The following is a 57,671-nucleotide window of genomic DNA, read 5'->3' on the forward strand; positions in this document are numbered from 1 at the left end:
AAATTGTGCTGTCCATCATTTCAGCTATTTTGTGGCAATTGTGGATAGTAATGTCTTTAGTTTCTTCTTTATGGGGTCTGGCATTATTCGCTTTAATGATTATTGGAATGGTAAATGCCTATAAGGGCGAGCAAAAACCGCTGCCAATTATCGGGAATATAACAATTTTAAATTGAATGAATTTACCCAGTATTAAACAACTGATAGATGAGCTGAATGGAAGCAAAGAGCAATAAATGGAAGCTGTGTGGATGCAAGTGATCCCACAGCTTTTATTATTTAATATGGTAGTTCAAGTTCCAAAGGTGTATGGTAAGAATGGAGATAATGGCGAAAAGAAATGGGGGTTTTTCAATGATTAAATTTGGGGTTATCGGACTTGGAGATATTGCGCAAAAGGCTTATCTGCCTGTCTACAGTCGTATAAAAGATGTTCAATTTCATTTATATACAAGAAATCAAGAGAAGCTAAGGTCTATTGGAGGACAATACCGTTTTGACCATCTTCATTTTGATTTTGAGTCATTGCTTGAAAGCGGCATTGTAGGTGCTTTCGTCCATTCGGCGACAGCTTCGCATGAGGAAATTGTTCGGAGGCTCCTTGACCGTGGTATTCATGTGTTTGTCGATAAGCCGATTACTGACCATTTTGAGGGTGCGAAAAGACTTGTCGAACTTGCGGAAGAGAAAGGTCTTATTCTGATGACTGGCTTTAATCGCAGGTATGCACCTTCTTACCTGAAACTAAAGGAAGTCGCCAATCCAAATATGGTAATTGTCCAGAAAAACCGCAAAGGTCTTCCGGGTGAGCCAAGGACCTTTATTTTTGATGATTTTATTCATGTCGTGGATACGCTGAGATATTTATTTCCCCACCCAATCGAAGAGCTTCTCGTGAACGGCCGTATGGAAGGCGACACACTTTACCACGTGGTCATTCAGTTTATTTCTAAAGGGGCAACAGCAGTCGGAATTATGAATCGTGATAATGGGACGAACGAAGAAGTTGCTCAGGTCATGGGTCCAATGGAGAAAAGAACCGTTTCTAATGTCTCACAGCTGATGATATCAAAAGACATAGAAAATATCGAGGTCCGGGGCAGTGACTGGGAATCAACCTTAAGGAAACGGGGCTTTGAGCAAATGGCTGCGGATTTCATTCAAGCTGTTCAAACAAATAGCTTGCCGATGATCTCAGCTGCGGACGCATTAGAGACCCATGAAATCTGCGAAAAAATAATAGCAACATTAACAGAGAAAAACTAATTTTGTCTTAGTTGAAATGTAAAAGTATGGCGGCTAACAAAGCCGGCCTGTTGAATGCTAATAAAAAAAGTGCCTGCCTCCATCCTTTTAATGGGGGCAGGCATCTTTTTTTTCTTAGCGAACACCCTTCATGAAGCCTTGAATTTTAGGTGATAGCATAAATAGCAAAATACCAAGCGCGATGGAAGCTCCACCAATCACACCAAAATAGGTCATTTCCGTTTCAGGTTTGTAAAATCTAACGAGTTGTGCATTAAGCCCTTGTGCAGCAGCATTTGATAAGAACCATAAGCTCATCGTTTGTGCTGAGAAGGCAGCAGGTGCTAATTTTGTTGTCGCTGATAAACCTACAGGTGATAATAATAATTCCCCGAATACACAAACTAAATAACTAAGAACAAGCCATAAAGGATTTACTAAAGAATTTGAACCGCCAAGGTAAGCTGGCAGTAAAATCACTAAGAATGATACCCCTGAGAATAGCAGAGCGTACGAAAACTTTTGCGGAATCGTTGGCTGGCGTTTCCCCAACTTAACCCATAACCAAGCAAATATTGGTGCAAAAATGATAATAAATAATGGGTTTAATGATTGAAACCATGCCGGTGAAATATGGATTCCTGCAAAATCTAATTGAGTACGTTCATCCGCATAATTGGCAAGAATAGTTGAGCCTTGCTCTTGAATCGACCAAAACATTACCGATGCAATAAATAGCGGTATATAAGCAATAACACGTGAACGTTCGACAGCTGTTGTTTTCGGGCTGCGATACATGACAACGAAATAGATAATTGGAATCAAGAAACCAAGAATTGTCACTAGGTTAATAAAGGTTTTAAACGTCAGTAGTCCTGCTGGGATTAAAACAGCACATAAAATAGCAAGAATTACTACACTTATTCCAAAAATAGTAAATGTTTTTTTCTTTTCAGATGGTGACATTGGATTTGCTATTATTGTACCTGCAAGGCCAAGGTTTCTCTTCTTTGTTAAAACAAACATTACTAGTCCTAAAAACATACCGACTGCGGCAATAGCAAAACCTATATGGAAGCTATATTTCATTACTGATCCAACAATTATTGGAGAGATAAATGCTCCCAAGTTGATCCCCATAACGAAAATGGTAAAACCTGCGTCACGGCGATTGTCTTGTTCGCTGTACATTTCGCCGACAACACTAGAAACATTTGGCTTCAGCAATCCTGTACCAAGGACAATCAATACCATGGATACGAAGAACATGCTGACACTGCCAGGAATGGCTAGGACAATGTGACCGAACATAATCAATATTCCACCGTAAAACACTGCCTTCGAAGTACCGAAAACTCGGTCAGCTAACCAGCCGCCAATGATTCCGGACATGTAAACAAGTGATCCGTAAATCGACATGATTGAAAGTGCAAGGGTTTTGTCAAGACCCAAGCCGCCTTTTGAAACTTCGTAGTACATATAGAATACAAGAATTGCCCGCATTCCATAATAAGAAAAACGCTCCCAGAATTCTGTAAAGAAAAGTGTGAACAATCCTTTTGGATGACCAAAAAATCCTGATTGCGGTACACTATCCACAATTTTCTGCCTATTTATATTTGACATAATCCAACCTCCTCTTATTATTTTATAATACTTATTAGGGTTTTGGATTGTCAAAACTAATTTTTTGGTAAAATAGAGTTAAGCGCTTACAAACGTTGATTTTACTGAGGTTTCGAAAAAATTTCAATTAAAAAGAAAGTTTTTTTGAAATAGTAAATTAATTCTAAAATGGCTAATTATTCACTCTAAATAGATAAAAAGAATTAGAAATCTGTAAAATACTAGATTATTGGAAACACGAAAAGCCCTTCGTCTGATTTGCAAACGAGGGCATAATAATTATGAGAAGAGATTGGTTTTTTCTAACCTTGTTTTCAATTTACCCATGGTTTTGGTTAAGGCTTCAGCTATTTTGGCAGAATCCCTTGTCTTTATCCATTTTTGGGGAATAATTCGATAGCTGCAATTACTGCTTTTTAAATGGCTATGGATAATCTGGGCTTTATCTAGATCATTCTTGCTAACTTTTTGCGATAAATGGTGTGTCTTAGGGTTAAAATAGGTCAAAATAGCATTCTTTAGCTTATTAATCAGCTGCTCTAAATCTGAGTTCGCCAATACATATATATGGCTATATAGAACTTCGTTTCCCTTTATCAGAAATAATTTAATAGTGTCATCAGTTAACGGTTCTATCACAGCGATATTTTTATTTGCTTCAGTGAAACCAATAACAGCCTCTTTTTTGATAAGAAAGTTTAAGGCTTCGAGGTAATTTCGATATTTCGCAGCGGTCTCAAAATCAAATTCCTCGGCTGCAAGTGACATTTTTTGTTTGATTTCTTCAAGAATACTTGTGTCGGTACCTTTCAGCAAAGCGATGATTTTATTCAGTATGCTATTGTATTGGGCAATTGCTTGAGGAGCCCCAGTGCACATCCCAATACACAATCCTAAGGAAAAATTCAAACATGGACTGTTCTTATTTGCAGGACTGTTGCAGCTTATTTGATAGAATTCTTTGAGTCCTTGAACGGCTTTTTCTACTGAATGTTTGCTGGAAAATGGCCCAAATGATAGATAGCCCGTCTTTTCGGGACTATTGCTTATTTCTAGTTTTGACGTGTCTTCGTTCATATTTATTAGGATATAGGCGTATGATTGTGGATTTTTCATTTTTTTATTAAATAATGGTTTCATTTCTTGAATTAGTTTACATTCCAATAAAAAGGCTTCAAATTCTGTATCTGTGAGGATAATTTCAAAATCGCTAATGTTTGCTTGCAGTTTTTTAATCTTTTGCGAATGGGCCTTGGAATTTTGAAAGTAGGTCTGTACTCTGTTTTTAAGATTTTTTGCTTTCCCCACATAAATGATTCTAGCAGAAGAATCTTTCATCAGGTAAACACCGGGGGATGCGGGCAGATTTTTTACTTTGTCTTTTACATTCATAGGAAAACTTCCCTTCCTATAGCTTAAATCTTTATTATTTTACCACAAAGTATGCTGCAGAACTTCAAAGGACCATTCCATAAACTGCCTTGTAACGGTGCAGTGTATGGAATGGTCCTTTTTTTCATTCTTCTTATTTTGGATATCGTTTATATAGAATTATTAGTAAAACTAGCATAACAATATCTAACCGAGCGTTAAAAGCGAATTGAACAAAGCCAGTGTGCAGCGTTGGAATTTTTGTTAAGAGAAGTGCCGCAATCATAATGGCAATTAAAGGAATTACTGCGTTTTTAACCGCTTTATTAACCAGTATTAGAATTCCACACCCTATCTCCAGCAATATTACAAGCTTAAGCATTATTTGTGGATGGGGAAGTCCTAAGCTCATAAAACTATTAGCTAATTCAGCACTGATTAATTTCATCAATCCTGATGTAATGAAGACATAAGCAACAGCATAGCGGATAAGCTTATCTGAAGCTAAAGAAGTGTAAATGTTCATGTCCGTCCTCCTTTGTAAAACTGTATGCAGAAATAGGACAAGCAAGCACTGAAAAACCATAAATGAAGCAAACCTATTTCTAATAATGGGAATCTATAACGATCATTCGGCAAAATCAGTAGTTTTCCGCCGCGGGAATTGTCTATTTTTGTCGAATCTATGGTGAATTAGACCGTCTTCTCTTATGATATTAATGGGAATGAAAGGAAATAGTGGTTCATAAGTAATAAATAGAGATAAATAAGGGGGAAATGAAATGAAGTTTTGCGGAAATTGCGGGAAGGAACTTTCAGGTGCAGGTAGGTTTTGTAATTCTTGCGGCGCGCCGGTTGAACAAATGGAGGAAACAGCTTCTTCATTAGAATACGTTGAGACTAGAACAACGCCAAAATTTAACTTCTCTAAAAAATGGGTATTAATCACTATTGCGGCATTGGTTTTAATCGGCGGGGGAACTGCAGTGGGAATGTTTTTCTTAAATAATAGCCCAAAAGAGCTTTTCTTACTTTCCGAGTACAACTCGTATCAGCAAATGTCTGACGATTGGAATACAATGTATGGGGATGATTTGGCATTTCAAGAAAAGCTACTTGAAAGTCCATCTAGTTCGGATATTAAGCTTTCTGGAAATCTAGATATGGATGAAGGAAATATAAGTTACCAAGAAGAAATGTTACTAGAATTATTAAAGCAGTCAGCACTTACAATCAAAACAGATCAGGATCCAATTAAACAAGCAAGTCATTCTACTGTTGCTCTAAATATCGATGGAACGAAAGCATTAGATGTTGAGTATGTACAAACAAAAAAACAGGCGGGTTTAAAAGTACCGAAGATATATGACCAATTTTTTTACTTGAACCTTAATCAATATGGCGAGTTCATGAGGATGGTTAATCCGTATTATCAGGGGCCAGAGACACTTGAATTAAATACTTTACAATGGAATGAACTAAAGCTGAGCGAGAAAGAAAAAGAAAGCCTAACAAAGCGATACTCCAAATTCCTATTAACCGCAATGAAAGAGGAAAACTTTACACTAAAAAAAGGAGTTAAGTTTAACCATGAAGGCGAATCACTTTCCTTACGGGAAATTACCTTTAAACTTTCCCCAGCAGAAACGAACGATTTCATGAACAGCTTTTTAGATCAATTAATAAAAGATGATGAATTACAAAAATTAATTACAGACCGGGTTGTGAAAGTTGCTAAAGCTGCCTCATTAGATGACCAGGTTGGCAAGGATTTAACAGATAAAGCATATGTGAAAAAAGAGCTTATTTCTGGCTTAAAAGATATGAAGAAAGAAATGAACCGGCTTAACTATCCAGATGGTTTCAAATATGTCTTATTAATTGATAAAAACAAACAAATTATTGACCGTAAAATCAACTTTGCCGTTGGCGAAAATAAAGAGTTCGCTAAGTTTGCCATCGAGACAAAAAATGTTCCTATGAGTAATCATAAGACTTTTGAAGAAGTAAGTATCGGAATAGCTCCAAAGGATGCAGCGGAAGGAAAAATGGAATTACGCTATACCAATACGATTACAAAGGATAAAGACTTAAGAAAAGAAAACATAAAGGCGTTTTTCACTTTCGAAAACAGTGGAGACGTTGCATCAAAAGTTGATTTCACTATGAACTCAGTATTTAAAGGAAAGAGCGCAAATAAACAAACAATCGAAAGAGATTTTAACCTTCGACTGGGAGGGAAAGAATTTCGGAATGTGCCAGCTTTCAAGGGAAGTATCTATCAAACGAAAGATATCAGTCTGAAAGATAAATATTCCAATCAAAAATTCGATGTTAAGCTAAATGTTCAGGATGTGTCCTCACCGGGAACCATTTCTCTGACAGTGGATTCCAAAACGAAGTTAAAAGATGCTATTAAACTTCCAAGTTTAAATGCCGATGAAGGGAAAAATGTAGCTGAATTAACAGATGATGATATTGAAGAAATCCTCTTTGAAATTCAAAACAGTATGGAAGGGATATTTGAGGATTTCGGGCTTGTTGATTACTAGTTATGAAGGATTTTCTCACTTTACTATTTTTTCAACTAAAAACCTTGGTACAGTCTTGGAAAACAACCGTGGTATTACTGCTAACCCCTATGCTGTTTTTTGCAGGCATAGGGTTAGTTTGCATCAAGCTTTTTAGCCAGGAAGCTCATGTGCAGCTTTTTGAAATTGCCATTGTCGATGACGACCAAACACTAGAAACAAAGTATGTCATTGGGCAATTATTAGACAACAGCCATCTTACAAAGGTAACGAAGGTTACAATCGTTGATCATGCCAAGGCGAGGACACTAATGGAGAAAAACAAGGTGGCGGCGATGATTGTGATTCCAGAAGGATTTAGCCGGGATGTGAAAAAAGGACTAAACACCCCTGTAAAAGTCATTGGAAATGGAGAGCGGCCCTTGCAAGCACAATTAGTCCGCCATTTAATGGAGAGTGCAGCAAAACTAACTACAGCTGCACAAAGCGGAATTAATACGATTGATCATTTTTTAGCAGAAGAAAATGTTCCAGATGATGTTCGCCATGCTGAGTTTAAAAAAAGCCTTTTATCATTCTCGCTTCACATCCTTGGCAGGGGAACAATATTCGAGATGAAAGAGAAGAAAAACCTATTTCAACAGGACATTCTTCAATATTATGTGCTCTCATTTTACCTTCTTTTAATCATGATCTGGAGCTTTGGCTTCCTTGTTTTACTGCGAGGAAGAATAAATGCGCCCCTTCGAAATCGGCTCAATTCTAGAGGAATAACGGAATGGAAAGAAAAATTCGCAGGTTTTGCCGCTGCGGTTGTTTCTGTCTCACTGATTAGTTATTTACTATCCCTGCCGATTACCTGGTCGTTTCGCAGCTCACCGCTCAAGAATGGTAACATATTGTCCATCATTCTAATTGTGTTAACCTTTTCCGCCTTTTTCATGATGCTTGCAGTCCTAGTCTCGAATGATCAATTGTTTTTATTACTCGGAATTGGCTTCATCATGATTGGAACAGTTGCCGGAGGGCATTTTATCCCTGTCGTCTACTTTCCTGATTGGTTGGAACGAATGGGGATGTTCACAATAAACAGCTGGGCATTAAGGGCTATTTTTGATTCAACAGCCATGCAGTCGATACTAATGCTAGGGCTAATATCAATCTCCTGTTTGGTTTTTAGCGCCGTTTATTTAAAAACAGGCAATAGAAGGTGTAAAAGGTGAATTTAAGTATTACCTATTTTAAAATCAGGGAGATCCTTCGTCATCCGTTGTCCCTTGTCTTGATCTTTTTCATTCCGCTGGGATTAACGCTTATTGTGGGGCACTTGGTTGAAAAAGGCCAAAAACAACTTGAAATCCCGATTGCCATAATTGATAAAGATCATTCGGATTTTTCAAGATTACTAGTTGAGAGAATATCGGGTCAAGACAAACTCCATCTTTATAAGGTTTCAGGTGAGAAAGCTTCGCTGCTGCTGCTGCGCAATGACGTCGATAGTGTATTTGTAATCAAAAAAGGGTTCCAAAAGAGGCTGTTAAACGGCGAGCGTGAAGGAATTATTGAGGTTTGGACTTCCCCTTCTTCGATGGCTGAAGGAATTGTAAGAGAAGTTATTGCGAGTGAGACTGCTCGATTAACAAGTGATGTGAAAGCTGCCGATTGGGTTGTGAAGGTATTCAAGAATTTAGATATTCACATAGACCAGTCGAAAACCTGGAATGCCGCCTACGGCTACACGGACAGTCAGTGGGAACCTGAGCCGTTGATGACAATTCAGTATGAGCAGCATTATGTAGAAGAATCAGTGGTGGATAAGTCGGGATTGAGGGAATCCCCATACCTAAGGCTGTGGACTTTCTTTACAATGCTAGGCTGCTTTTTAACATCAGATTGGACCGTGAGGGAGAAGGGTGTGCTGTTCTTAAGAATTCAGAGCACCTATCATGGACTTGTGTCTTATTTAATTCAAAATACAGTTGCTCTTTTTCTTTTTCATCTCTTCCAGACTTTACTGGCTTTTTATATATTTGTAAAAACAAATATCATCCAGTTGCGGCCTGAACTTTTGTTGCTGATGGCTGTTTATTTGTTCATCTGTATGTCATTCAGCGTTTGGTCGGCGAGCTTTACAAAGCAGATTGGCAGCTATTATATTGTAAGTTTTTTATTCATGCTTATTATTGGTATTTTAGGCGGGAGCTATTTTCCTGTCCAAGAATTTTCCTCTACACTATTGAAGTTGTCTGTGTTTTTTCCACAGAATTTACTATTAAGCAGTCAACAGCTGAAAATCCAAATACCGCTTTTTGTTTCTGGTTCGATTGTTTTATGGATGCTTGCGATTCGGAGGTTACAGATAAAGCGATGATTCAAATTGAAAATGTGAGTAAATTATATGGCAAAAAGCCCTCGCTGCAGGGTGTGACATTGAAGATAGAAAAAGGAGAGGTATTCGGAGTCCTTGGTCCTAATGGTGCAGGAAAATCGACGTTATTATCTATTTTGTCCACGATTTCCAAGCCTGCTGCCGGCAGGGTCGAAATCAATGGCTTAGACCTGAAAAAGCAAGCAAAGCTAGTCAGGGAGCAAATTGGCTATGTCCCGCAGGATATCGCATTATGGGAGCATCTAACTGTAAAGGACAACTTGATTTTTTGGAATAAATTCTCCAAACGAAGGGTGTCAAAAGAGGAACTTTTTGAGCTTTGCAGGACGGTCCGTTTACAGGAGAAATGGAATGAAAAGGTATCAAGTTTATCTGGTGGCATGAAACGGAAATTAAATATCGCTGCTGCCTTAATTCATAATCCGGATATCCTGCTTATGGATGAACCAACCGTTGGAATTGATATTCAGTCAAAGCTGGAGATTAATCAGTATATTAGAGATTTAGCCCGCAACGGAAAAACGATTGTTTATTCGACTCACGATATGAGCGAGATTCTTTACTTGTGCAATCGGATTGGGGTTTTAAAGAGTGGTGTTCTTCAGTTTTCGGGAACAATAGCCGAGGCAAGAGAAATGGTAAAAGGAAAAGGTTTCTTGCCTAATAGTGACGAGGAATTAATTTATTTATTGTTACAAGAAGAGAGTCTAGGAAAGCCGCTGCCATAATTTTGAGGCAGCGGCTTTTAATTGCAGAATTTTTTTCAGAAAAAAAGGCAAAATGGTTGTTGACATTGACGCTGCGTAAAGGTGTATCGTTTAGTTTAGGGAGGTGATTCGGATGGAATATACAGTGCAAAAGCTGGGCAGTTTGGCAGGGGTTAGCACCCGAACGCTTCGGTATTATGACGAGATTGGCATTCTTAAGCCGGCAAGAATCAATTCATCAGGATACCGCATTTACGGGCAGAAGGAGGTTGACCGGCTGCAGCAAATCCTATTTTATCGGGAATTAGGAGTCAGTTTGGATAGCATTAAGGAAATTGTCACCGCTCCTACTTTCGATGGTGCTGCCGCACTTAGAGAACATCGTGAAAAACTCCTTGAGAAAAAAGAGCAGCTGGAGTTATTAATAGCTAATGTGGATAAAACAATCGCATTAACGGAAGGGAGAATGGAAATGTCAAATAAAGAAAAGTTTGAGGGATTTAAGAAAAAAATGATTGATGAGAATGAGAAAAAATATGGGAAAGAAATACGTCAAAAGTATGGCAACGATACGGTTGATAAGTCTAATGCCAAATTACAGAATATGACTCAAGAACAACATGATGAGGTAACTGCTCTTGGGGAACAAATAACGGTAACATTAGCTGAAGCTTTTAAAACGGGGGATCCAGCAGGTGAATTGGCTCAAAAAGCAGCCGAACTGCACAAGCAATGGCTTTGCTACTATTGGAATGAATACAGCAAAGAAGCACATGCTGGTCTCGCGCAAATGTATGTCGATGATGAGAGATTCACAGCCTATTATGATAAAGAACAGCCAGGAACAGCAGAATTTTTAAGGGAAGCTATTCATATTTATACTGGGATGAAAAAATAAGTTCATGTAAAACGGAGCTGCAAAATATTGGTGCCTGACACCCTGCAATCGCATAGGGTGTCAGGCACCTTTTTAAATTATTTTAGAAATATGACAAATTTCGATAGCATCATCAGAGTTAATATGCCATAATAGTTTTAAAATTTACTATATTATAATATTTCGGAAAAATGAATTATCAGGCAGGTGGGAATATGGACAAAGAGTCTATTCTTCGCATAAAAGACTTAAAGGTTTCCTTTCAAGCGGGTAAAAAGTTCTTACCCGCAGTGGATGGTATCAGTTTTGAATTAAAGGATGGGGAAATTCTTGGGATTGTTGGTGAATCCGGGAGCGGGAAGAGCGTCACCTCTTTAGCGACCATGGGATTAATTCCTTCACCACCAGGAAAAATTGAGAATGGAGAAATTATTTTTGAAGGAAAAGACCTCAAGAATATCTCCGAGAAAGAATGGCGGAAAATCCGTGGAAATCAGATTTCAATGATCTTCCAGGAGCCGATGACATCACTGAACCCATTGTTCACAATAGGGAATCAATTAATGGAAGCCATTCGACTACATACTGATTTGTCCAATGCGCAAGCAAAAGTGAGGAGTATTGAATTACTGAAGCTGGTCGGGATCCCGAGAGCAGAAGGTATCCTTAAAGATCATCCCCATCAGCTATCGGGCGGGATGCGGCAGCGGGTTATGATAGCGATGGCCATGGCTTGCAATCCTAAGGTGTTAATTGCAGACGAGCCCACAACAGCTCTCGATGTAACCATTCAGGCGCAAATCCTCGCTTTAATGAAGGATTTGAATAAAAAAACCAATACCTCAATCATTCTCATTACCCACGATTTAGGAGTTGTAGCCGAAATTTGTGAACGAGTGATCGTTATGTATTCCGGACAAATCGTTGAACAGGGTGATGTCCGGAAAATTTTAAAAGATCCGCAGCATCCATATACAAAGGGTCTCCTTAAATCTGTACCTGACTTAAGAGGAAAGAAGGACCGGCTTTATAGTATTCCCGGAACTGTCCCGGCACCTGGAACAATTCTGAACGGATGCCGGTTTGCCGCACGGTGCTCAGAGGTTTTCGGGAAGTGTCACGAAGAATCTCCAGAATTATATAAGTCGGAAAAAGACGGACATGAAGTGCGCTGTTTCCTACATACATTGAAAGAGGAGAGTGACAAACATGTCGGAGTTACTTCTTGAGGTAAATGGGCTCAAAAAATATTTTCCGATTACCGGTGGTCTTTTTGGAAGGACACAAGGAGAAGTTAAGGCAGTCGATGATGTTTCTTTTTACGTAAAAAAAGGAGAAACATTGGGCATAGTCGGCGAAAGCGGCTGTGGAAAATCAACGACTGGCAGGCTGCTGATGCGCCTTATTGAGGCAAGTGACGGAAGAATTATTTTTGAAGATAAAGAGATTAGCAGCATGTCAAAATCAGAGCTAAGAAAAACGCGCAGGGATATTCAAATGGTGTTTCAGGACCCCTATGCATCATTAAACCCGCGGCATTCTGTCGAGCAGATTTTAGAAGAGCCATTGATTGTCCATGGGATTGGTACGAAAGAGGAACGCCGGAAGCGGGTAAGAGAGATGCTTGAAGTCGTCGGCTTAAGCAGCTATCATGCAAAGCGGTATCCGCACCAATTCAGCGGAGGCCAGCGTCAGCGGATTGGGATTGCGAAGGCATTGATGACGAAACCAAAGCTAATTATCGCGGATGAACCAGTTTCAGCACTTGACGTTTCTATCCAGGCCCAGGTTCTCAACTTAATGAAGGATATCCAGAAGGAATTTCAGCTAACGTACATATTTATCGCTCATGATTTAGGCGTAGTCCGCCATATTAGTGATCGTGTCGGCGTGATGTATTTAGGCAGATTAATAGAATTATCTGAAAGTGAAGAGCTTTACGAAAATCCGAAGCACCCATACACGAAAGCGCTTCTTTCTGCAGTACCGGTTCCAGATCCGGATGTTAAGAAGAAAACCATTTTAATAGAAGGGGAACTGCCGAGTCCTGCAAATCCACCTTCAGGTTGCGCCTTCCATACGAGATGCTCTCAAGTTATGGATATTTGTAAAGCGGCTAGACCGGCGGAACACAATCTTAACGGTCATTTTGTTGCCTGTCACTTATATAACGAGTGAGCTAGCAGCATTTATGATATAAAAAAAATTAGGGGGTAGAAAGTTAAATGAAAAAAAGATCTTTACTAATGCTGTTGATTTCTCTATTAGCCATCAGCATGTTTTTAGCTGGCTGTAACACTAAAACGAATAATGACGCAGACGGTAAAAAGGATCCTGGCAAAAGCAATGGTTCTAAAAAAGATACACTAGTCTATGGCCGCGGCGGGGATTCCACTTCCCTTGATCCTATTACTACAACTGAAGGTGAAACGTTCAAGGTAACAATTAACATTTTTGAAACATTGTTAGTTTACGGGGACAAGGATACATCGATTAAACCAGGACTTGCTGAAACGTGGGATACCTCAGATGATGGTTTAACGTACACCTTTCATCTTCGTAAAGGTGTAAAATTCCATGATGGTACTGATTTCAATGCCGATGCAGTCGTCTACAACTTTAACCGCTGGATGAATGGGAACGAAGATAAATTCCCTTACTATACGATGTTTGGCGGTTATATTAAAGATGAAGGCCACGTGATTAAAGAGGTTAAGGCTGTTGATCCGAATACAGTTCAATTCGTTTTAAAAAGACCTCAAGCACCATTCCTAAAAAATATCGCTATGTCTATGTTCGCGATTGCCAGTCCTGCAGCATTGGAGAAATGGGGCGATGATTTCAGAAGCCATCCAGTCGGAACAGGGCCTTTTAAATTTGTTGAATGGAAACAAAAAGATCGAATTATCATTGAGAAAAACCCAGACTACTGGCAAAAAGGGCTGCCAAAGTTAAACAAAATTATCTTCCGCGTCATTCCTGAAAATACGGCGCGTCTCAATGCTCTTGCAAATGGTGAGATTGATGTTATGGATGGACTAAATAACTCGGATGAAGCCACTGTTTTAGCAAACGACAAATTACAAATTATTGAACGCCCATCAATGAACGTTGGTTATATTGGCTTAACAACAAATCGTCCGCCATTAGATAACAAGCTAGTTCGTCAAGCAATTAACTATGCAATTGACAAGAAATCGATTATTGATGCATTTTATGGCGGTAAAGCACTTGCAGCGAAAAATCCAATGCCTCCTTCCATTGAAGGCTATAATGATGCGATTCAAGAATATCCTTTTGATTTAGAGAAAGCGAAAGCTTTATTGAAAGAAGCAGGATTTGAGAAAGGCTTTGAAATGGACCTTTGGGCAATGCCTGTAGCACGTCCATACATGCCGGAAGCGCAAAAAGTTGCAGAGGTTATTCAGGATAGCTTAGGGAAGATTGGGATCAAAGCGAAAATTCAATCGGTTGACTGGGCTACCTATTTAGAAAAAGCACGAAAAGGTGAGTTTGATTCCTTTATGCTTGGCTGGACAGGTGACAATGGAGACCCTGATAACTTTATTTATACTCTATTAGACAAGGACAGCATCGGAAGCAACAACTATGCCTACTACAGCAATGATGAGCTTCATAAAATCCTAATTGAGGCACAAACAGAAACGGAGCAATCTAAGCGTAACGAGCTTTACAAGAAAGCCCAGGAAATTATCCATGAGGATGCTCCATGGGTGCCGCTTGTTCACTCTACACCGTTGTTAGCGGCAGCGAAGGATGTTCAGAACTACTTACCGCATCCAACCGGTTCAGAGTGCTTAAGCAATGTAGAATTTAAATAATAACCGGAAAAGGGGGAGGGATCATTGCCTCCCCTTTTGATTAATGAAAAACTCTTCTGAAAAAGAGGTGAAAATCTTGTTAACTTATACGGTCCGCCGTGTGCTTTCGTTAATACCCGTTTTAATTGGAATGACGCTTGTTGTTTTTGCCATTATCCATGCAATCCCCGGGAATCCTGCGCAGGTAATCCTTGGACAAAGGGCCACTGCCGAATCGATTGCAAATTTAACAAGGGAATTGGGTTTGGACAGGCCATGGTACATACAATACTTTGATTATATTAAATCATTACTTCAAGGGAATTTAGGGACCTCCCTGCAGACTAGGGGTCCTATTAACGCAGAAATTTGGCCATATTTGGCTGCAACCGCAGAATTGACAATCGTAGCCATGGTCATTGCAATCACGGTTGGTGTAAATGCCGGGATTATCAGTGCCTGGTTCTCGAAATCATGGTTTGATTATGTGGCCATGGTCCTTGCGCTTATAGGTGTATCGATGCCAATCTTCTGGCTCGGTCTGATGGAGCAATGGGCGTTTTCGATTGAATTAGGCTGGCTGCCGACGACTGGAAGAGAAGATGTCCGAGATCCGATTACCGCCATTACCAATATTTATTTACTAGATACCTTGATGCAAGGCAGGTTTGATCAATTTGGAACCGTCTTAAAGCATTTAATCCTCCCAAGTGTTGCGCTTGCCACTATCCCGATGGCGATCATCGCTAGGATGACCCGGGCAACAATGCTCGAGGTTATGAAATCAGATTACATTCGGACAGCTAGAGCAAAGGGTCTTAGAATGTTTTGGGTGGTGTACAAGCACTCCTTGAAGAATGCGATTATCCCTGTTCTTACCGTTATCGGTTTACAAACAGGGCTGTTACTAGGAGGAGCAATTCTAACGGAAACCATCTTTGGCTGGCCGGGAATTGGCAGATATTTATATGATGCTATCGGTTACCGTGATTATCCGGTGATTCAGTCCGGTATTTTGATCATTGCAGCCATCTTTGTCTTCATTAATTTAATCGTGGATTTATTATATGTCTTTGTCGATCCTAGAATTAAATATACAAAATAGAGGGGGAATCTAGAGTGGCTGAACTTGCAAAAAATACGGCAGACATCTCGATGATACCTGCCGAAGAAAAACAGATATCTCCGTGGAAGGAGAGCTGGCAATCATTTTATAAAAATAAATTAGCCGTCATTGGCTTAGGTATCGTTATCTTTTTTATCATTATTGCTATCATTGCTCCATGGATTGCACCATATAGCTTTAAAGACCAGGTATTGGCCGATCGGATGCAGGCACCATCCAGTAAGCATTGGTTCGGTACAGATGACTTTGGCAGGGATATATTTTCCCGTGTTTTATATGGAGCAAAAATTTCCTTAACGGTCGGATTTTTCTCGGTTTTAGGCTCGGTCGTCATCGGGACTTTACTGGGAATTGTGGCTGGATACTATGGCCGCTGGGTAGATACCATCATCTCACGTATCTTTGATATCATGCTTGCGTTTCCAAGTATTCTACTGGCGATTGCCGTTGTCTCTGTTTTAGGACCATCATTAAAAAATGCCTTAATTGCAATTGCTGTTATTAATATTCCGAATTTTGGCCGGCTTGTCAGATCGAAGGTTTTAAGTGTGAAGCAAGAGGAATATATTATGTCCGCTCGAGCTGTTGGGATGAAGGATACGAGAATTCTTCTCAGACATATTTTGCCTAATAGCGTTTCTCCGGTCATTGTCCAAGCAACATTGTCAATTGCAACAGCGATTATTGAAGCAGCGGCTTTAGGATTTCTTGGATTGGGTGCCCAGCCACCTGAGCCGGAATGGGGGAAAATGCTTGCCGATTCCAGAAATTATATCACCCAAGCGCCGTGGACACTGTTTTTCCCAGGGATGGCCATCATGTTGACAGTGCTAGGGTTTAATTTAATGGGAGACGGCTTAAGAGATGTGCTTGATCCAAAAATGAAAAACTAGGCGGTGCATGATCACCGCCTAGTTTTTTTAATTTTTGGTCAGGATTATTACTCTAACTTTGCATCTAAAAGTAGGTGCAGAATAACTAAAGGGTATGGTCTTTCAATTTAATTATACTCATTGAAAGATTATTTAATCTACAAACATTGTTTTTAAACACGATTAAAGAATATAATTGTTTCAACATGGTTTCCTGGAATTTTTTATCCTTTAGGGGGATTTACTTATTATGAATAACATCGAAGTTTCATTAAAAGGAAAAAATATTATTTTAATAGGTTTTATGGGTGTTGGAAAAACAACCGTTGGAAAGCTTGTTGCTAAAAAGCTTCAGCGTAAATTTATTGATGTTGATGAAGAAATTGAAATGGAATATGGAATGCCGGTTTCGGAAATTTTTAATAAACTAGGTGAAAAGATTTTTAGGGAAAAGGAAAAAAGCTTACTCATTAGCTTATGTAATCAAAAGAATAAGGTTTTATCTCCAGGCGGCGGATCCTTTTTGCAGGAAGAAATTAGAGATGTTTGTTTGTCTACTAGTATTGTTGTTTTTCTAGACTTATCATTCGAAGGCTGGAAAGACAGATTAGACCTAATTCTTGATAGCCGCCCAGTTTTACAGGGGAAGTCCGTAAAAGAAATGGAAGAGCTATTTAATAACAGGCAAGAAATCTATAAGAATCATCATTTGAAAGTCGTTACTGATAATATGAATGTAGATGTGATTGCTAATCAAATTATTAGCAGATTATCTGATTTGATGTGATAGAAGAGGTGTATGATGAAAAAAACGGTCACAGTTAGAGGGCTTACAATCGGTGAAGGTGCACCAAAAATTTGTGTGCCGATGGTTGGGGAAACTCTACAGCAACTAAAGGAAGAAGCTGAGCATCTAAAAACGCTGAATGTAGATATTATTGAGTGGCGGGTTGACTTTTTTGAACATGTTGAAAACATCCTGAAGGTTGAAAATGCGCTTGTAGAAATTCGGACTATCATGGCTGACATACCACTTATTTTCACGTTCCGAAGTGCTGGAGAAGGTGGAGAACGAGAGATTAGCACTGAATATTATTTTAAATTAAATAAGGTAATTGCTGGTACAAGACTTGTAGATATCATTGATGTAGAGTTATTTCATAATGAACAGGATGTCAAAACCCTAATCAAATTGGCTCATGAACATGGAGTGTTCGTTATCCTCTCCAATCATGATTTTGACAAAACTCCTCCAAAAGAAGAAATTGTATCACGACTGCGGAAGGCTCAGGAATTAGGAGGAGACTTACCAAAAATTGCGGTGATGCCAAAGAGTCCAGCAGATGTGTTGATTCTATTAGATGCGACTAACACGATGAATGAGCAGTATGCTGATAGACCAATCGTTACCATGTCGATGGCTGGCAAAGGGGTTATCAGCCGATTGGCAGGGGAAGTATTTGGCTCAGCGCTTACCTTTGGCGCAGCAAGAAATGTTTCTGCCCCCGGGCAAGTGGACGTAACTGAGTTACGGAGGGTTTTAAACCTCATACATTCAAACCTATAAATATAATGGCAAGGCACTCATCTGAGTGTTTTTTTTTTGTCAAATCCTTTCCTAAATTCATTTCCTATACAAAAGGAATTAATCAAGTTAAACTAGTTTTAAGCATATAATTCCAATAAGAAAGGTGGGGGTTTGATTGTCAGATAAAAATTATTCCATTCCTCGTCCACTTGTAAGAACAAACCAATGGGTTATTGTGATTAGTGTGCTGTTAACATGGGTGTCCGGTCTGGAGTGGTTTTTATTAGTACCGTTTATTTCAGGGCTAATCGGGCTTTTTTTCGGATTCAATCCGATTATACAGCTTTCAAAGTTATTCTTAAGGAAAGAGCCGGGGGCTTATATTCCTGAAGATTGGGGTCAGCAACAATTTAACCAAAAGATTGCTGTTCTCTGCCTCGGAATAGGGTTTGTTAGCTTTTTACTTGGGTGGAACACTATAGGGTATGTGTTCACCATTCTTGTTGCTGTGGCAGCATTTGTCGCCATCCTTGGGTTTTGTGTTGGCTGCTTTATTCATTACCAATGGAAGCAATATACCTACAGACGAACGAACCGATAATCATTCATAAATACTGACTTATATGGGCAGCAAATGTTGTAAATAAAGAAGTTTGATTTTCATTCAAATCATTTCATTAGAAATTAACGGTCCTTTCCAGGCCGTTTTTTTTATGCCATTAATCCGGCGATTCACTTTTCATCTTCGAACATGACATATGTCATATGAACTTATTCTTCCAGTCACTATAAGAGCCACTCAATTTGGAATATGATTACATTAGAAAACGAAAAGGGAGTTGGGAACATGTTACTAGAAGTGAACAATCTAATTAAACGATATGGTGATTTCCTTGCATTAGATCATATAACATTTGCCGTAAAAGAAGGAGAAATTTTTGGCTTATTGGGGCCAAATGGAGCTGGAAAAACAACGACGATTAGCATTATCTCGAGCCTTACTCAATATGATGGCGGGGAAGTAAAGTTTCTTGGAAAAGAGATCAAGCGGCATGAAATGGAAGTTAAACAGGAGCTCGGAATCGTTCCGCAAGAAATCGCCTTATTTGAAGACTTAACGGCTTATGAAAATCTGGATTACTTCGGGCGTCTTTATGGACTTAGAGGAAGCCTTTTAAAGGAAAGAATTGCTGAGGCCCTCACGTTTACAGGGCTTACCGATAGACAGAAGGATCGGCCAAAAGGATTCTCCGGCGGGATGAAACGGAGGTTAAATATTGCTTGTGCCATCTTGCATCATCCAAAGCTCATTATTATGGATGAACCAACAGTAGGGATCGATCCGCAATCAAGGAATCATATTTTACAATCAATTAAAGAATTAAATAAGATGGGCTCGACGATTATTTATACCTCTCATTACATGGAAGAGGTTGAAGAAATCTGTACGCGTGTAGCCATCGTCGACCATGGCAGAGTCATTGCCCAAGGTACGAAGGAGGAGCTAACTGCGCTTGTTTCCACCGAAGAAAAATTGGTCATTGAGTTATCTTCAGTAAACTACACTGTCGTAGAACAAATTAAATCAATCTCGAGTATTCGTGAATGCATCATCAAAGGAAACAGCTTAGAAGTGGTAGGGAAAAAAGGAGAACATAATGTAAGTCGGGTCATCAACCTCCTGACTGAAGCAGGCATAGAAATTCTATCCTTGAATGTGGAAAAACCAAGTTTGGAAGCCGTGTTCCTAACGCTTACTGGAAGATCACTGCGAGATTAAGAGAAGGAAGAGGTGAATTCAATGAATATATTATCGATTGCTTACTATACATTTATCCGAAATGTAAGGGATGTTAAAGCAATGCTTGCGTTTATTTTACTACCGATACTAATGATTCTGATTCTTGGAAAGGCGCTTGATAGTGCCTATACACCGAAGAAAATCGATCCAGTAGTGGTTGGCTATTTCAGTAAAGATGACGGGCTGTTAAACCATTCCTTGAATGAGTTTTTTACAGCAAAAGAAACACGCACGATATTAGAAGTGAAGAAGGTTAAAACACTTGAAAACGGCATGGATCAAGTTAAAGCCGGAAAGTTAAAAGGCTTGGTTTATCTTGAAAAAGGAATGTCAAACAGCTATGAAAATGGTGAGCAAGTGAACATTAACTTTTACAGCAAGGAGAAAAACTCTTACGTCCAGCCGGTATTAGAAAGTTTTGTCCGCACCTTTAATATTGGAAACACACTTATCAAGATTAATGGACAGCAAGTGCAGCCTAATTCCAACCCTTCGATAATTAAAGAAGTAAAAATAGTGACAGAAGGGAAAATACCACGGGGAATTGATTATTATTCGCTGACAGCCTTATTTCAATCTCTGTTGTTCGGCGCCATTTTTGGAGTATTTGCGATTACTAAGGATATTGGGAATCATACAAACCTACGAATGAACGCAGCCCCAATCCAGACTAGTAAAATCATCCTTGGAAAATTAGCAGGTAGTACGTTGACATTGTATGGCATCTCCCTATTTATTTTTCTGATTTCAAAATTTGCCTTTCAAGCAAATTTGAATGGCAGCTTATGGCTCATTCTCTTAGTACTATTTTTGTTTTCTGCGATTGCAGTCGCCTTTGGAATGATTCTAGCATATCTATCAAAAAGCACGATGGCATCAGCACTAAGTATCTTTATTGTTGGCACTATCCTTACTTTAGTTGCTGGCGGATTTTCACGAATGGACGGGAAAGTAATTGAAATGCTAAGCTACCTTTCACCCAACACCTATGCGCAAAAGGCGTTATTCACCAATATTTTTGAAGGTACCTTCAGTCAACCAAGTATTTTCGGATTAGTTCTCTATACGATTATTGTTGTTACCCTTACGTTTATTACTGGAAGGAGGAGAGTCGCATGACCATTTTTGTAAATACTTTAAAAAGAATCTTTCGCAATAAAGTTCAGATATTCTTTATCCTGCTATTTCCACTTGCCTTTATGTCGTTAGGGTTTATTGGGCAGGAACCAACGGTAAGAGTAGCTGTAATTGATAAGGATCATACAGAATTTACAGCTGATTTAGCACGGAATTTAAAAACAAAAGCTGAAATCCGCCATGTGAAAGAGGAAGATATAAACAACGAGCTCAAAACTTTAAAGGTGGATTATGTGGTTGTGATTGATAAGGGGTTTACAGATAATCTCATTCAAGGAAAAAATGAAGGGATTACGAGTTACTCTGTAAAGGAGTCTAACTTCTCTAAGCCTGTAGGTGCATTCCTAGAGCAATGGCTTCATCATGCCATTATGGTTGCAGAGGCAGTCGGGCATAACCAAGAATCCTTCTTCAAGGAATTTTCAACCTATGATCAGCATGGTGCGATTCATCTCAATCACAAGTTAGCCGTTAATGAAGGAGCGGAAAGAACAAGATCGGTGTTAGGATACCTTATTATTTCGATGTTGTATACTTCATTAATTGTTGGTTTGTTCATCATTTTTAATAAAAACAACCACACACTTTATCGTACACTTACCGCACCTGTAAAAATTAGAACCTATATGCTTCAAATCGTTAGCAGCTTTCTATTTGTTTCGTTTATACAAATTTCCTTTGTTCTGCTGATTTTAAAATATGTTTACAAACTATACCTTGGTAGTGCAGGGCTTTCCATCTTTGTGTTGTTACTACTATTTTCATTAGTATCTGTATCATTTGGCGTGGCAATCAGCTCGATTTCGAAAAATACCATTCAGGCATGCTTAATTGGTATCTGTTTAGTTGCGCCGCTCGCTATGCTTGGCGGAGCCTACTTTCCACTCGACTTTGCACCGGATATCGTCAAGACGTTAAGTAACTTCACACCAGTATCATGGGTGATTCACGGAATTGAGAAGCTTTTGCATGGCGACTCCCTTACTTCACTAGTAAAAGAAATATCCATCCTATTAATGTTTTCAATAATTTTCTTCTTATTAGGAACATTTAGAAAGGCAGATATTGCTAAATAAAGTATAATGAAGGAAAAGATTAATGGCAGGGGATGACATGAACTATATCGTTAAAGCAGCGATTATCCTATATCTCAGTTTAGTATTAATTATTGATCATGATATAACATACCAACAGTTCTTAATCCTCCTAGTGATTATTGCCGTAAATATTTTTAAAGAAAGATATTATGATTCTGTTTATTTAACCATCGTAACGCTGCTGTTAACATTTGCAGCCGTTACGGTGGATTTCCGTTTTTCGATTCTATTTGCTCTTTGCAGTTATGATTTTATTTTAAAAAGAAAGTATATCGGATGCGGCGTAACGGCTATGTGCATGACTGTTTTACTGAGATCAAGCGATTTGCTCTTCACCAATTTGTTAATCGTTCTTTTTTGCAGTTTACTAGCTTATGTTATTTATAAACGGAAGGAAGAGCGGGACAGTTTTAAACAAACAGTAGATAACGAGCGACGTTTACGGTATGAACTTGAAGATACAAAGGCAAAGCTGCTTCATTCGTCAAAGGAAGTGGCAAATATTGCTGAGGTTAGGGAGCGGAATCGAATTGCCCAAGAAATACACGACACGCTTGGGCATAGCATGGCCGGGATCTTGTTTCAGCTGCAAGCGGCATACAAACTGCATCCTAGAAATCAAGAAAAATCGTTAGTGATGGTTCAAAATTCAATTGAGGGGTTAGCAAATTCTGTTGAATTACTCCGAAACACTGTACATAATATCAAGCCAAAACAATCTTTAGGTATTGAATACATTAAAAGCATCATAAACAACTTCAGTTTTTGTCCAGTTGACCTTCGATTGAATGGTGATTTTAATACTATTCCTGCTAGTCATCTAGAATTATTGAGTACAAATATAAAAGAAGCGCTTACTAACGCATCACGATATTCGAGAGCGACGAATATGGATGTAAAGATTGAAGCGAATGAGCAATATACGAGGATGTATATAAAAGACAATGGGGTTGGTTGTAAAACGATGAAAGAGGGACTAGGTCTAAGTGGAATGCGGGAAAGAGTACGAAATGTTGGCGGCAGCCTTTCAATATCAGCAAATGACGGTTTTTTAATTGTTTGCCTAATTCCGAAAGAGGGGAGTGGAATATTTGAAAGTTCTAATCGTTGATGACGATGCTTTAATTCGCGATGGTTTGAAGATTCTGATTGAACTTGAGAATGACTTTGAGGTAACAGGTACGGCATCGAATGGACAGGAAGCATTTGAAATGTGTCAAAAGCAGCGGCCTGACCTAGTTTTAATGGACATTCGTATGCCAGTTATGGATGGTGTACTGGGGACAAAACTGATAAAACAACATTTCAATACTATTAAAGTTGTAATCTTAACGACCTTCAAAGATGATGACTATATCAAAGAGGCGATAAGAAGCGGCGCTGAGGGGTATATTTTAAAAAATCAACCCGCAGACAGTATCATTGAAAGCCTTCGGGCTGTGGGAAAAGGGAATACCGTATTTCAAAGAGAAGTAGTTAGTGCACTGTCGACAATGCTAAAGGATGAAAAGAAACCGCCAGTAAAGCTAGGCTTATCTGGCCGGGAACAGGAAATTTTAGGTCTTATTGCTGAAGGCTTATCAAATAAGGAAATTGCTGAACGGATTTATCTGAGTGAAGGAACTATAAGAAATTATACAACGGTGCTGCTTGAAAAATTAAAGTTACGCGATCGGACGCAGCTGGCGATATTTTATTTGAAGAATTTTTAATTGTACTAAATCAAAGTTCTTGCTAAAACAGGAGCTTTTTTTAATTTATACATAAAGAATGTATAATTACAAGCAATAAAATGTAAGCGTTTTCTGATTTTTGGGTCATGATTTTCAGTTTAAATGAAAAATTTAGTCATTTTAATATTGAATAATTATATATATGTATGTATAATAATTCATTATATAAAAGTACTGTAGGAGTTGAGTAAATTGAGGGCTACGATTATTGGGGGAACAGGTTATGGGGCGATTGAGCTTATTAAGTTAATAAATAATCACCCTTTTCTAGAAGTTGGTTCAGTTGTCTCCAACTCACAAGCAGGCAATAATTTCAGTGAATCGTATCCTCATCTTTATGGGATTAATGATCATCCATTAGAATCATTTAATGCGGAAAAGTTAAGTGCACAAAATGACATTGTATTTTTAGCAACCCCTTCGAGTGTAAGCAGTACCCTTGTTCCACGGCTGATGGAGAAAGGTGTTAAATGTATCGATTTGTCAGGAGATTTCCGGCTAAGGTCAATCAGTGAATATGAAATGTGGTATAAACACGCACCTGCAGATGAAAGTCTTATCAATCAAGCAGTCTACGGGCTAAGTGAGATATATGGAGAAAAAATCAATAATGCTAAACTTATAGCGAATCCTGGCTGCTATCCAACAGCTTCAGCGCTCGGGCTCATTCCAATACTTAAATCTAAGTTAGCCGATGAAGGCTCAATAATAATTGATGCAAAATCGGGGGTATCTGGTGCTGGCAGGGGACTGTCATTAACATCCCACTACGCAGAAATAAACGAGAATCTCAAAGCGTATAAGCTGGGGGCACATCAGCATATCCCGGAAATTGAGCAAGTGCTTTCTGATGAGGGCGGAAGCCCAATAACCATATCATTTACAACACATCTAGTTCCAATGACGCGGGGCATTATGTGTACGATATATGTGAATCTGAATGAAACGATGAAAACGAATGAAATTCATCAATTATACAGTGAGTTTTATAAAAATAAACCATTTGTCAGGGTCAGACCAGAAGGTACTGTACCAGCTACAAAAGAAGTTCTTGGCTCAAACTATTGCGATATCGGCCTCCATGTCGATCCGCGGACAAATCGCTTAACAATTATTTCTGTAATCGACAATTTAGTCAAAGGGGCATCGGGCCAGGCGATTCAAAATGCAAATTTAATGAACGGATGGGATGAAAGGACAGGACTAGAAAATATACCAATGTATCCGTAATATTTTACGAGTTTGATAGTGAGCATAATAACGAGGGGAAATTTAAGGAGGAACATAAATTGGCACAAGCGATATCAAGTCAAGAAATCTCTGTTCTTGAAAAAGAGAGTGTTACCTTGCCGAAGGGTTTCAAGGCTGGTGGTCTGCACTGTGGTATTAAAAGAAAACGACTCGATCTAGGATACATTGTTTCTGAAGTACCGGCCACAGTTGCTGGGGTTTATACAACAAACATTTTCCAAGCGGCTCCATTAGTTGTTACGCAAGAAAGTATTGCAAAAGAAAATAAAATACAAGCGGTACTCGTGAATTCCGGTAACGCAAATGCCTGCACTGGTGTGCAAGGAATTGCTGATGCACTTCTAATGCAAAAAGAATTCGCTAACGGACTTGGAATTCAAGAACATCTAGTTGCAGTAACCTCCACAGGGGTTATTGGTGAATTGCTGCCAATGGAGAAAATCAAAACTGGCATTAAGCAAATTCTCCAGAAAGAATATGAAAATGAAGAAAACTTTAAGAAGGCAATCCTAACTACAGATACATGTACAAAAGAGATTGCCGTTCAGTTTACCATTGATGGAAAAAAAGTGAGCATCGGCGGAACATCCAAAGGGTCAGGAATGATTCACCCTAACATGGCGACGATGCTCGGCTTCGTCACCACAGATGCAAATATTGACCATGAGGATCTTCTAAATGCCTTAAGAGAAGTAACCAATACCACCTTCAATATGATAACAGTTGACGGGGATACCAGTACAAACGATATGGTCTTGTTAATGGCGAATGGCCTAGCAGAGAATAACCAACTCAATGAGGCTCATCCGGAATGGGGCATTTTTAAACAAGGGTTACAAATTGTTTGTGAATCACTTGCGAAAAAAATAGCCCGGGACGGCGAAGGAGCAACAAAATTGGTTGAAGTGCAAGTTGGCGGGGCTTTTAGCATTGATGCTGCAAGAGCAGTTGGAAAATCAATCATCTCTTCTAATCTTGTAAAAACAGCCATCTATGGAACCGACCCAAACTGGGGAAGAATTGTCACAGCTGCCGGGTACAGCGGAGTTCCAATCGAACCTAACTTGTTAGAGGTTTCTATAGGAAAATACAAGGTTTTTGAAAAAGGCTTGCCTTGTCCGATTGTTGAAGAAGAGGTAAAGGGATATTTAGAAAATGAAAATGTCGTTATTTATGTTAATTTAAATCAAGGTAATTACAGCGCAACAGCCTGGGGATGCGATTTAACGTATGATTACGTAAAAATCAATGCATCATACCGCACTTAAGGAGGCCAAAAAATGAAATATTTAGTCATTAAGTGTGGCGGAAGTGTGTTAGATAATCTGCCAAGATCATTTTTTGAAGATGTGGTTAAGATGCAACAGTGCAAAGAATGGACACCAATTATTGTCCATGGCGGCGGCCCACTCATCACTTCATTATTAAAAAGCTTAAACGTTGAAACCAAATTCGTAAACGGACTCAGGGTAACGGATCATCAAGTTTTAGATGTAGTAGAAATGGTTCTAAGCGGTTCTGTTAATAAACAAGTAGTAAGAAATATTGTTGAGGTTGGCGGAAATGCGATTGGTGTAAGTGGAGTAGACGGCGGATTATTACAAGCTAAACCAACACGAGATGCCAAGACATTAGGCTTCGTTGGCGAAGTAGTCGAAGTCAATCAAAGTATTATCGAAGGGATTATCAACCAAGGTTATATTCCAGTTATCTCACCCGTTGGAATTGATTTCAGTGGCCAACGCTACAACATAAACGGCGACATCGCGGCATCCGCAATTGCAAATGCTTTAGGAGCAAATCTTTGCTTTATTAGTGATATTCCCGGGATTTTAATCGAAAAGAATGGCCAGAAAATGAAACTTGATAAAGTTTCAAAATCAATTATCGAAGAAATGATTAGCAATCAAACAATATATGGAGGAATGATTCCAAAGGTAACCGCGGCAATTGACGGCCTTGTTCATAACATACCTGAGGTTGGTATTATCAACGGATTTGATAAAGATAGTCTAATAGATTTTGTAAATGGAAAAAATATCGGAACAAAAATTATTTTAGAGGAGATTGCGTAATGACAGCTAATAATTCCATCTCCGTAGCGTCCCCTGTCATGGCAACATACACCCGCTTCCCGGTCACGATCTTGAAGGGGAAAGGAAGCTATGTTTGGGATGATCAAGAAAATAAACTCTTAGATTTCACATCGGGTATTGCCACCTGCAACCTGGGGCATGTTCCTGAACCAGTAAAAGAAAAACTCGAAAAGCAATTACAAAATCTTTGGCACTGTTCAAACCTTTATAGTATTCCAAACCAAGAGCAGTTGGCTGCCCTTCTAACAGAGAACAGCTGCGGTGATCAAGTCTTTTTTTGCAACAGCGGTGCAGAAGCTAACGAAGCAGCCATCAAGTTAGCAAGGAGATACGCGAACAAGGTTAAGGGTAGCGGCTCAGCCGAAATCGTAACCTTCCAGCAATCATTCCATGGCAGAACATTAGCCACCTTAACGGCAACGGGTCAGGAAAAAATCCAACAAGGATTTTCACCACTAATGCCCGGGTTCAGCTACCTGCCATTCAATGACAGTGAAGCGCTTGTTCAACTCCATTCAATCAAACCAGCTGCGGTACTCCTTGAACTTGTCCAAGGCGAAGGCGGAGTTATTCCGGCAAACCCGGATTGGGTAAAAGAACTTGCTCAAATTTGTAAAGAGAACAACATCTTGCTTATGGTCGACGAAATCCAAACAGGCATCGGAAGAACCGGCACCCTTTTTGGTTACGAGCAATACAGCATCGAACCAGATGTCATCAGTATCGCTAAAGGCCTCGGTTCAGGCTTTCCAATCGGAGCGATTATTGCTAAAGAGGAAGCAGCAAAGGGCTTCGAACCGGGAAGCCACGGCAGTACATTTGGCGGGAACCCATTAGCTACAGCGGCAGGGCTAGCCACGGTTACCCATATACTTAATAGCAATCTACTAGACGATGTAAATGAAATGTCAGTGTATCTCGACCTTCAGATTCAAAGTCTGAAGGAAAAGTACTCTTTAATAAAAGAAATTCGTGGAAAAGGACTACTTAAAGGTTTGGTCGTCGAAACCAATGCCTTGGAAATTGTCCAAAAAGCAATCGAGAACAAGCTGTTAATTTTAACTGCAGGACCAAATGTGGTCCGAATATTACCGCCATTGACAGTCTCAAAAAAAGAGATTAATGAATTTATAGAAAAGCTGGAATTGACTTTTCAAAGTATAAAGAAAGGCGAGTGAGCGAACTTGGAGCATGGATATCTTACTTTGGAAACGGGCGAAGTTTTTGAAGGAGTCCTAATCGGTGCCGAAAAGGATTCGCTCGGGGAAGTAGTTTTTAACACAAGCATGACCGGATACCAAGAAATCATCACCGACCCTTCGTATGCCGGCCAAATTATTACCTTCTGCTATCCGATCATCGGAAATTATGGAATCAATGCGATAGACGATGAAAGCATCTTACCAGCGTTATCAGGGGTCATCATTGGTGATATATGTGAAACACCGAGCCATTATCAATCGATTAATAAATTTTCAGCAAAACTGAAGCAGGCGGGAGTTCCCGGTATTGCGGGAGTTGATACAAGACTTCTCGTCAAAACCATCCGCAGCCGCGGGACAGTCAAAGGATACTTAAGCCAAACGAAGAAAGCAAACTTGCCAATAACAGCCAAACAGGCATTTTGGGTTGAAAAAGTATCAACAAAGAAAACGCAATTTTTCAAAAACAAAGGGCCGCATGTTGTCCTAATTGATTTTGGTTATAAAAAATCAATCCTAAATGCCTTATTGGAAGAAGGCTGCGCAGTGACAATTGTGCCCTACAATACCCCTTTTGAAAAAATAAAAACCATGAATCCAGATGGCGTTCTCTTAAGCAACGGACCTGGCGATCCAATGGAACTAAAAAAGTGGTTCCCTGAAATTAAAAAAGTAAGCCAGCAATTCCCAACGCTCGGAATCTGCTTAGGGCACCAGCTTATTGCCCTTGCATATGGAGCAAAAACAGAAAAACTTGCCTACGGACATCGCGGCGGAAATCACCCGGTTAAGGAACTAACAACTGGTAAGGTCAAAATAACTGCCCAAAATCATGGCTATGTTGTTGTTGACGAAAGTATTGACGAGACCGTTTTTGCAGTAACCTATCGAAATGTAAATGATCGATCAATTGAAGGACTGAAGCATCAAAGCTATCCAATTCAAACCGTCCAATTTCATCCCGAGGCCCATCCAGGTCCAAGCGATACAGAATATATTTTAAAAGATTTCGTAGGTCAGATTGCATCATTGGGAGAGACAGTCTATGCCGCTAGATAAAAATCTAAAAAAAGTACTTGTCATCGGATCAGGCCCGATTGTCATTGGTCAGGCAGCAGAATTTGATTATGCCGGTACACAGGCATGCATTGCCCTCAAAGAAGAGGGAATTGAGGTCGTTTTAATCAATAATAACCCGGCTACAATCATGACAGATGTGGCTACTGCCGACAAGGTATATATTGAACCGCTAAACGTTGCAACAATTGAAAAAATCATTCAAAAAGAAAAGCCAGATGGTGTGATTGGCACCCTTGGCGGTCAAACAGGCTTGAATTTAACCGTTCAGCTTTATGAACAACAATTACTAGAAAAATACAATGTTGAACTTCTAGGGACCTCTGTTGAATCGATCAAAAACGGGGAAGACCGAGAAAAGTTCCGTAACCTGATGCTGGAAATTGGCGAACCGATTCCGGAATCTGCCATTATTCACAGCTTTACAGAAGGGGAAGCATTTGTAAAAGCAATTGGCTTTCCCGTGATTATTCGCCCAGCCTACACCCTTGGGGGAGAGGGCGGCGGCTTTGCCTACAATGAAGAAGAACTCGAAATCGTCCTAAAGAAAGGTTTAGCGGCAAGTCCAATCCATCAAGTTCTAGTCGAAAAAAGTATTAAAGGCTGGAAGGAAATTGAATATGAGGTCATGAGGGACGCAAATGATACTTGCATCATTGTTTGCAATATGGAAAATATGGATCCAGTCGGTGTTCATACCGGTGACTCCATCGTTGTTGCCCCATCGCAAACTCTGACAGATGTTCAATATCAAATGCTCCGTGACGTTTCGATAAAAGTAATTAGAGAACTAAAGATTATCGGTGGCTGCAACATTCAGTTTGCCCTTCATCCGGAATCGAACCAATATTACATCATCGAAGTGAACCCGAGGGTCAGCCGTTCGTCAGCCCTTGCTTCAAAAGCAACAGGCTATCCGATTGCACGAATGGCAGCAAAATGTGCCATTGGTTATCACCTAGATGAGATTGTGAATCCAATAACAGGCAGCACCTTTGCGTCGTTTGAGCCGGCGATTGACTATATTGTCGTAAAACTGCCGCGCTTTCCGTTTGACAAGTTCCCAGAGGCAGACCGAACGCTCGGAACCCAAATGAAAGCAACCGGAGAAGTAATGGCAATTGACCGGACATTTGAGGGGGCGCTAAACAAAGCGATTCGCTCGATGGAAATGAATGTTTATGGTCTTTGCATTGAGGGAAATAAATCTGTTGATGAGGTAACATTGTTTGAACTTCTTGAAAAAGCCAATGACCAGCGGCTATTTCTCATTGCCGAAGCATTTAGAAGAGGAATTTCCTTTGGAAAAATTCAGCAGTTGACTGGGATTGATCCATGGTTTTTGCACAAAATTAGCTCCATTGTTGTTTTAGAAACGGAATTAGCCTCCTATCAATGGAACAATGTTCCAACTTCACTGCTGAAAGAGGCAAAACGAAACAATGTTGCTGATAAATTATTATCACAAATTTTTAAAATCCCTGAAAAACAAATCAGAAGCAAGTGGAAAGAACTCAACTGGAAACCAGGCTATAAGATGGTTGACACCTGCGCAGCTGAATTTGATGCTGTCACACCCTATTATTACTCTACCTGGCTTGGCTTTGATGAGGTAGAAACCACCCACAAGAAGAAGATTCTTGTCATTGGCTCAGGACCGATCCGGATTGGCCAGGGAATTGAATTTGACTACTGCTCAGTCCATGCCGCAAAAGCGATTAAGAAAAAAGGCTATGAGGCTGTTGTTATTAACAACAATCCTGAGACTGTTAGCACGGACTATTCCGTTGCCGATCGGCTTTATTTTGAACCTCTTGCTGCTGAAGATGTTCTGCATGTTATTGAAAAAGAAAAGGTCGATGGTGTATTGATTCAATTCGGCGGCCAAACGGCAATTAATCTGGCGCATGCTTTAGAAGAGGAGGGCGTCAACATTTTAGGGACATCAGTTGAAAACGTTGATCGCTTAGAGGACCGGAAAGAATTTTATCAACTGCTTGAGGAATTAGACATTCCGCATATTGAGGGTAAAGCTGTATCCCATCCTGAAGAACTGATGAAAGCTTCGGCTAATCTTGGGTATCCAGTGCTGGTGAGGCCATCGTACGTTATTGGCGGCCAGGCAATGTTTACGATTTTTTCAGAAGAGGAATTACAGCAATATATTATCCAGCTTGAGAAAAACTCGGAAGCTGCGATGTGGCCGTTATTAGTCGATAAATATCTGCCTGGACTAGAATGTGAGATTGATGTCATTAGTGACGGGGAACGAATTTTCGTTCCGGGTATCTTTGAACATATTGAAAAAGCGGGCGTTCACTCTGGTGACAGTATTTCAGTGTTCCCGCCCATTTCATTATCAGTAAAGGTCAAAGAAACGTTAATTGATTATGCTAAAAAAATTGCTCTCTCAACGCCAGTCATTGGCATGATGAATATTCAATTTGTTATTTATGAAAACAAAGTCAATATTCTTGAGGTAAACCCGCGTTCATCGCGGACAGTACCGATTATTAGTAAAGTAACAGGAACTCCAATGATTGAGTGGGCTGTAAATGTTCAATTAGGTGAATCGTTAGCAGATTTATGCCTAACGAATGGATTGTTGGCAGAACCAAATTATTTTTCGATTAAAGCACCGATTTTTTCATCAAGTAAGCTTAAGGGAGTCGACCATGCCCTTGGACCGGAAATGAAATCAACGGGGGAAGCGCTTGGCATGGGAGTAACGTATCAAGAGGCGCTCGAAAAGTCGATTCCTTCTATTCGTAACAGCACAGAAAAAAATTATTTGTTTTGTTCCATTTCCGACCGTGATAAATCAACTAGTCTCCCGATTATTCAGGAACTTTTAAAAAGACAATTCAAACTTGTTGCAACAAAAGGAACAGCATTATTTTTTCAACACAATGGCATTTCTGTTGAACAAGTGGTGCAAGACGATGCAGAAGTCAATGAACTTTTTCGTAAGCAGTCAATAATGGCTGTAATCAATATTCCGAATCAAGGTAGAAAAAAGCATAAATTTGGTTTTAAAATTCGCGAGCACGCTATTCGCTACAAAATACCTATATTTACACATCTAGATACAATCGAAGCAATAATCAATTTGCAAAAAGAACCGCTGGCTACTGATTTTGAAGTACGAACGATTAGTGAGTATTATAATTTTGAAAAAAGAGGTGCTGTTCATGTTAGAAGCATATAAATTAAAGGAAATAAGTAATAATGAAAGCATTCAATTTAACGGAAAAGACTTTTTACAGCTTTCAGATTTCAGTACAGATGAAATTCTCTATCTTCTTAAAGTGGCACAAGAATTGAAGACCTTACAAAAACAAGGAAAACCGCACCCATTCTTAAGTGGAAAAGTCTTAGGCATGATTTTTGAAAAATCTTCAACACGTACGAGAGTTTCATTTGAGGTTGGAATGCTGCAGCTTGGCGGACATGCGATTTTCCTTAGTTCAAAAGACATTCAGCTTGGCAGGGGAGAAAGTATCTCTGATACAGGAAAAGTATTATCCCGTTATGTCGATGGCATCATGATCCGCACGTTTTCGCACGAATCGGTTGAAGAATTGGCGGAGAATGCCTCAATCCCTGTCATAAATGGTTTAACAGACCTTCAGCATCCATGCCAGGTATTGGCCGACCTGCTGACCATTCTAGAACATAAGGGAAAATTGGCCGGATTAAAGATGTGCTATCTGGGAGACGGAAACAACAATATGGCGCATTCGCTTATGGAAGGTGCGATTAAAGTTGGAATGGATATAAGCATTGCCTGCCCGCTAGGCTATCTGCCGGATGGGAAAGTTACAGAAAAGGCAATTAAAGCAGGTAAATTGACGGGAAGTACGGTTATGTTAACAAATAGTCCGCAGGAAGCTGTTAAAGATGCAGATGTCATCGTTACCGATGTGTGGACTAGTATGGGGCAGGAGAAGGAAGCTGCAATAAGAGTGAAGACATTCAAGGATTATCAAGTAAATGAGGAGCTTTGTAAACACGCTAAAAGTGATTATATCTTCTTGCATTGTCTGCCAGCCCATCGCGGCGAAGAGGTAACCGCCGAGGTTATCGATGGACCTCATTCGGTCGTTTTTGATGAAGCAGAGAACCGCCTTCATGCCCAAAAAGCAATTTTAAAATTATTACTAGCAAAATAGTATTTATTTTTTTGAAATTTGTTGTATAATAATTCTATCAGATGAATATTAATACAAATGAATATAAGGGAGAATACAGATGACTAAGGAAAAAATTGTTTTGGCCTATTCAGGCGGGTTGGATACATCGGTATCAGTAAAATGGATTCAGGAAAAATATGGCTATGATGTGATTGCCTTAGGCCTTGACGTAGGAGAAGGGAAAGACCTTGAAGCCATTAAAAACAAAGCTTTAAATGTTGGCGCAATTAAAGCCATCATGATTGATGCGAAAGAATTGTTAGCCAATGAATATATTATTCCAGCTTTAAAGGCTAATTGTTTATATGAAGGCAAGTACCCGTTATCCTCTGCGCTTTCAAGACCTCTCATTTCAAAATTATTGGTTGAAGTTGCGGAAAAAGAGGGTGCTACAGCTGTTGCACATGGTTGTACCGGAAAAGGGAATGATCAAGTCCGTTTTGAAGTTTCGATTCAGGCATTAAACCCAAGCTTGAAAGTGGTGGCTCCGGTTCGTGAATGGGGCATGACACGTGATGAGGAGATTGCATACGCGACCGAAAATGAGATTCCGATTCCCGTTGATTTAGATAATCCATTTTCGATAGACGCTAACATTTGGGGACGCGCTTGTGAGGCAGGTGTTCTTGAAAATCCATGGGCCGAGGCACCTGAGGCAGCGTATGATTGGACGAATCCAATTGAATTAACACCAGATGCAGCGGAATATGTGGAAATTGAATTTGAACAAGGCGTCCCTGTTGCCCTTAATGGCGAACAGCTTCCTCTTGTTCAGCTAATTGAAAACTTAAATGCGCTAGGCGGCAAGCACGGTGTGGGCCGTATTGATCATATCGAAAATAGATTAGTAGGCATTAAATCACGTGAAGTGTATGAAAATCCAGCTGCGTTAATTTTAATTAATGCTCATAAAGAATTAGAATTTCTAACCTTGACTCGTGAGGTCACGCAATTTAAAACACAGGTTGAACAGCAGATGGCAAAAATTATTTACGAAGGACTTTGGTATTCACCGCTAAAAACTGCACTTGATGCCTTTATAGATGATACACAAAAGGTGGTGTCAGGCACCATCCGCGTTAAGCTTCATAAAGGGAACCATACTGTGGTTGGACGTAAATCCGCTCACAGTCTTTACAATGAGGAACTAGCAACCTACTCAAAGGGAGATGCGTTTGATCATAATGCGGCAGTTGGTTTTATTAAACTTTGGGGTCTGCCGACGAAAGTATATTCAGAGGTTAATAAAAAGGAATCAGTTTTAAAATAAATTAGAGAGTGCCCCTGAAGCTAAATTTCGGGGGCAAACTTCTTAAGAAGTCTACTATGCCTAAGGTAATTTTGCGATTCGCTGATAAAAATGAAAATTCGCCGATATAATGGTCAGATTCGCTGATAAAATGCAAAATCCGCCGATAAACACCAAAAAATCGCTGATAAACTATTTTTGGGGGCAAAAACACCTTGTTCGAAGGGAGAAAAACACATGTCTAAGCTATGGGGCGGACGTTTTACAAAGGAAACAAACAAATTAGTGGAAGATTTCACAGCTTCCATCACTTTTGATCAAAAACTAGCCAAAGAGGATATTGCCGGCAGCCTTGCCCATGTCCAAATGCTGGGGGAATGCGGCATCATCCCGATCGACGATGCTGAAAAAATTAAGGATGGCCTGGTCGCTATTAAAAAAATGGTAGATGATCATGAGGTCGAGTTTCTAGTAGAAGATGAAGATATTCATATGAATATTGAAAAACTATTGATTGAAAAAATTGGCTTTGTCGGCGGTAAGCTCCATACAGGACGGAGCCGAAATGACCAAGTAGCAACGGATATGCATCTTTATTTGAGAACGAAAACGACGGAACTAGTTAAATTGCTTGAAGATGTCCAGCAGGCATTAATCGGGCAGGCCAAAGCAAATATCCAAACGTTAATTCCGGGGTACACACACTTGCAGCGTGCACAGCCTGTTTCCTTTGCCCATCATTTAATGGCTTATTTTTGGATGTTTGAACGTGATAAAGAGAGACTGCTAGATTCTCTAAAACGGATTAACTGGCTTCCTCTCGGTTCTGGCGCCTTGGCAGGGACAACATTTCCAATCAACCGTGAACGTGTTGCCGAGCTGCTAGGGTTCGAAACGGTGTATCCAAACAGTATGGATGCCGTCAGCGACCGCGATTTTATACTCGAATTTTTATCGATTGGTTCTATCATTATGACGCATATTTCCAGACTTTCTGAAGAATTGGTTATTTGGTCTAGTCAGGAATTTCAATTTATAGAGTTGGACGATTCCTTCTGCACAGGCTCAAGTATTATGCCGCAAAAAAAGAACCCCGATGTACCGGAATTGCTTAGAGGAAAAACAGGCCGCACCTACGGTAATTTGATTGGCTTGTTAACCGTATTAAAAGGCTTGCCTCTCGCTTACAACAAGGATTTACAGGAAGACAAAGAGGGCATGTTTGATACGGTTGAAACGCTTGAAGGCTCTTTAAAACTATTGGCACCGATGATCGAAACGATGACCGTAAATAAAGATGTAATGCGAAAGGCAATCAACAATGACTTTTCCAATGCGACAGATATTGCCGATTACTTAGTCCGAAAAGGGCTGCCATTCCGTAAAGCCCATGAAGTGATTGGAAAAATAGTTTTGTATGCGATTCAATCTAACAAATTTTTGCTGGATTTAACGTTCGAAGAATATCAGGAGTTTAGTCCCTTATTTGAAGACGATATTTACACAGTTTTGGCTCCTGAGCATGTAGTTGCGGTTCGTAACAGCTTTGGCGGAACAGCCCCGGAACAGGTATCTAAGCAAATTGCGCTGGCAGAAGGGAAACTACAAGAATAAGTGTTGTGAAATGCCCGCTAATTGGCGGGCATTACTTCTTTTAACATTTTTATATTTAAGGATGTTTTAAAACTAGATAAACGTTACTAGGTAATTTTATCCACCTTGCTTTTGGATAAAATGGTACATTGCTCCAATCATTCCTGCATCATTTTGATACTTACAACTTTCGACAGGGACTTTAATATCTTTCCACCCAGGAATCTGGTCAAGTTTATTGTTAATATTACCCAACAAACCTTGTTGGGCAATTACTCCGCCACCAATTAAAATTTTTTGAGGGTTTAACGTTGCTGCCAAGTTATAAATTCCATAACTAATGTTTCGAATCCAGTCATCAAGAAGTTCTTTTACCGAACTATTATGGCTGGATTCTAAAAAAACTGTTTCTCCTTTAATGTTTTCATATTCACTAATACTCTTTAGTTTTTTATAGGACTTAATTAAGGCATAAGTAGAAGCATTGGAGTGCAGTATATCCCTGCCATCGTTTCTGGCTTGAGTAATCATAAAACCAAATTCACCACCTCTAAAACTGTGACCATGCAAAAGTTTCCCGTTAATAAATATACCCCCTCCTATTCCAGTACCAATTGTCATACAAATAAAATCGGTACATCTTTTTGCGTTACCACTTATTTTTTCTGCTAAAGCAGCACAATTTCCGTCATTTTCAATTTCAATCGGCAGCCAAATTCTTTTTTTTAATAATTTTTTAAGATTCTGGTTATCTAGTGCTTTTACCGCGCCGCCTCTTTCTGAGTAGCCTGTATGAGGGTTAATAAAGCCAGGTAAACTAATAGCTACACCGCTAACATTATGATTGTTTGTATACATGTAAATGATATCTTCCATTTCTTTTAAAAATAAGTCTAGATTTCTACCCTGGGTATCGAAGCTGCCTTTTGAAAGAATAGATCCATTCGCTAGTAATAGTCCGTGCTTTACTTTTGTCCCGCCTATATCAAAGCAAATATACTTTCTCACTTTCCTTCCTCCTAATCTGCGAATTGTTGTTAGCTTGAAGGAATTTTTTGCTATATGAGCTTAAAAATGGTTCCTTCATCTGAAACTGGCTTCTGGAATTATTTGTATATTTGTTTTAAAACATTTTCAGATAGTCGCCTCAGCGCTCTGTTACGTTGTTTACAAGTTTCATAATCAGTATCTACATGGAATATTTCCAAAGTAAGTCCAAATTCCTTCGCAACACGTACCCAACCTTGCTTCTGAAGAGTTTTACTGTATGTTGATTTTCCACTTAATGGCATCCCGCACATAATGCCCAATTTCACTTTCCATCTCTCCCTAATCAGATACGCATCAGCTATCTACATGGCAGCGACAATTAAATTTCACATAATCAGCATGTCCTTCTACCTTATAAAATGCAATTGCGCTTGAATTTGAAAGGGACAATAAACTATGTTGCAATTCCAAATGATTTAAATAAATTCCTCATAAAGCAAATGCCAGCGGTCAGCGAGAAACTAATCATTCAGCGAAAGCATTATACATGCCGTTTCCATCACAGATCCATTCACATACAGTAAGAAATAACTAGAATATATAAAAATTTTTATAATAAAGGAGAGAGTTGCAGTGTTAGAAAACGTTTCAATAATTGTACCTTTCCAAACTGACAATGGTCCAAGAGCGAAGGCTTTTGAATGGATTAAAAGATATTATGCTCGTATGATGCCCGAAGCTGAATTATGTTTGGGACTAATCAATGGCGAGGACATTAATAAATCTAAGGCTGTAAACTTGGCAGCTAAAAAAGCAACAAAAGATATTTTTGTAATAGCTGATGCGGATGTTGTTTATAACTCCAATATTATTGTGGAAGCGATAAAATTACTTGATAAAGCAGCATGGGTAGTCCCTTTTACTGAAGTATATAATATTGAATGGCAAGGTACTGAAAGATTACTTAAAACAAAACCAAAGTGGCCAATTGATGTAAAGTATGAAGAATGTAGTAAATCAAATTGGGTTTATGAAGGATTTGCAGGAAAACTCTTTGTCATTCCTCGAGTAAACTTTGAAGCAGTTGGTGGTTTTGATGAACGGTTTATTGGTTGGGGGGGTGAAGATGATGCGTTTTCACATGCTGTCCGTACGCTTTGCGGAGAAATCGTAAATATTAAAGGGAAATTATTTCACTTATGGCACCCTAGTTCAAACTATCAAACAAATCCACATGGTAAAGCGAATGCTGAGCTTCTCGGTCGCTATATCCATGCAAGTGGAAACAAGAAAAAAATGACCAAACTCATTTATGAACGGAAAAATACTTTAGAAAACATTGAAACTAAAAATAGTGGTCATTTGAACAATCGTGATAATTTAGACGGTTATAAAAATGAATTAATTGAATCCCTGCATATTGAAAATAAACATAATACAAAAAAATATAAAAATAAGAAATATCCATGGTATGAAGATAATCCAAATAATTATACAATTTCCATTCCAATCAAAAGTATGTTTGGTAACCTAGAGCTTATTGTCCGGTCAGGTTCTTCTTTGACCCATTATTGGCAAGACTCTAATGGAAAGTGGCGTAAAAGTAAGACGTTTGCTAAAGGTGTAACGGGAAAACCTCTTTTTTTTGAAAATAATTCAGGGCAATATGTAGTAGTCTGTAAATTAAAAACTGGTGGAGTTGGATTTTGGCTAAGAGACAACAAAGCACCTGGCTACCCTTGGTCTGTACTATGACCAATAGCCAATTTTTTTTTGCTTGAAAATATAGGTATTCTCCCTTATCAATCACTCTTTATAAAACATATAATGACGATGAAGTACATTGTGTTTCATAAATCAAGAATCTGTCTTGCTAAAGAGATTAACTTACCTATAAATTTAGTTCGGTTTTTATCAAATTGCACCAAATTTTTTAGATGTGGATTCGCAATTTATTGACACTTCAAATTATTTCGACTAAAATGAATTCTAATAATAAAATGGTGACGCATAAATTTATACTCTTATCGAGAGCGGCGGAGGGACTAGGCCCGATGAAGCCCGGCAACCATCAAGGTAATCCTTGAAAAGGTGCTAATTCCAGCAGGTTATTTAACCTGGAAGATAAGAGGAGGAAACTAACCCTCTTCTTATGAAGAGGGTTTTTCTCATTTGATCATTAAGCCATTTGAAAGGGTGGATATACATGTCAGTAATTAAAGTAGCAATTCTTGGTTTTGGAACGGTTGGTGAAGGAGTATATAGGACGATACAATCCCATGCCGATGAGTTAGCAGCTGTCTTGGGAAAAAAGGTTGAAGTGGCTGCAGTCCTTATCAAAAACAAGCATAAAGAACGGGAGATTAGAGAAGGGGTCATGGTTACGAACAATTTTGCAGAAATCCTTGAGCTGCCCCAGCTTGATATTGTGGTCGAAGCCATTGTCGACAAAGAACCAACATTTACATTTTTGAAAAAGGCAATCGAGCGCGGCTGTCATATTATCACTGCCAATAAAGAAATGTTTGCCCACCACGGGAAAGAGTTGTTAAATCTTGCGGAGGAGAATCATGTTTCCTTGGGCTTTGAAGCAACGGTCGCAGGGGGAATTCCGGTCATTCAAACGCTAAGGCAGTTATTAAAAATAAATCGTGTCCAGCAAGTCCAAGGCATTCTTAACGGGACATCGAACTTTATTTTGACTGAAATGCGCGTGAAAAAGCAGTCTTTTGCTGAAAGTTTACTGGCGGCACAAGTGAATGGCTTTGCGGAGGCAGATCCAACTAATGATGTTGAAGGCTATGATGCTTTTTATAAAACGATGATCCTGAGCCGTATCGCTTTTGGGGAAGAACCAAATTGGCAGGATGTCGAGCGGGAGGGGATTACTTCAATAACAAGTGGATTAATTGAAGCCGTTGAAAAATTAGGTCTTCGATTCAAACATATTGCCAGCCTTACTAGGGCAGGAGGTCTAATAAAGGCGTCAGTTAAACCTGTTCTTGTTGGAAATGAACATCCATTCTACCATGTCGAGGGAGTAGAGAATGCTGTAAATGTTTTCTCGGATATTGTCGGAAGAATCACCCTCCAGGGGCCAGGCGCTGGAATGTATCCGACTGCCAGTGCAATAATTGAAGATTTGGTGTATGTCTGTCAAAGTCATCCTGCCAAAAGGACTGTAACTCCGGCTCCGGCAGCCATTTCTGTATCGGAAAATCCGCAGGAAAAAGAAACTTGGCTTGTACATGGATTTGCCAAAAAACAGCTAAATCCTTCGATTTTATGGATTGAACAAGCTTCTGAAGAGACGTATATCATCCAAGCGACTAAGAAAGATGTTGAACAGCTGGTTAGTCAACAAAAGGCACTATGCTATTATCCAATATTGGGAGAATATGAGTTGGAAACGAAAGATAAAGCATTAACAGCACTTTAATCCAAATTGGTCATTCTAAATCGCTTATGCGCCACTCCGCTCCTTTTCCCTATAAAATAGAGCATGAATTGCTCTTTTATAGGGAGGAGTTTAGTCAAATTAAAATGACATTCATATATTGTGAAAAAGCACGACTAATTGGACTGGTTATTTTAAAAAAGAAAATGAAGGAGTATGTCATGTCAGGAAATAGCTATAAATGGTCAAGAAGTATCCTAGGGAAGAGAACCGAAAAAGATTTGCAAAGTCCCCAAAAAACCCTAATTTCAAAAAATAACACCACCCAAGATATTGAAGTCAGTATCATCATTCCATCCCAAAATAGATATCCGCTAAATTTATTTACCCTCTACTCTCTCGAACTTCAAACCTTTAATCCCGATAAAATGGAAGTGATTCTTATTGATGATGCTTCAACAGACCAAACGAAAGAAAAACTATTAAACTATACACCGCCCTATCATTTTAAATATATTTTCAGCAATGAAAAGCTTGGAAGAGCGAAGGGGAGAAATTTAGGTATTCGTTCCGCAAGGGGGAGAATTCTTATCTTTCTTGATGCGGAAATGATAACAGAACCTGATTTTGTTGAAAATCATTATAACTATCACCAATCCAAAGATAACGTGATCGTGTCTGGAGCCATGTATACTAAAGCGCTATTTTCATGTATTTTCCCCGATTTCTCAAAGCGAAAATTAAACACAATCGCTGACTTAGCAAAAAATAATCAAGAAATATATCGTCGATTCCAAGCGTATAAAACTCCATTTAAAGAACCATATCCATTAATAGAAAAAAGCGATATTACAAGAAAGACTTTCAAGGATTTAGCGTTTAAAGGCTACCCATGGTTACAACAAATAACTAGAAATTTTGATGAAAAGTTAACCGGTTTTGCGTTTCCGTGGATGGTATTTATTACTGGTAATGTCTCTGTCTGTAAAGATTTCATCGTGCAGGCAGGGGTGTTTGATGGAGACTTTTACCACTATGGTTATGAAGATTGGGAACTAGGCTACCGATTAAATAAATTGGGTGCCCAATATATTGTTAGTGAACAATTGGCCGCATACCACCAAGAGCATCCTGTTGGGGAACGAAAATGGAGAGAGACAATAGGAAACTTCGGTCTTTTTACAATAAAACATCATGATGTCGAAGTGTTGATTCTAGGATTAGAGCTTTCCGGTCTTACCGATTTATTGATGATGAATAATATCTTAAAGGAATACACATTACTTGTTCAGTCGAACCCAGAGAGGTTCCAAAATCTCCAGGAAAAATTTATTACTATTCTTGAAACAATTATCCTTTTCCTCGAAGTTGATATCCGTCACATCAATATCCTAGGAGCTTCCGGTTTTGATACAGATGCAAGAAAACAGCTGCAAGAAGATATTAATTCTATCAAAGTATTAAACAACTATTCTAATTTAACCAATTTCCTAGAAAAAATCATGAAATCCTAACTGTTGGGAAGGGGTGAAATAATGGTTTCCATCATTACGTGCACAATAAGAGAAGAGAGTATCGAAAATGTATTCAATAATTATCAGCAGCAAACCTGGAAGGATAAAGAGCTAATTATTATCTTAAATAAGGATTCGATGGACATGGACAAGTGGGTCAAAAGGGCAAAGGACTACAGTAATGTTCAGGTTTATCAACTTCATGAAAATGCAACGCTTGGCGATTGCTTAAATTTTGGTGTGATGAAATCGAACTATGATTTTATCGCAAAATTTGATGATGATGACTATTACGGTCCTCGTTACATTTCAAGTGCGATGAATGCCTTTAAAGATAACAAAATTTCGGTAGTCGGAAAAAGCTCGTATTATATTTATTTTAAAAATAGGAAGGCATTAATTCATGTAAAAGGTACAGAGAATTCCATCACTGACACTGTAGCAGGCGCAACATTATTGTTTAGAAAAGATGTGTTTTATCATATCCGATTTGAAAAAGTCGATTGTGCTGAGGATTATCTTTTCATTAAAGATGCTAAAAAAGCAGGGTTTGTTATCTATTCGACGAATCATCACGATTTTGCTGTCATCCGGCAAGATTCAGAAAAACACACTTGGAAGATTTCTGATAGGGATCTAATGAAATGGGGAAAATTAATCGCTTATACGGATGAGTTTCAATCCATCATGGCAAAAGAGTAGTGCTGGTTGAACGTGAAAGCATGATTCTAATCAATATTAAAGAGGTGAGCAGGGCATGAAAAGCCATATGCCGCCTCTTTTTTACATTACCAACATAAACAACATGGTAAGTTCACATTCTATTCAAATTTCTAACATTAATATGTTAAAAAACTGTGAAAGTCGTTGCCAATCTAGATCAAGGGGAGTATATTGAGAGTGTAGAGAAGATAGTGAAACATTTCACAAACTGCTCTGCAAGATACAGCTAGCTGAACAACCCCTTCATCGAAGAGGGGAAAAGGATTTTTTTTACACACACTTGTGAAACATTTCACAATAAATAATAGGAGATGATTGTGATGAGATGGTACAAAACCCGTATTGCAGCAGTTGTTTGGACAGTATTAAGAGTATGGCTTGGATTACAATGGATTGAAGCAGGCTACCATAAACTAACAGGAGGATTTGATGCAGGTGGATTCCTAAAATTTGCGCTTGCTAATGCAAAAGGGGATCATCCAGCCGTTCAAGGTTGGTACGCTGACTTCTTACAACAATTCGCGATTCCAAACGTTCATATCTTCAACGTCTTAATACCTTGGGGAGAATTACTGGTTGGTCTAGGATTAATCGTCGGTTTAGCGACAATTCCAGCTTTAATCGCCGGTGCCTTCATGAACTTAAACTTTATGCTTGCAGGAACAACTAGCACAAACCCGATTCTTTATACAGCAGCAATGATTCTGCTTTTCGTGGGAGCTGGAGCATACATCTACGGACTTGACCGCTATGCAGTACCATTTATTAAAGGCTATTTTAAAAAAGGAGTCAAAATCAATCAACAGCAGTAACGAGCTCTAATCGCTTAAAAAGTGAAACCTCTCTTTAGAGCTCGATGAAATAAAATTTCCCCCTTTTATTAGTTGAGAAGCAGGGCAGACCTGCTTCTCTTTTTTCACTTTCAGAAAAACCTTACTATTTTTTTCGATTGTTAGCACGCTGGTTCGCTGCGTTTGAGCGTGCTTGTGCCTCTAAGTCTGCATGGTCAGCAAGTTCTTGCGAAAACTCTACATCGATGCCATCTGACTTCATGTTCTTCGGTACCTGTGGAAGTGATCCTTTATTCTTATCACGAGTCCTGCCTCCGCGTGAACGTCCCATTGTAAAAACCCCTTTCAATTGTAGGCATATTAGGAGCAACAATGCTCCCTTTACTAGCTTTTACAATTAGAAAGAGGTCCATTAATGGAAAAATATTTTAATTATATTAACACATTCTGACTGGCTCGTATGGCGTCATGTTATTAAAGCTTCGTTTTTCTATCATGGTAGCCGCCGGCACGGTCCGCCATTTTAAATTCTCTTTGGTAAGATACTTCCTGCATGCTTGTTAGTGGGTATTTTCCTCTATCCTTATCTTTTTTCTTCTTTTCCGCCATCTAACTCATTCCTTTCAAGTTGTACTTATTTCCATTTTTACCTTTAAAGAAAGGAATGATACTATTTTCAAGAAAATATCTTTTGTTCTTTATTGAATATTTGTTATCGGGAGCCCCTTTTTCCAATTGTCGTCGGTATCCCTGACCCAATAAACTAATTTTTCGCCGGATTTACAAATTAAAATAGGTTTTAAATCCTTTAGTTGTGCAATCATAATAGGGTCGACATCCTCACTGGTGATACGATAAGGTCCCACCCAAGGATGTCCAGCTTTTTGATTGTCCCTCACCCATAAACCAAGACCGCCTGCGGTTAACTTACAAACCACTGCAAAAAAGTCTGAATGGGTTTGAAAAAAGACCGGGACACCCACAGCACCTTCGGCAAACGTTTCACTTTTATACCATTTTTTCTTCTTATTATCTTGCCAATAATGGCTCAAAGAACTGTCCGACCTGACAATTAGTTCTACATTCCCAAATTCACTTGTAATTGGTAAAGAAAGGTCATACTTGTATGGATTACTTTGGTACCAAGGATATTCTCGATTTCGGTATTTTTTATTATATTGTTCAGTCCCAAGGTGATTGATTAGTTTCCTAACCAAATCATTTTGATCGCGATATACGGGATGACATAACCAACTGTTTTTTATGTTATTAAAGCTGTGAATCATTTCATCTAATGTAAAGTGGGGCCGGTAGCGAATCATCAATTCGTCAGTATTATTAGGATAGTTTTTGATTCTATAGCCGAGTTCCTTAGCCATATTAACAAAAATAAACTCATCTGTTCCGAAGGATGATGTTTCTAGCAGTGCTTTTTTTAATATCGCCTTTCTTCTAAGTAAGGATCCTATAAGGGACCTTTTGAAAACCTGACCGACATTGAAAATACCATAGAAGGGATTAATATTAAATAATTGGTTCCACCGGCTTTTTTCCTTCATTAGTTCGTTTCCAATATACCAATCTTTTTCCGGTATCCGTAATTTCACTGCCATGTAATCTGTGTTCACCATTTGAGTTTGGACGAAATCTTCATAGCCTTCCCTGATAAATAATGCGTCCGAATCAATATTTATCAGGTAATCATAATCCATTTTCATTTCTTCGAGCCATTCCATAGTCTCGAGAAAATAAATTGTGGTGAATCCGCGTTCCATCTTGCGGCTAGATGGACAAACAGGAACCCCTAAATTATCACACAGGGTTGGATTATCGCCGCCGTTAAATAAGACCATGGAGCTATTTGGACAAAAATATCTTACGTTTTCAATTAATTCTTTAACAAGATGCCGGTTATCATGAACAAGGATTGCAAAGCAGATTTTACTTTTAGGAGATAGCGAATTTTTATAATTGTCGAGAGAGAGGTTATCATTCATCTTAACTGGAAACCCTTCACGTTCCTTAATTAATTTTACCATTTGATATTTGTTTCCACTTGCTGAAATATATTTATTCAAGAGCTTTATATTGGCTTCACCATTTGGATTCGTTCCATAGTGAGATGAAGGGTGCCACAAATGAAATATTCTACCTCTATAATTTACGAAGTGACCGCAAAGGGTATTGACCGCATGTGAAAAGGCATCATCTTCCCCTCCCCAGCCAACAAAACGTTCATCAAAACCGCCTGCTGCTTCGAAATTCTTTCTGGGAATGATATTTAGTTTTCCAGCGAACCCTTTATAAATCCAGTTTGCTTTATTACAGTTAGCTAAGTCCACATTTAGCGGCCACTTTGGCATTTTTTTAAGCAGTTTTCTGGTTTCGTATTTTGGAATATCATATATTTCTGTAAAAGGAACGACCCACGCAGCTTCTTTTAACAAGTGAATAGAATCTAGAATAATTTGCGGGTCATAAACAATATCCGCATCTGCTATGACAAATATATCTCTTGTTGCCTTTTTTGCAGCTAGGTTAACAGCTTTTGCTTTGTTAATATCATTACCATTGTATAATCCTAAACATAATTCAGCTTCAGGCATTTCAGTAGCATAGTATCTTTTCAGCCATTCAAATGCCTCTGCTCTTGGACCATAATCCGTTTGAAAAGGAATGATAATTGATACATTTTCAAACATACAAACCCTCCTTTTTTCAATTATTGTCCCTGCTTAATATATTCATTAATTGAACGTATTCCGCTAATTTTCCAATATCATATCGGTCGCCGGAGATAACTTTTCCAAAGACTGATTCAGATGCTAACAAATCTTTAATAGCATCGGTCAATTGTATTTCGCCCCCAACACCTTTCTTTACGGTGGCTAAACTCTGAAAAATCTCTGGAGTGAAAATATATCTGCCTACCACGGCAAGATTTGAGGGTGGATTTGTTTTAGGTTTTTCCACAATATCTTCAATCTTGATAAAATCAGGGTTGACTTTCCCTTGAATAACTCCATAATCTTTTAAACAATCTTGATCAACCTGTTTAAGGGCGATAACACTTCCATGAGTTTCCTTGTAAACATCAATTAATTCTTTAAGGGCAGGTATTTTTTTGGGAATGATAATATCATCTGGCAATAGAACTCCAAACGGCTCATTGCCAACAAATTCTTTCCCGAGTCGAATGGCATCCCCAAGTCCTCTTGCGTAAGGTTGTCTAATAAAAAGAATTTCTACCTTCGGAAGTGCTAACTTTTTTACTAGATGTTCTTTATTTTGACTTTTTAAAAAGGTATCTAACTCTAAGGAATAATCAAAGTAGTCAATGATCATATCCTTTGATTTTGATGTTATTATTAGTAATTGTTCAATCCCAGAATTAACAGCCTCTTCGACTATATAGTGTATGGCTGGCTTTAATCCTAGTGGAAACATTTCTTTGGGGATTGCCTTTGTAATTGGAAGACTTCTAGTTCCGTAGCCTGCTGCAGGAATAATTGCCTTTCTTACCATTAATGAGCTCCTCACTTTCTTTAATTCTTTCGAAAAATTATTCAAAAAACTGTAGTTTGTCCAATATATAGGTTATAGAATAGGTCATCATTTCTTTTGGAGTTAAGGAATTAGGTGAATTGTAAATTTTAACTAATCCAAAAAGGGTCACAGCAATAGTTTTATTTCATCTTATGTTCGATAGAAAGAGGATGAAAGAGGAAACTGCCCATAATGTAGACAAACAATAAATATAAATAAAATGATGAATGGTTAATCATCAGGATTGTGGTAAAGTAATCTTGAGGTGAAGGAAATAATGGCTATCATAACAAAAATCACCACACAGAAGAAAAATACGGAACGGTTTAATGTCTTTTTGGATTACGGTAAAGGCGAGGAATTTGCCTTTAGTGTCGACAGTGATGTGTTAATAAAATTCCAATTAAAAAAAGGAATGGAGCTTGATGACTTTTCCTTTTTGGAAATACAGTATCAGGACGATATTCGCAAGGCATATAACCTAGCGATTAATTATTTGGCAAGGAGAATGAGAACGGAAAAAGAGATTAGGGATTACCTAAGTCAAAAAGAGACAGATGATCCAGTTATTGATGAAGTAATCCATAAATTAACCGACCAGAGATATATTAATGACGAGGAATTTGCTTTAGCATATGTGAGGACGCAGGCAAATACAACCGATAAAGGCCCAGATTTAATTAAATTGGAGTTAAAGGAAAGAGGAATTGCTGAAGGGTTTTGGATACAAGCGCTTGGAGAATTTCCATTAGAGCAGCAAATTGAAAAAGCAGCCAAAATAAGTGAAAAGTTTCTCCAAAAGGGTGCAAAGGAATCTTTGAAAATTCAAAAGCAGAAGCTTGAGCAAATGCTGCTAAGAAAAGGCTATTCTTTTGAAGTTATTCATATTGCAATAGATGAAACCGAAGTGGATAAAGCAGATGATGAAGAAATGGAAGCGATTCGATTCCAAGGGGAAAAGGCTGATCGAAAATTTTCTCGTTACAACGGTTTTGAATATAAACAAAAGATGAAACAGACATTATATCGCAAAGGTTTTTCAATGGAGCTAATCGAAAGGTACCTGGCTGAAAAAGAAAACTCATGACAAGAAGTGTCATGAGTTTTCAATGATAATCGAGTCTTGATCCAATTGTTCAATGATGATTTCCGCGATTTCTTTGGCTGACCGGAGGCGTGATTTATCTTTAATGTGGTCGCTTTTGTCCCAAAATGGAGTATCCATACCGCCCATATAAACAGCATTAAATTTAATCCCACTGCCTTCATATTCTTTTTGCAGACTTTCGGTAAAGCCCCTGACGGCGAATTTGCTAGCAACATAAACGGCTTCATTCACTTTACCACGTAATCCCGCGGTAGAAATAATATTGATAATTCGTCCCTGGCCATTTTTTTGTAAATGAGGGAGGATGGCCTTGGTCATTAAAATGGTTCCTAACACATTCGTATTTAACATTTCGCTAATTTGCGCGGTTTCTATTCCCTCAAATGGACCAAAATGTCCAATTCCCGCGTTATTAACCAAACCGAAAATTTCGTTTGTCCTGCTAATTGTATTCAATGTCTTTTCTACTTCTTCAATGTTTCGGATATCCAATGGAAGGATGTCGGCTGTCCCTCCCGCGGCTTCAATTTCCTGTTTTGCACGTGTTAATTTTTCAATGGTTCTCCCTGCAAGCAAAAGGTGAAAGCCTTTCTGCGAAAAAAGGAAAGCTAATTCCTTTCCCAAACCCGATCCAGCTCCGGTAATCAATATTGTTTTCATTGTTTATTCTCCTTCAAGTGAGTTTTCTGTCTTTATTTAATCTACAAAAATTACTATACTAAAAAAAGAAGATAAATGGGAGTGATTGAGATTTGCAAGAGAAACGCTATAGTGCAATGTCAGAACATGAACTAAGACAGGAAATCGCCATGCTTCAAGAAAAGGCAAGAAAGGCTGAGCAAATGGGAATGGTAAATGAGTTTGCTGTGCTGGAAAGAAAGGTACAAATGGCTCGAGCGTATATGATAAATCCTGATCAATTTAAACCGGGTGAAGTTTATGAAATCGATGGGGACCCCGGCCAGTATTTTAAAATTGATTATATGAATGGCGTTTTTGCCTGGGGCTATCGATTGAAAGGTGATGGGAAGGAAGAGGCATTACCGATTTCTTTATTAAAATGGCTTAAGTGACAAACCAGAGATAAGGCTCTCTGGTTTGTCTTGTTGTACATCTATTTATAAACCTGAGGCGATTCATCGTCGCGCTCACCAGAGGCACGCATCCGTTCTTGCGGGTGGGTATTGATGGTACCATCTGCTCTTGTTGAAGCATACTCTGCTTTTGCTCTTGGCTCTCCCTCAAACTTGTTATTATTTTGATTTGGGAAATTCTTCGCTTTATTTCTCATGCTGTACCTCCATTATCGGTTATGAGAAAAACGTGAAAAGCAAAGCATTCTCAATGCTTACCACGTAACAATAGTATCTGTGCTTTTACGCTCAATTATGTTATTAGAAAATGGTAATAAAAAAAGCGCAAGCGCCCTGGTAAGCGGCGCTTGTCCTGGAGCTAGATTATAAAAAAGCGAGTGACTAAAGTGTCAACGCTTTTTTAGCTTGGAATGATACTAAGTTTCTTCCTTAATTTCTTTTCACTAAATACCCAGCCTGTATAGGAGCTGATTGGCTTTAAATCGCGGTTTAGCTGGACGACGGCCACGAAGGGATAGTGGCCATTGCTCCGGTAGCGCAGGTCAATAAAACGGACTTCATAAAAATCAGTGTATTCATCAACTTCCCAGCGATAAACAGGAGAAAACGATAGAAAGGCAGCCAGGTTTTTATCCTTTTTTGCAGCTTCTATTACAGGTGTTTTGGGAACTGGGATACGTTGAAACCGATCTAGTATCTCAACTTTATCCTTTAGAGCCTTTCCGACAAAAAATTGCTCGCGGTTCATGGCAGCGATTCGCCATTGATGAAACCTCATTGTTGGGGCAATAATGATTTCAGTTGCATCAGGTATGATTGTCCTTACTTCTACTAATACTCTTTTCTTCGCCATGTATCGCATAAAATAATAGCCGATGATAACGGCATACATTAGCAAAAAGGTAACACCTGGATTTGCGCCTAATATCCAAATGAAAATTCCGAGAACGTGAATTCCAAAAATAAATGGATCAAAAGTATTAATCATGCCTAAAGCAACCCATTTGTTTGAAAAAGGTCTTAGAGCTTGCGTACCGTAGGCATTAAAAATATCAACAAATACATGGATAAACACGGATGCAAATGTCCAAGCCCATAAATGCAGTAAATTGGCACCGGTGAAGAACGGATAAATGACCGCTATAAGGACAATCGGCCATAACAGCACTGCAGGAATTGAGTGTGTTACACCACGATGATTACGAATGTAGATGGCATTATTTCTAAGTTTTAAAACTGTGTCAATATCTGGTATTTGTGAGCCGGCGATGGTTGCGATTAATACACTGGCTGTCGTGGCATGGCTGCTGGCGACGGCCGGATCAAGAGTTGCCAGACCGCCAAGGGCAATACCCATTACAACATGAGTTCCAGTATCCAAAAGGAAAAGCCTCCTTTATATGTCTTGTCAAAATAGCTAAATTGGATTATCGTAAAACAAAAATGTCTTCTTATTATATTCCCTTTTTCCACATTGTTTAACAAACTGGAGGCACAAAAGTTATGTTAATTGAACAGAAAAATCTTGAAAAAATCAATATAGATGCTTTTCAAAAAGATTTAATTACCTGGTTTAAAAATGAACAGCGTGATCTGCCCTGGCGGAAAGACCAGGATCCATATAAGGTTTGGGTGTCAGAAATTATGCTCCAGCAAACAAGGGTTGATACCGTTATCCCTTATTTTAATCGTTTTATTGAATGGTTTCCAACAATTGAAGACCTCGCTGAAGCAGAAGAGGATAAGGTACTTAAAGCTTGGGAAGGTCTTGGCTATTATTCAAGGGTAAGAAATTTGCAATCAGCGGTTAAAGAGGTAAAGGAGAAATACAATGGAGAAGTACCAAACACTCCTGAAGAAATATCCTCCCTTAGAGGAGTGGGTCCCTATACTGCCGGTGCGATACTAAGTATTGCTTACGGGATTCCAGAGCCAGCTGTCGATGGGAATGTGATGCGGGTTTTATCACGGGTTCTTTCTATTTGGGATGATATTGCCAAGCCAGCATCGCGAAAAGTATTCGAAAAAGCAGTCCGGACGTTAATTTCGCATGAAGATCCTTCTGCATTTAACCAGGCATTAATGGAATTAGGGGCATTAGTCTGTACACCCACGTCTCCTTCCTGTTTATTATGCCCAGTTCGAGAGCATTGTCATGCTTTTTCTGAAGGGGTTCAAAATGAACTGCCAATAAAAACGAAAAAAACAAAGGCGCGTGATGTCCAGCTCGCCGCAGCAATATTGTTAGATGAAAACGGAAAAATGTTAATTCATAAACGGCCGTCAAGCGGACTGCTTGCAAATCTATGGGAGTTTCCAAATGTCGAAGTCCATCATTCATTGCAAAATGACCGGGAGCAGGTCGTCCGTATATTTAAACAAAACCTTGCTTTAGAAATTGACCTGAAGAAAATTATTGGTCAAATTGAACATGTATTTTCACACCTCGTTTGGAATCTAAACGTGTATACTGGCAAAATACATTCTGAGTTCCAAGAGAATGAGGAATGGAAGCTTGTCTCATTTGAAGAAATTGAGAAATTTGCTTTTCCTGTATCCGCTCAAAAAATGCTTAAGCTTTACTTAGAGCATATAAAGGAATGAACGCCGTTTAAACGGCGTTCATTCCTTTTATGTTGCTTGAAGACCGCCGCGATTTTCAATTTCTTTAATGATTTCCCGATGGATTGTCTGTCCTTCACTATTTAAATAAGGAGCAATTTGCTGTAAGGAATGATGAAAAAAAGCAAGCTCACTTGGTTCCCAGTCTGACTTTGCCATCATTGAAAGCTCGGTCATATCCCGTCCCGCATACATGTTACAACTTCCTTTCAATTAGTTATTTTGCCTTAGTAATTTGTTTAATCATTGTCATCTATTCAGGAAAAGGCTAAAATAGGAGAAATAATTGATAGTAGAAGGGAATAAGAAAAATGACTCAAAAGGTAGCACTCATCACAGGCAGCAGCCGAGGAATCGGCAAAGTAACTGCACTTCGGTTAGCCCAAGCAGGATATGATATTGTAATTAATTATGCGAGAAGTAAAAAAGGTGCTCTTGAAACAGCTGCACAAGTTGAAGCGTTGGGTAGAAAAGCATTCATTATCAAAGCCAATGTTGGTGATGTAGACAAAATTAAAGATATGTTTGCACAAATCGATCAAGAATTTGGCCGTTTAGACGTATTTGTCAATAATGCAGCCTCTGGGGTGCAGCGCCCTGTTATGGAGCTTGAAGAATCACACTGGGATTGGACTTTAAATATCAATAGTAAAGCCCTATTGTTCTGCGCACAGGAAGCTGCCAAATTGATGGAGAGGAATGGCGGCGGGAAAATTGTCAGCATCAGTTCACTTGGTTCCATCCGCTATTTGGAAAACTACACTGTAGTAGGGGTCTCCAAAGCAGCACTTGAGGCTTTAACGAGATATTTGGCGGTCGAATTAGCACCGAAAAATATTGTGGTTAATGCGGTTTCTGGTGGAGCTGTCGATACGGAGGCATTGAAGCATTTTCCTAACCGTGAAGAACTCCTTCAGGAAGCAAAAGAAAAAACACCTGCCGGCAGAATGGTTGAAATTGACGATATGGTCAATTGCGTCATGTTCCTTTTGTCAGAGGAGTCAAGTATGATTAGGGGCCAAACGATTATAATCGACGGGGGAATTTCATTACTCGTATAGTAATTTTTTTAATAAAATTATTTTGGATAATCTCCACGTTTCATGGATAAATTAATCACGTGGAGGTGATTACAATGGCAAAATTCAATCAACAGCCAAACAAAACTTCAGCTGGAACAAACATCCAGGAAGTAAGACAACAAAACGCCCAATCTGCTGGCGGTGCTGGCGCAGCCGGTGCTCAAGGCCAATTTGGAACTGAGTTTGGAAGCGAAACAAATGCTCAAGAAGTAAGACAGCAAAACCAAAATGCAGAAGCTCGTAAAAACCAAAATGCAGGTCAATTTGGCCAACAATAAAAAAATACTTAAGAAGAAGGCGCTCTTTTCCGAAAAGAGTGCCTTCTTTGTATTGAACTTTTCGACAAAACTTCCCCCATGTCTACAGAAGTAGTCAAAGGAGAATACTGTTTATTAAAGAATACATAATAAGTACGAAAATATAAGGCGGTGAGGGAAATGAATCATTTTAATCGATTAGTTTCCGAACAAATGGTGACGATGGAAAAACTACTGCACCTTCAGGCGGAACTAGAGCGCTGTCAACAAATTGAAGCAGAGCTTCAGATTCTCCAGAATGCCACAAATCTTGAAAGTGTTCAGACGGACATTCAACAGATGAAGAAGGAATTGAAAGAAATCCAGCTAATTTTTGAAAAGCAGACAGAAGAGGTAATTAATTCATATCGGGAGACAAACTTAACACATTCCATGTAGATAGTAAGAAAAAAATTCGCAAAATTTTACAAAGAGCCATGGATTTATGGCTCTTTTGTTTTAAATTCTGCTCTCAACCGTTATAATAATAGAAAATAGGAATTTTCTTTGTTGCCTTTTGTCGATATTTATTTAAAAATTTTTAGAATAGGTTGCAAAGCGTTCAGGAATGAAGGTAGGGGAGAACATGGGCGTACCCATAGAAGGTGAACCAATGCAAATACATAGCTATAAGCACAATGGGCACATCCATCGCGTCTGGGAAGAAACAACCGTTTTAAAAGGGTCACAGCATTTAGTGATTGGTGGAAACGATCGCACCTTGGTAACTGAGTCAGATGGGAGAACGTGGATTACAAGGGAACCTGCCATTTGTTACTTCCACTCACAATACTGGTTCAATGTTATTGGGATGATCCGAGAAGACGGCATTTATTATTACTGTAATATCAGTTCACCATTCATATTTGACGGTGAGGCACTAAAGTATATTGATTATGACCTTGATATCAAGGTGTATCCTGATATGACCTTTAATTTACTAGACGAAGATGAGTATGAACGGCATCGCCGTGAAATGAATTATCCAGATGTGATTGATCAAATTCTAAAGCGGAATGTTGAAAAATTGATTCAATGGATTCGGCAGCGGAATGGCCCGTTTGCACCAGATTTTATTGATATTTGGTATGAACGTTATCTAACATACAGACGTTAGAAGCTAAACACCTGTTGATTATTACATCAACAGGTTTTCGTATGTATGAAGAAAGGGGGCCCTAATACTTTGAGCAGCATTCGCAGGTACCTTCAATTTGTGAAACCGTATCGACTGCAGATTATTGGAACGGTTATCATTGGGGTGATTAAATTTTCTATTCCGCTCATCATTCCATTGTTGATTAAATATGTAGTTGATGATATCGTCGGAAACCATGCCTTATCTCACGACCAGAAGCTTAATAAACTAATGCTTATTATGGGTGTGATGCTAGTTGTGTTTGTCATCCTGAGACCGCCTATCGAATATTACCGCCAGTATTTCGCCCAATGGACATCAAGTAAAATCCTCTATGATATTCGTGATACGTGTTTTTCACATATTCAAAAGTTGAGCTTCAAATATTATTCAAATACCCGCGCAGGTGAGATAATCTCACGAGTCATTAATGATGTAGAGCAAACAAAAACATTTGTTATTTCCGGATTAATGAATCTTTGGCTTGATATTGCTACCATCATCCTTGCCATTATCCTAATGTTTTCAATGAATGCTAAATTAACATTAGTATCGATTCTGCTGTTCCCACTTTACGCCTTTTCAGTGCGTTTCTTTTTCGGGAATTTGCGAAAGCTGACACGGTCGCGTTCGCAAGCCCTAGCTGAAGTCCAAAGCTATTTACATGAGCGCGTGCAAGGGATGCCGGTAATTAAGAGCTTTGCGATTGAAGAGTATGAACAAGGTCAATTTGATAAGCAAAATAAAAACTTTTTAGAAAAGGCATTGCAGCATACAAGCTGGAATGCGAAGTCCTTTTCAGTGGTTAATACGATAACGGATATTGCTCCATTACTCGTTATTGGTTATTCCGCCTATTTGGTCATCCAGCATCAGTTGTCACTGGGGACAATGGTTGCGTTTTTTGCCTATATTGACAAGCTTTATAATCCACTCAGAAGGTTGATCAATTCATCAACAACCATTACTCAGTCCTTTGCATCAATGGACCGGGTGTTTGAATTTTTGGATGAGAAATATGATATCGTTGATGATCCGAATGCACGAGTTTGCAGTAATGTTAAGGGAGATATCTCTTTTGAAAATGTTTCTTTTTCCTACGACAAAAAAGAGGAAATGGTGTTAAAGGACATTCGGTTAGATGTGAAAAAGGGAGAAACGATTGCACTAGTAGGGATGAGCGGCGGCGGTAAATCAACGCTAGTCAGTCTGATACCTCGTTTTTACGATGTGACAAAGGGAAGAATTACTTTAGACGGGGTAGATATCCGGCAATTTAAGGTTCAAACGCTAAGAGACAAAATTGGTGTCGTTTTTCAGGATAATATCTTATTTAGTGAATCGGTTAAGGATAATATTTTATTAGGCAAGCCAGGGGCATCGGATGAGGAAGTTTATCAGGCGGCTAAAGCGGCGAATGCCCATGAGTTTATCTTAAATCTGTCAGACGGGTACAACACCAAGGTTGGCGAAAGAGGAGTCAAGCTTTCTGGCGGACAAAAACAACGTGTCGCGATTGCCCGCGTATTCTTGAAAAATCCACCAATCTTAATACTTGATGAGGCAACATCAGCACTAGATTTAGAAAGTGAGCATTCGATTCAAGAATCACTTGAGGAGCTGGCAAAGGACCGGACCACTTTTATTGTGGCTCATCGTCTGTCGACCATTACCCATGCGAACCGAATTGTCCTGATTGAACACGGACAAATCGTAGAAGTGGGAACACATGACGAACTAATGGCCAAACAAAGGAATTATTATAAATTATTTCAAGTTCAGCAACTTGAACACAAAGAAACCGAGGCAGAGTAATTGCTTCGGTTTTTCCTAGTCTTGGTTTTCTTCTTCAATCGATACTTCATTTTTGTGATAGGAATGAAAGCTGGTAATCAATGTATCAAGATGTTCGACTTGTTCAGCATAATCAATAACCGAGGCAACAATCTGCATTGTATGATAAAGATGCGGATTATTATGGTCGGCAGACTCACTCTGATGTGTGAAAAAGTAGTCGAATAACTCCTTTTTGTTTAAGTAAACATTCTCCTCATGATATGGAGGCGGCGTTGGAATTTTCCCAATGAATCTGAGCAAAACCTGTTCATGATGATAAATAAGGCTATCAACCTGTTCCTGGATAGATTCCTTGAAATCTTCCGGAAGGTGAAGCAGTTCGTTTTCAAACCGATGCAGTCTTTTTAAGGTATCAAGTGCTTTTTTTGCCGTTAAGTTCAATTGTCGGTAAATAACAAGCTTTCTCGATTTTTCAAGATTCTTTTTAGAAAAATATCCTCGTTCTTCCTTGTACATCTTATAAAACTGGTCCATCGTCTGGATTTCTTCTTTTAATTTCTTTATATCTGTTTTGAGAAGCTGGTGATCATAATCATGGCGTGTACTTAAGCGGATCCACTTAATAATCTCCTCAGTTGTAGCAACAATTTTAAAATAAAGCTTATTTTCATACTTTGGCGGGATAAAGACGAGATTGACCATAAATGCTGAAAATACCCCGATCATGATTGTGGAAAAGCGAATCCCGGCAAATTGAATAAAGCTTCCGCTCTGTGTTTCCATAATCGATATTAAAGTTACGAGTGAGAGTCCAATTGTGTTCTCTAGTTTGAGTTTAAGATTAATAATAATCACAATGATTGCGGCTAAGCCGATAACGATAAAATGGTTTCCTAACAGGAGAACCAAGATGACAGCAAGTAAAGCCCCTATGATATTTCCTTGGATTTGTTCAATAATAGTTAAATAAGAGCGATAAATGGTCGGTTGAATCGCAAATATTGCTGCAATCGCAGCGAATACGGGTGAAGGCGAATGGAACAACTGACTT

At 39.0% G+C, this 57,671-nt stretch carries 57 protein-coding genes and 1 riboswitch (2 of these 58 cut by a window edge); of the genes, 43 read left to right on the forward strand and 14 right to left on the reverse strand.

The features are described 5' to 3' along the window. The 3 genes in view from ACIQCO_RS16965 to ACIQCO_RS16975 are tightly spaced (at most 60 nt apart) and all read left to right on the forward strand, a layout consistent with a single transcriptional unit that may run on beyond the window. Window positions 1-176, forward strand: partial view of a zinc-ribbon domain-containing protein gene (locus ACIQCO_RS16965; RefSeq protein WP_400430523.1) — the 3' portion only. It extends 262 nt beyond the left edge of the window; only the last 176 of its 438 coding nucleotides appear in the window; its start codon lies off the left edge, out of view; the stop codon is at window positions 174-176. A 60-nt stretch (window positions 177-236) separates the two neighbouring features. Then, the gene (locus tag ACIQCO_RS16970) at window positions 237-362 is read left to right on the forward strand and encodes a hypothetical protein (protein ID WP_400430524.1); all 126 of its coding nucleotides are present in this window, start codon (window positions 237-239) and stop codon (window positions 360-362) included. Beyond that, window positions 355-1,266: a Gfo/Idh/MocA family protein gene (locus ACIQCO_RS16975; RefSeq protein WP_400430525.1), complete on the forward strand. Its 912-nt coding sequence runs from the start codon at window positions 355-357 to the stop codon at window positions 1,264-1,266. The genes ACIQCO_RS16970 and ACIQCO_RS16975 overlap by 8 nt, the downstream gene beginning before the upstream one ends. A 114-nt stretch (window positions 1,267-1,380) precedes the next feature. Here ACIQCO_RS16975 and ACIQCO_RS16980 read toward each other — a convergent pair whose 3' ends face one another. The 3 genes from ACIQCO_RS16980 to ACIQCO_RS16990 all read right to left on the reverse strand — a co-directional run bounded on the left by ACIQCO_RS16980 (window position 1,381) and on the right by ACIQCO_RS16990 (window position 4,768). Continuing rightward, window positions 1,381-2,871 carry a peptide MFS transporter gene (locus ACIQCO_RS16980; RefSeq protein WP_400430526.1) on the reverse strand — a complete coding sequence of 497 codons (1,491 nt, stop codon included), beginning with the start codon at window positions 2,869-2,871 and terminating at the stop codon, window positions 1,381-1,383. Window positions 2,872-3,150: 279 nt separating this feature from the next. Then, a complete protein-coding gene (locus ACIQCO_RS16985; protein WP_400430527.1) occupies window positions 3,151-4,263 on the reverse strand; it encodes a GIY-YIG nuclease family protein in 1,113 nt (370 codons plus the stop codon). Window positions 4,264-4,396: 133 nt separating this feature from the next. Further along, complete coding sequence (locus ACIQCO_RS16990) at window positions 4,397-4,768, reverse strand: DoxX family protein (RefSeq protein ID WP_400430528.1); 372 nt, start codon at window positions 4,766-4,768, stop codon at window positions 4,397-4,399. A gap of 256 nt (window positions 4,769-5,024) precedes the next feature. Between ACIQCO_RS16990 and ACIQCO_RS16995 the strand changes: the two genes are divergently transcribed. The 27 genes from ACIQCO_RS16995 to argH all read left to right on the forward strand — a co-directional run bounded on the left by ACIQCO_RS16995 (window position 5,025) and on the right by argH (window position 36,543). Further along, on the forward strand, window positions 5,025-6,794 hold the full coding sequence (locus ACIQCO_RS16995) for a hypothetical protein (protein ID WP_400430529.1): 1,770 nt from the start codon (window positions 5,025-5,027) through the stop codon (window positions 6,792-6,794). Between the two features lie 44 nt (window positions 6,795-6,838). Beyond that, window positions 6,839-7,996: an ABC transporter permease gene (locus tag ACIQCO_RS17000; protein WP_400430530.1), complete on the forward strand. Its 1,158-nt coding sequence runs from the start codon at window positions 6,839-6,841 to the stop codon at window positions 7,994-7,996. Next, on the forward strand, window positions 7,993-9,144 hold the full coding sequence (locus ACIQCO_RS17005; protein WP_400430531.1) for an ABC transporter permease: 1,152 nt from the start codon (window positions 7,993-7,995) through the stop codon (window positions 9,142-9,144). The genes ACIQCO_RS17000 and ACIQCO_RS17005 overlap by 4 nt, the downstream gene beginning before the upstream one ends. Continuing rightward, entirely contained in the window at window positions 9,141-9,890 is a 750-nt protein-coding gene (locus ACIQCO_RS17010) for an ABC transporter ATP-binding protein (RefSeq protein WP_400430532.1), read from the forward strand. Before ACIQCO_RS17005 ends, ACIQCO_RS17010 begins: the two co-directional genes overlap by 4 nt. Window positions 9,891-10,002: 112 nt before the next feature. Continuing rightward, the gene (locus tag ACIQCO_RS17015) at window positions 10,003-10,767 is read left to right on the forward strand and encodes a MerR family transcriptional regulator (RefSeq protein ID WP_400430533.1); all 765 of its coding nucleotides are present in this window, start codon (window positions 10,003-10,005) and stop codon (window positions 10,765-10,767) included. Window positions 10,768-10,961: 194 nt separating this feature from the next. Further along, window positions 10,962-11,975, forward strand: a complete 1,014-nt coding sequence (locus ACIQCO_RS17020; protein ID WP_400430534.1) for an ABC transporter ATP-binding protein — start codon at window positions 10,962-10,964, stop codon at window positions 11,973-11,975. Further along, window positions 11,956-12,924: an ABC transporter ATP-binding protein gene (locus ACIQCO_RS17025; RefSeq protein WP_400430535.1), complete on the forward strand. Its 969-nt coding sequence runs from the start codon at window positions 11,956-11,958 to the stop codon at window positions 12,922-12,924. Before ACIQCO_RS17020 ends, ACIQCO_RS17025 begins: the two co-directional genes overlap by 20 nt. 47 nt (window positions 12,925-12,971) lie before the next feature. Next, window positions 12,972-14,588, forward strand: a complete 1,617-nt coding sequence (locus tag ACIQCO_RS17030) for an ABC transporter substrate-binding protein (protein ID WP_400430536.1) — start codon at window positions 12,972-12,974, stop codon at window positions 14,586-14,588. Window positions 14,589-14,664: 76 nt separating this feature from the next. Beyond that, complete coding sequence (locus ACIQCO_RS17035; protein WP_400430589.1) at window positions 14,665-15,672, forward strand: ABC transporter permease; 1,008 nt, start codon at window positions 14,665-14,667, stop codon at window positions 15,670-15,672. A gap of 14 nt (window positions 15,673-15,686) precedes the next feature. Continuing rightward, window positions 15,687-16,586, forward strand: coding sequence for a nickel transporter permease (gene nikC, locus ACIQCO_RS17040; RefSeq protein ID WP_400430537.1), 900 nt, complete (start codon window positions 15,687-15,689; stop codon window positions 16,584-16,586). Window positions 16,587-16,815: 229 nt separating this feature from the next. Continuing rightward, the gene (locus tag ACIQCO_RS17045; protein WP_400430538.1) at window positions 16,816-17,352 is read left to right on the forward strand and encodes a shikimate kinase; all 537 of its coding nucleotides are present in this window, start codon (window positions 16,816-16,818) and stop codon (window positions 17,350-17,352) included. Between the two features lie 15 nt (window positions 17,353-17,367). Further along, entirely contained in the window at window positions 17,368-18,132 is a 765-nt protein-coding gene (aroD, locus tag ACIQCO_RS17050; protein WP_400430539.1) for a type I 3-dehydroquinate dehydratase, read from the forward strand. A gap of 136 nt (window positions 18,133-18,268) precedes the next feature. After that, window positions 18,269-18,694, forward strand: coding sequence for a DUF4395 domain-containing protein (locus ACIQCO_RS17055; RefSeq protein ID WP_400430540.1), 426 nt, complete (start codon window positions 18,269-18,271; stop codon window positions 18,692-18,694). A gap of 246 nt (window positions 18,695-18,940) precedes the next feature. Then, window positions 18,941-19,873: an ABC transporter ATP-binding protein gene (locus tag ACIQCO_RS17060; RefSeq protein ID WP_400430541.1), complete on the forward strand. Its 933-nt coding sequence runs from the start codon at window positions 18,941-18,943 to the stop codon at window positions 19,871-19,873. A gap of 21 nt (window positions 19,874-19,894) precedes the next feature. Continuing rightward, the gene (locus ACIQCO_RS17065) at window positions 19,895-21,013 is read left to right on the forward strand and encodes an ABC transporter permease (protein ID WP_400430542.1); all 1,119 of its coding nucleotides are present in this window, start codon (window positions 19,895-19,897) and stop codon (window positions 21,011-21,013) included. Further along, entirely contained in the window at window positions 21,010-22,107 is a 1,098-nt protein-coding gene (locus tag ACIQCO_RS17070) for an ABC transporter permease (protein WP_400430543.1), read from the forward strand. The genes ACIQCO_RS17065 and ACIQCO_RS17070 overlap by 4 nt, the downstream gene beginning before the upstream one ends. 37 nt (window positions 22,108-22,144) lie before the next feature. Further along, window positions 22,145-23,239 (forward strand): sensor histidine kinase, encoded by a 1,095-nt coding sequence (locus ACIQCO_RS17075; RefSeq protein WP_400430544.1) that lies wholly within the window; start codon window positions 22,145-22,147, stop codon window positions 23,237-23,239. Beyond that, window positions 23,211-23,840, forward strand: a complete 630-nt coding sequence (locus ACIQCO_RS17080) for a response regulator transcription factor (RefSeq protein ID WP_400430545.1) — start codon at window positions 23,211-23,213, stop codon at window positions 23,838-23,840. Before ACIQCO_RS17075 ends, ACIQCO_RS17080 begins: the two co-directional genes overlap by 29 nt. Before the next feature lie 213 nt (window positions 23,841-24,053). Further along, window positions 24,054-25,091 (forward strand): N-acetyl-gamma-glutamyl-phosphate reductase, encoded by a 1,038-nt coding sequence (gene argC, locus ACIQCO_RS17085; protein WP_400430546.1) that lies wholly within the window; start codon window positions 24,054-24,056, stop codon window positions 25,089-25,091. 59 nt (window positions 25,092-25,150) lie between these two features. Then, on the forward strand, window positions 25,151-26,380 hold the full coding sequence (argJ, locus tag ACIQCO_RS17090; protein WP_400430547.1) for a bifunctional ornithine acetyltransferase/N-acetylglutamate synthase: 1,230 nt from the start codon (window positions 25,151-25,153) through the stop codon (window positions 26,378-26,380). Window positions 26,381-26,392: 12 nt separating this feature from the next. Then, window positions 26,393-27,187 carry an acetylglutamate kinase gene (gene argB, locus ACIQCO_RS17095; RefSeq protein WP_400430548.1) on the forward strand — a complete coding sequence of 265 codons (795 nt, stop codon included), beginning with the start codon at window positions 26,393-26,395 and terminating at the stop codon, window positions 27,185-27,187. After that, window positions 27,187-28,386 carry an acetylornithine transaminase gene (locus ACIQCO_RS17100; RefSeq protein WP_400430549.1) on the forward strand — a complete coding sequence of 400 codons (1,200 nt, stop codon included), beginning with the start codon at window positions 27,187-27,189 and terminating at the stop codon, window positions 28,384-28,386. The genes argB and ACIQCO_RS17100 overlap by 1 nt, the downstream gene beginning before the upstream one ends. 6 nt (window positions 28,387-28,392) lie before the next feature. Further along, window positions 28,393-29,469 (forward strand): carbamoyl phosphate synthase small subunit, encoded by a 1,077-nt coding sequence (locus tag ACIQCO_RS17105; RefSeq protein WP_400430550.1) that lies wholly within the window; start codon window positions 28,393-28,395, stop codon window positions 29,467-29,469. After that, on the forward strand, window positions 29,456-32,695 hold the full coding sequence (gene carB, locus ACIQCO_RS17110) for a carbamoyl-phosphate synthase (glutamine-hydrolyzing) large subunit (RefSeq protein WP_400430551.1): 3,240 nt from the start codon (window positions 29,456-29,458) through the stop codon (window positions 32,693-32,695). The genes ACIQCO_RS17105 and carB overlap by 14 nt, the downstream gene beginning before the upstream one ends. Beyond that, a complete protein-coding gene (gene argF, locus ACIQCO_RS17115; protein WP_400430552.1) occupies window positions 32,679-33,659 on the forward strand; it encodes an ornithine carbamoyltransferase in 981 nt (326 codons plus the stop codon). Before carB ends, argF begins: the two co-directional genes overlap by 17 nt. Before the next feature lie 79 nt (window positions 33,660-33,738). Further along, window positions 33,739-34,950, forward strand: coding sequence for an argininosuccinate synthase (locus ACIQCO_RS17120; protein ID WP_400430553.1), 1,212 nt, complete (start codon window positions 33,739-33,741; stop codon window positions 34,948-34,950). Between the two features lie 216 nt (window positions 34,951-35,166). After that, entirely contained in the window at window positions 35,167-36,543 is a 1,377-nt protein-coding gene (gene argH / locus ACIQCO_RS17125) for an argininosuccinate lyase (protein ID WP_400430554.1), read from the forward strand. A 96-nt stretch (window positions 36,544-36,639) separates the two neighbouring features. Here argH and ACIQCO_RS17130 read toward each other — a convergent pair whose 3' ends face one another. Beyond that, complete coding sequence (locus ACIQCO_RS17130; RefSeq protein WP_400430555.1) at window positions 36,640-37,530, reverse strand: ROK family protein; 891 nt, start codon at window positions 37,528-37,530, stop codon at window positions 36,640-36,642. Between the two features lie 98 nt (window positions 37,531-37,628). Then, a complete protein-coding gene (locus tag ACIQCO_RS17135) occupies window positions 37,629-37,838 on the reverse strand; it encodes an ATP-binding protein (RefSeq protein ID WP_400430556.1) in 210 nt (69 codons plus the stop codon). 307 nt (window positions 37,839-38,145) lie between these two features. Here ACIQCO_RS17135 and ACIQCO_RS17140 point away from each other — a divergent pair, with 307 nt between their 5' ends. The 5 genes from ACIQCO_RS17140 to ACIQCO_RS17160 all read left to right on the forward strand — a co-directional run bounded on the left by ACIQCO_RS17140 (window position 38,146) and on the right by ACIQCO_RS17160 (window position 43,958). Further along, entirely contained in the window at window positions 38,146-39,267 is a 1,122-nt protein-coding gene (locus ACIQCO_RS17140; protein ID WP_400430557.1) for a galactosyltransferase-related protein, read from the forward strand. 266 nt (window positions 39,268-39,533) lie between these two features. After that, window positions 39,534-39,643, forward strand: a riboswitch (SAM riboswitch). 75 nt (window positions 39,644-39,718) lie between these two features. Further along, window positions 39,719-40,951, forward strand: coding sequence for a homoserine dehydrogenase (locus ACIQCO_RS17145; protein ID WP_400430558.1), 1,233 nt, complete (start codon window positions 39,719-39,721; stop codon window positions 40,949-40,951). A gap of 104 nt (window positions 40,952-41,055) precedes the next feature. Beyond that, complete coding sequence (locus tag ACIQCO_RS17150) at window positions 41,056-42,423, forward strand: glycosyltransferase family 2 protein (protein ID WP_400430559.1); 1,368 nt, start codon at window positions 41,056-41,058, stop codon at window positions 42,421-42,423. A gap of 21 nt (window positions 42,424-42,444) precedes the next feature. Next, a complete protein-coding gene (locus ACIQCO_RS17155; RefSeq protein WP_400430560.1) occupies window positions 42,445-43,125 on the forward strand; it encodes a glycosyltransferase family 2 protein in 681 nt (226 codons plus the stop codon). A gap of 341 nt (window positions 43,126-43,466) precedes the next feature. After that, window positions 43,467-43,958, forward strand: a complete 492-nt coding sequence (locus ACIQCO_RS17160) for a DoxX family protein (RefSeq protein ID WP_400430561.1) — start codon at window positions 43,467-43,469, stop codon at window positions 43,956-43,958. 124 nt (window positions 43,959-44,082) lie between these two features. Here ACIQCO_RS17160 and ACIQCO_RS17165 read toward each other — a convergent pair whose 3' ends face one another. The 4 genes from ACIQCO_RS17165 to ACIQCO_RS17180 all read right to left on the reverse strand — a co-directional run bounded on the left by ACIQCO_RS17165 (window position 44,083) and on the right by ACIQCO_RS17180 (window position 47,462). Continuing rightward, window positions 44,083-44,268: a YfhD family protein gene (locus ACIQCO_RS17165; RefSeq protein WP_400430562.1), complete on the reverse strand. Its 186-nt coding sequence runs from the start codon at window positions 44,266-44,268 to the stop codon at window positions 44,083-44,085. Between the two features lie 143 nt (window positions 44,269-44,411). Further along, window positions 44,412-44,546, reverse strand: a complete 135-nt coding sequence (locus ACIQCO_RS17170; RefSeq protein WP_082195836.1) for a YfhE family protein — start codon at window positions 44,544-44,546, stop codon at window positions 44,412-44,414. A gap of 89 nt (window positions 44,547-44,635) precedes the next feature. Further along, window positions 44,636-46,639 (reverse strand): galactosyltransferase-related protein, encoded by a 2,004-nt coding sequence (locus ACIQCO_RS17175; protein ID WP_400430563.1) that lies wholly within the window; start codon window positions 46,637-46,639, stop codon window positions 44,636-44,638. Window positions 46,640-46,655: 16 nt separating this feature from the next. Continuing rightward, entirely contained in the window at window positions 46,656-47,462 is an 807-nt protein-coding gene (locus tag ACIQCO_RS17180; RefSeq protein ID WP_400430564.1) for a UTP--glucose-1-phosphate uridylyltransferase, read from the reverse strand. Window positions 47,463-47,760: 298 nt separating this feature from the next. On the opposite strand from ACIQCO_RS17180, the gene recX reads away from it, so the two are divergent. After that, complete coding sequence (gene recX, locus ACIQCO_RS17185) at window positions 47,761-48,570, forward strand: recombination regulator RecX (protein ID WP_400430565.1); 810 nt, start codon at window positions 47,761-47,763, stop codon at window positions 48,568-48,570. A gap of 9 nt (window positions 48,571-48,579) precedes the next feature. On the opposite strand, the gene ACIQCO_RS17190 is transcribed toward recX, so the two are convergent. Continuing rightward, window positions 48,580-49,251: an SDR family NAD(P)-dependent oxidoreductase gene (locus ACIQCO_RS17190; RefSeq protein WP_400430566.1), complete on the reverse strand. Its 672-nt coding sequence runs from the start codon at window positions 49,249-49,251 to the stop codon at window positions 48,580-48,582. A 92-nt stretch (window positions 49,252-49,343) separates the two neighbouring features. Between ACIQCO_RS17190 and ACIQCO_RS17195 the strand changes: the two genes are divergently transcribed. Continuing rightward, window positions 49,344-49,664: a YfhH family protein gene (locus ACIQCO_RS17195; RefSeq protein WP_400430567.1), complete on the forward strand. Its 321-nt coding sequence runs from the start codon at window positions 49,344-49,346 to the stop codon at window positions 49,662-49,664. Between the two features lie 41 nt (window positions 49,665-49,705). Here the strand turns inward: ACIQCO_RS17195 and ACIQCO_RS17200 are convergent, their stop codons facing one another. Both ACIQCO_RS17200 and ACIQCO_RS17205 read right to left on the reverse strand, forming a co-directional pair. Then, a complete protein-coding gene (locus ACIQCO_RS17200) occupies window positions 49,706-49,882 on the reverse strand; it encodes a small, acid-soluble spore protein K (protein ID WP_024030816.1) in 177 nt (58 codons plus the stop codon). Window positions 49,883-50,085: 203 nt separating this feature from the next. After that, entirely contained in the window at window positions 50,086-51,066 is a 981-nt protein-coding gene (locus tag ACIQCO_RS17205; protein ID WP_400430568.1) for a metal-dependent hydrolase, read from the reverse strand. Between the two features lie 122 nt (window positions 51,067-51,188). Here ACIQCO_RS17205 and mutY point away from each other — a divergent pair, with 122 nt between their 5' ends. Next, a complete protein-coding gene (gene mutY / locus ACIQCO_RS17210; protein WP_400430569.1) occupies window positions 51,189-52,289 on the forward strand; it encodes an A/G-specific adenine glycosylase in 1,101 nt (366 codons plus the stop codon). A 27-nt stretch (window positions 52,290-52,316) separates the two neighbouring features. Here mutY and ACIQCO_RS17215 read toward each other — a convergent pair whose 3' ends face one another. Beyond that, window positions 52,317-52,502, reverse strand: coding sequence for a hypothetical protein (locus tag ACIQCO_RS17215; RefSeq protein ID WP_024030819.1), 186 nt, complete (start codon window positions 52,500-52,502; stop codon window positions 52,317-52,319). 116 nt (window positions 52,503-52,618) lie between these two features. Here ACIQCO_RS17215 and fabL point away from each other — a divergent pair, with 116 nt between their 5' ends. The 5 genes from fabL to ACIQCO_RS17240 all read left to right on the forward strand — a co-directional run bounded on the left by fabL (window position 52,619) and on the right by ACIQCO_RS17240 (window position 56,638). Continuing rightward, window positions 52,619-53,368, forward strand: a complete 750-nt coding sequence (fabL, locus tag ACIQCO_RS17220) for an enoyl-[acyl-carrier-protein] reductase FabL (protein ID WP_400430570.1) — start codon at window positions 52,619-52,621, stop codon at window positions 53,366-53,368. A gap of 74 nt (window positions 53,369-53,442) precedes the next feature. Beyond that, the gene (locus tag ACIQCO_RS17225) at window positions 53,443-53,667 is read left to right on the forward strand and encodes a gamma-type small acid-soluble spore protein (RefSeq protein WP_400430571.1); all 225 of its coding nucleotides are present in this window, start codon (window positions 53,443-53,445) and stop codon (window positions 53,665-53,667) included. Between the two features lie 159 nt (window positions 53,668-53,826). Next, window positions 53,827-54,084 carry a YgaB family protein gene (locus tag ACIQCO_RS17230; protein WP_400430572.1) on the forward strand — a complete coding sequence of 86 codons (258 nt, stop codon included), beginning with the start codon at window positions 53,827-53,829 and terminating at the stop codon, window positions 54,082-54,084. Window positions 54,085-54,271: 187 nt separating this feature from the next. After that, window positions 54,272-54,802, forward strand: coding sequence for a nucleoside tri-diphosphate phosphatase (gene ntdP, locus ACIQCO_RS17235; protein WP_066083827.1), 531 nt, complete (start codon window positions 54,272-54,274; stop codon window positions 54,800-54,802). Window positions 54,803-54,871: 69 nt separating this feature from the next. Next, window positions 54,872-56,638 (forward strand): ABC transporter ATP-binding protein, encoded by a 1,767-nt coding sequence (locus ACIQCO_RS17240; protein WP_400430573.1) that lies wholly within the window; start codon window positions 54,872-54,874, stop codon window positions 56,636-56,638. 15 nt (window positions 56,639-56,653) lie between these two features. Here the strand turns inward: ACIQCO_RS17240 and ACIQCO_RS17245 are convergent, their stop codons facing one another. Next, window positions 56,654-57,671, reverse strand: the 3' portion of a protein-coding gene (locus tag ACIQCO_RS17245) for an FUSC family protein (protein ID WP_400430574.1). 59 nt of this gene lie beyond the right edge of the window; the window shows 1,018 of its 1,077 coding nt (coding positions 60-1,077); its start codon lies off the right edge, out of view; the stop codon is at window positions 56,654-56,656.

It is taken from the genome of Neobacillus sp. NPDC093127 (assembly GCF_044754175.1).
Taxonomy (GTDB): Bacteria; Bacillota; Bacilli; order Bacillales; family Cytobacillaceae; genus Neobacillus.

Excerpts from the sequence above, each read along its gene's own strand:
- ACIQCO_RS16970 (WP_400430524.1), top strand. The coding sequence starts at position 237 with ATGGAAGCTGTGTGGATGCAAGTGATCCCACAGCTTTTATTATTTAAT.
- ACIQCO_RS16975 (WP_400430525.1), top strand. The coding sequence starts at position 355 with ATGATTAAATTTGGGGTTATCGGACTTGGAGATATTGCGCAAAAGGCT.
- ACIQCO_RS16980 (WP_400430526.1), bottom strand. The coding sequence starts at position 2,871 with ATGTCAAATATAAATAGGCAGAAAATTGTGGATAGTGTACCGCAATCA.
- ACIQCO_RS16985 (WP_400430527.1), bottom strand. The coding sequence starts at position 4,263 with ATGAATGTAAAAGACAAAGTAAAAAATCTGCCCGCATCCCCCGGTGTT.
- ACIQCO_RS16990 (WP_400430528.1), bottom strand. The coding sequence starts at position 4,768 with ATGAACATTTACACTTCTTTAGCTTCAGATAAGCTTATCCGCTATGCT.
- ACIQCO_RS16995 (WP_400430529.1), top strand. The coding sequence starts at position 5,025 with ATGAAGTTTTGCGGAAATTGCGGGAAGGAACTTTCAGGTGCAGGTAGG.
- ACIQCO_RS17010 (WP_400430532.1), top strand. The coding sequence starts at position 9,141 with ATGATTCAAATTGAAAATGTGAGTAAATTATATGGCAAAAAGCCCTCG.
- ACIQCO_RS17015 (WP_400430533.1), top strand. The coding sequence starts at position 10,003 with ATGGAATATACAGTGCAAAAGCTGGGCAGTTTGGCAGGGGTTAGCACC.
- ACIQCO_RS17020 (WP_400430534.1), top strand. The coding sequence starts at position 10,962 with ATGGACAAAGAGTCTATTCTTCGCATAAAAGACTTAAAGGTTTCCTTT.
- ACIQCO_RS17025 (WP_400430535.1), top strand. The coding sequence starts at position 11,956 with ATGTCGGAGTTACTTCTTGAGGTAAATGGGCTCAAAAAATATTTTCCG.
- ACIQCO_RS17030 (WP_400430536.1), top strand. The coding sequence starts at position 12,972 with ATGAAAAAAAGATCTTTACTAATGCTGTTGATTTCTCTATTAGCCATC.
- ACIQCO_RS17045 (WP_400430538.1), top strand. The coding sequence starts at position 16,816 with ATGAATAACATCGAAGTTTCATTAAAAGGAAAAAATATTATTTTAATA.
- aroD (WP_400430539.1), top strand. The coding sequence starts at position 17,368 with ATGAAAAAAACGGTCACAGTTAGAGGGCTTACAATCGGTGAAGGTGCA.
- ACIQCO_RS17060 (WP_400430541.1), top strand. The coding sequence starts at position 18,941 with ATGTTACTAGAAGTGAACAATCTAATTAAACGATATGGTGATTTCCTT.
- ACIQCO_RS17065 (WP_400430542.1), top strand. The coding sequence starts at position 19,895 with ATGAATATATTATCGATTGCTTACTATACATTTATCCGAAATGTAAGG.
- ACIQCO_RS17070 (WP_400430543.1), top strand. The coding sequence starts at position 21,010 with ATGACCATTTTTGTAAATACTTTAAAAAGAATCTTTCGCAATAAAGTT.
- ACIQCO_RS17075 (WP_400430544.1), top strand. The coding sequence starts at position 22,145 with ATGAACTATATCGTTAAAGCAGCGATTATCCTATATCTCAGTTTAGTA.
- argB (WP_400430548.1), top strand. The coding sequence starts at position 26,393 with ATGAAATATTTAGTCATTAAGTGTGGCGGAAGTGTGTTAGATAATCTG.
- ACIQCO_RS17100 (WP_400430549.1), top strand. The coding sequence starts at position 27,187 with ATGACAGCTAATAATTCCATCTCCGTAGCGTCCCCTGTCATGGCAACA.
- carB (WP_400430551.1), top strand. The coding sequence starts at position 29,456 with ATGCCGCTAGATAAAAATCTAAAAAAAGTACTTGTCATCGGATCAGGC.
- argF (WP_400430552.1), top strand. The coding sequence starts at position 32,679 with ATGTTAGAAGCATATAAATTAAAGGAAATAAGTAATAATGAAAGCATT.
- ACIQCO_RS17120 (WP_400430553.1), top strand. The coding sequence starts at position 33,739 with ATGACTAAGGAAAAAATTGTTTTGGCCTATTCAGGCGGGTTGGATACA.
- argH (WP_400430554.1), top strand. The coding sequence starts at position 35,167 with ATGTCTAAGCTATGGGGCGGACGTTTTACAAAGGAAACAAACAAATTA.
- ACIQCO_RS17145 (WP_400430558.1), top strand. The coding sequence starts at position 39,719 with ATGTCAGTAATTAAAGTAGCAATTCTTGGTTTTGGAACGGTTGGTGAA.
- ACIQCO_RS17150 (WP_400430559.1), top strand. The coding sequence starts at position 41,056 with ATGACATTCATATATTGTGAAAAAGCACGACTAATTGGACTGGTTATT.
- ACIQCO_RS17155 (WP_400430560.1), top strand. The coding sequence starts at position 42,445 with ATGGTTTCCATCATTACGTGCACAATAAGAGAAGAGAGTATCGAAAAT.
- ACIQCO_RS17160 (WP_400430561.1), top strand. The coding sequence starts at position 43,467 with ATGAGATGGTACAAAACCCGTATTGCAGCAGTTGTTTGGACAGTATTA.
- ACIQCO_RS17165 (WP_400430562.1), bottom strand. The coding sequence starts at position 44,268 with ATGGGACGTTCACGCGGAGGCAGGACTCGTGATAAGAATAAAGGATCA.
- ACIQCO_RS17170 (WP_082195836.1), bottom strand. The coding sequence starts at position 44,546 with ATGGCGGAAAAGAAGAAAAAAGATAAGGATAGAGGAAAATACCCACTA.
- ACIQCO_RS17175 (WP_400430563.1), bottom strand. The coding sequence starts at position 46,639 with ATGTTTGAAAATGTATCAATTATCATTCCTTTTCAAACGGATTATGGT.
- ACIQCO_RS17180 (WP_400430564.1), bottom strand. The coding sequence starts at position 47,462 with ATGGTAAGAAAGGCAATTATTCCTGCAGCAGGCTACGGAACTAGAAGT.
- recX (WP_400430565.1), top strand. The coding sequence starts at position 47,761 with ATGGCTATCATAACAAAAATCACCACACAGAAGAAAAATACGGAACGG.
- ACIQCO_RS17190 (WP_400430566.1), bottom strand. The coding sequence starts at position 49,251 with ATGAAAACAATATTGATTACCGGAGCTGGATCGGGTTTGGGAAAGGAA.
- ACIQCO_RS17200 (WP_024030816.1), bottom strand. The coding sequence starts at position 49,882 with ATGAGAAATAAAGCGAAGAATTTCCCAAATCAAAATAATAACAAGTTT.
- mutY (WP_400430569.1), top strand. The coding sequence starts at position 51,189 with ATGTTAATTGAACAGAAAAATCTTGAAAAAATCAATATAGATGCTTTT.
- ACIQCO_RS17215 (WP_024030819.1), bottom strand. The coding sequence starts at position 52,502 with ATGTATGCGGGACGGGATATGACCGAGCTTTCAATGATGGCAAAGTCA.
- fabL (WP_400430570.1), top strand. The coding sequence starts at position 52,619 with ATGACTCAAAAGGTAGCACTCATCACAGGCAGCAGCCGAGGAATCGGC.
- ACIQCO_RS17225 (WP_400430571.1), top strand. The coding sequence starts at position 53,443 with ATGGCAAAATTCAATCAACAGCCAAACAAAACTTCAGCTGGAACAAAC.
- ACIQCO_RS17230 (WP_400430572.1), top strand. The coding sequence starts at position 53,827 with ATGAATCATTTTAATCGATTAGTTTCCGAACAAATGGTGACGATGGAA.
- ntdP (WP_066083827.1), top strand. The coding sequence starts at position 54,272 with ATGGGCGTACCCATAGAAGGTGAACCAATGCAAATACATAGCTATAAG.